The following is a 57,114-nucleotide window of genomic DNA, read 5'->3' as shown; positions in this document are numbered from 1 at the left end:
GGCGGCAAGCGGCTGCGCCCGCTGCTCGTGCTGCTCAGCGCCCGTGCGTTCGGGTACGCGGGGCCCTTCCACGTCAACCTGGCGGCGGTGATCGAATTCATCCACACCGCTACCCTGCTGCACGACGACGTCGTGGACGCATCGGAGCTGCGCCGGGGCCAGGAGACCGCCAACGCGGTCTGGGGCAACGAGGCGAGCGTCCTGGTGGGGGACTTCCTGTACACCCGGGCCTTCCAGATGATGGTCGAGGTGGGGAGCCTGCCGGTGATGGACATCCTCGCCGAGACCACCAACGTCATCGCCGAGGGCGAAGTCCGCCAGCTCCTGAACTGCCACGACCCGGAGGTCACGGAGGCGCGCTACCTGGAGGTCGTGGAGGCCAAGACGGCGAAGCTCTTCGAGGCCGGTTCCCGCCTCGGCCCGGTGCTCGCCGGCGCCGCGCCCTCCGCCGAGCGGGCGATGTCCGCCTACGGCATGCGTCTCGGCACGGCCTTCCAGCTGGTGGACGACATGCTCGACTACCGCTCCTCCCCGGAGGAGAGAGGCAAGAACATCGGCGACGACCTGGCCGAGGGCAAGCCGACCCTGCCGCTCATCCACGCGATGCGCGCCGGGACGCCCGAGCAGGCCGCGCTCGTACGCAGGGCCATCGAGGAAGGAGGCCGCGATCAGATCGGGCCCATCCTGGAAGCGATTGAGTCCACAGGGGCCCTCGCGTACACTCTGCGCGTCGCGCGGGAGCAGGCGGATCGCGCGATCGCCGCCCTCGAGGGGGTCCCAGACTCTCCCTACAAAGAGGCCCTGCGGGCGTTGGCCGAGTTCTCGGTCCGACGCACGCACTGACCCGCGCGTTCCCGCGGAACGCCGGGGGGCGCGCCCCGGCAGGTCTCCCCTGCCGGAGCTTGAGAACGTGAATTCGGGGTGTAGCTCAGCCTGGTAGAGCACACGGTTCGGGACCGTGTGGTCGGAGGTTCAAATCCTCTCACCCCGACCAATCCTTCCCTGAAACCCCTCTCGCGCCGGCCGGCCCCCCGGGTCTCGGGCGGGGGCGGCTGCGTCCCACAGGGGCTCGCCGTAGAATGGCAGCGCTCGAGGTCACCTTGCGAGACACACCGTGAGACTCACGCTGCAGGAATTCCGGGCCTGGGACAACAAGTGCGTCACGCTGCTCGGGATGTCGGGCGTCGGCAAAACTCGCCTCGCCACGCTCCTGCGCCGCCAGAACTGGTTCCACTACTCCGGCGACTACCGGATCGGAACCCGGTACCTCGACGAGCCCATCCTGGACAACATCAAGCAGCAGGCGATGCAGGTCCCCTTCCTGCGGGACCTGCTGCGCTCGGACTCGATCTACGTACGCAACAACATCACGGTCGACAACCTGCAGCCCGTCTCGAGCTTCGTCGGTAAGCTGGGCAACCCGGAGCTGGGGGGCCTGTCGCTGCACGAGTTCAAGCGCCGCCAGGCCCTGCACCGGCGCGCGGAGATCCTGGCGATGAGCGACGTCCCGGAGTTCATCGGCAAGGCGCGCGACATCTACGGGTACCGGCACTTCGTGAACGACGCCGGGGGGAGCCTGTGCGACCTCGAGGACGACTCGGTCATCGAGCTCCTCGACCGCCACACCCTGATCCTGTACATCCAGGCCACCGAGCACGACGAGGAGCAGCTCCTGCTCCGCGCCCGCACGGATCCGAAGCCGCTCTATTACCGCGAGGCCTTTCTCGACGAGGAGGTCACGGCCTACCTGCGGGACGAGGGCCTGCAGTACGTGGCCGAGGTCGACCCCGACGCGTTCGCGCGTTGGGTCTTCCCCAAGCTGTTCCGCTCCCGCATCCCCCGCTACGAGGCGATCGCGAGGACGCGCGGGTATACCGTGACGAGCGACGAGGTCGCCGCCGTGGCCGACGAGTCGCATTTCCTCGCCCTGCTGGAAGAGGCGATCTCCCGGGGCCGGTGAGCCACCCAGTCAACGACGGAGGATCCCCATGCCCCTGGTTGCCCACTCCGCACTGCCGACCTTCCAGCGCCTGCGCGCGGAGGGCATGCACGTCATCCCCGCCGACTGGGCGGTGCACCAGGACATCCGCGAGCTCCACATCGGGCTCCTCAACATGATGCCCGACGCCGCACTCGCGGCGACCGAGCGCCAGTTCTTCCGGCTGGTGGGCGAGGCGAACCCGATCGCCCAGTTCTACCTCCACCCCTTCACCCTGAGCGGGCTGCCGCGCAGCCCCCAGGGGCTCGAGCACGTGCAGAAGTACTACGAGCCGTTCGAGAAGCTGAAGGAAGAGGGGCTCGACGCGCTCATCATCACCGGCGCGAACGTCACGCATCCCGACCTGTCCCAGGAACCTTTCTGGGAGCCCCTGCGTCGGGTCACCGAATGGGCGCTGGAGAACGTCACGTCCGTGCTGTGCTCGTGCCTGGCCACCCACGCCATGATGGAGTTCCAGCACGGGCAGAGGCGGCGCCCCCTCGGGTTCAAGCGCTGGGGCGTCTTCGCCCACGAGGTCGTCGACCGGACTCACCCCCTGGTGAACGACGTGAACACCCTCTTCGACGTCCCCCACTCCCGATTCAACGAGGTCAGCCGGGAGCAGTTCGAGGCGAGCGGGCTGCACGTGCTGGCGGAGAGCCCCGTGGCGGGCGTGCACCTCGCCGTGAGCGCGGACGGGCTGCGGGTGGTGTACTTCCAGGGCCACCCCGAGTACGACACGATCAGTTTGCTGAAGGAGTACAAACGGGAGGTGACCCTTTTCGGTCGGTCCGAGCGGCCCGACTACCCCCCCTTCCCCGACCACTACTTCGGCCTGCAGACCCGCGCCATCCTGGAAGAGCACCGCGAGCGCGTCGTCGCCGCCATGGAGAGGGGTGACGACCCGCCGGAACTGCCGGAAGACCGGATTGCTGCGAGCCTGCACAACACCTGGCACGACACCGCGGAGGCGGTGGTGGGCAACTGGATCGGCGTCGTGTACCAGGTCACCAACCACAGCCGGCGCCAGCCCTTCATGGCGGACGTCGACCCGGCAGACCCCCTCGGCTGGCTGGCGGCCCGGGGCGGGCGAAGAGCTGGCCGCTAGACGCCCCCAAGCGAGGCCATCAGGCGCGTGTAGAGGCGGTCCTTCAGGAACACCCGGTGGGTCTTCAGGGCCTCGATCGTCACGTCGGCGACCGGCTGGCCCAGCTCCTCCAGGCGGCGGATGTCCGCGTCGAGCTCTTCGTACTCGCGCAACGTCCGGGAGAAGCCGTCGTCGCTCGCCTGCAGTTCCGCGATCTCCCGGGCGAACTGCGGGAACTCGTGCAGCAGGTCGTGGGACTCACCGAGCATGTTCTTCTCCTCCACCCTGTGCCAGGGGCCCATGGTACGGCATGGGAGGGAGGATGGAGAGGGCCGCCGGCTCAGTCCGGACCGGCGGGCCGCGCCCTCTCGGCGCAGCCGCATTCTCCCGCCGAGTGGATGGCCTCGAGCTTGCGGTACAGCGTACGCTCGCTGATGCCCAGGCGCGCCGCGAGCTCGCGGCGGTCCCCGCGAAAACTGCGCAGGGTCTGCAGCAGGTACCGGCGCTCCGCCACCTCGAGCGGCACAATCCCGCAGTCGTCCGGCCCCCCCCCCGCCCCGCTGCCCCCGGTGCAGGTGCAGTCCCGGGGCAGGTGCTCCACGGAGATGGTGTCCCCGTCGGCGAGCAGCGCCGCGTGCTCCAGGATGTTGCGCAGCTCCCGCACGTTGCCGGGGAACGCGTAGCGCCGCAGCGCTTCCATGGCCGCCTCGTCCAGGCGCAGCCGTCGCTCCCCCGCGGTCCGCTGCAGGAGCGACTCGATGAGCAGGGGCAGGTCCTCGGGCCGGTCACGCAGCGCCGGGAGGTCCACCGGAAAGGCGCTGATCCGGTAGTACAGGTCCTGGCGGAACGTGCCCTCCGCGATCATCCGTTTCAGGTCCCGGTTCGTGGCGCAGACGAGGCGGAAATCCGCGTGCAGGGACACGGCGCTGCCGACCGGGCGGTAGGTGCCCGTCTCGAGCAGCCTGAGCAGCTTGACCTGCTGGGCGAGGGGGATGTCGCCCACCTCGTCCAGGAAGAGGGTCCCGTCGCGCGCGGCCTCGATGAGCCCCTGTTTGCGGGACACGGCACCGGTGAAGGCCCCCCGCTCGTGGCCGAAGAGCTCGCTCTCGAAGAGCGTTTCCGAGAGGCCCGAGCACTCCACCGGGACGAAGGGGCCGTGCGCGCACAGGCTCGCCGCGTGGATCGCCCAGGCCGCCAGCTCCTTGCCCGTCCCCGACTCGCCCTGCAGCAGCACGGGCGTCCGGCTCGGCGCCACCCGGTTGATGCGCTCGAGCATCCGGTTGAACGCGGGTGCGCGGCCCACCATCGCGTGGGTGTTCGCGCGCACCGTCGAGACCTGCGGCCGCCGGACGTGCTCCACCACCCACGCCACTCTTCCCGACTCGTCGCGGACCGGCAACGTCTCCACGTCCACGTGCTCGTCGCCCCGGGGGGTCGAGTGGACGTGCAGCACACGCTGGCGCTGTCCGCCCTCGAAAGACCGCTGCAGCGGGCAACTCTCGCCCGCCAGGTCGCAGGGGACGCGGTAGCCGTGCGACACCTCGTAGCAGCGCGCCCCGGGCTGAATCCCCCCCGGGGCGTAATCCCGGCGGTAGGCCTCGTTGGCGGCGACGATGCGGTACTCCGGGTCGAGCAGCGCCGCGGGCCCCTCGAGGCATTCCAGCAGGCTCTCGTTCGTCACCGCCATCTCCCCACCTCCCCGGGCAATCCCAGCGCCTACCGACAATAACGGCAGCCTCGCGGGATGCATTATGTCACTTCTGTCACACGCACGGGGTTTTCCGGCGGGCCCAAGACTTGACTGAAGACAAGTCCATTCGTAACCGCTAATATAATCAGCGGCTACGGAACGCGCTCAGCGCCGGAGGCGTCGCCCGGGCGGTGATCCGCAGACCGGCACACGGTTTGCTCGGGACGGAGACGTACCGGACGCTCGCTGCGCTCCAGCGGTGCCTCAGGCACCGCCCCGCCGCGAGCCACGAACCAGGGCTCGAGAGGTCGAAAACGATGGTCTACTTCGTCTATGGCTTGGGCCTCACGGTGGTCCTCTGGCTCTTCGTCCACGACAGACCCAGCGCACTCCTTCAGGCCGATTTCATCCTCTGGTGGCTCATCGTGAGTGGGATCCTGCTGGCCTGCTGCAGCCGGCTCCCCTGCCGCCTCTGCCAGCTCATGCCCGGCGCGTTCGGCGCGTCGTGCAAGTCCCTGTCCTGTCCCACGGACTTTCACGCCGAGAGCGACGGCAAGCCTTCCGCATAGCCCGCCGCCGGGCCTGCGCCCCTCCCGCAAGACCGGCCTCAGGCCGGTCTTCGCGTTTGACGGGCCCCACGAAACTCCCCGATGATCCGCCCTGGGATCACCTCAGGAGAAGTGCCAGTGCGCATCGCGGTCGTCGGTGGGGGTATCAGCGGTCTTTCGGCCGCCTTCTATGTGAAACGCCGTCGGCCCGAGGCCGAGGTGGTGTTGCTCGAGCGCGACGCGAAGCTCGGCGGGACGATGCAGACCGTGGAGGTCGACGGCTTCCGGTTCGAGGCGGGGAGCAACGGTTTCCTCAGCAACAAGCCCGACACGCTGGAGCTCGTGCGCGAGAGCGGGGCCGAACCTCTGCTCATGCGCAGCAACGACGCCGCGCGCCTGCGTTACGTCTACAGCGACGCCCTGCACCGGTTGCCCGAGGACGCCATGAGTTTCGTGCGCACGCCCCTGCTCAGCCTCGGGGGCAAGCTTCGCGTGCTCGGCGAGGTGCTGGTGCCGGCTCGGCGCGAGGGCAGCGAAGAGACCCTGCAGCAGTTCGGCTACCGCCGGGTGGGGCGCGAGTTCACCGACGTCTTCCTCGATGCGATGGTCGCCGGGATCTACGCCTCGACTCCCGACCGCATCTCCGTCAACGCCGCCTTCCCCCTGGTGGTGCGCCTGGAGCGCGAATACGGCGGCCTGTTCAAGGGCATGCTGAAGAAGCGCAAGAAGGAGGCAGGGCCCGGTGGCGTGCTGATGAGCTTCGTGCGCGGGGTGAGCACCTTCACCGAGCACCTGGGCCGGGCGATTCAGGCCGACGTGCGGCTCGGGGCCGAGGTGACCGGCCTCGCCCGCGAAGGTGCCACCTGGCGCCTCAGGGGCCCCGGCCTCGAGGTGACCGCAGACCGGGTGATCCTGACCACGCCGGCCTACGTCACGTCCCGCCTGCTCGCGCCCCTCGATGCGGAGGCATCCAAGCGCCTGGACCGCATCGAGTACTCGCCCATCGCGGTCATCGGCCTCGGCTACGAGCGGCTCGCCCACCCCTTGAACGGCTTCGGTCTGCTCACCACGACCTCTGCCCGCAAGCCCATCCTCGGCGTGCTCTGGGACAGCTCGATCTTCCCGGACCGCGCGCCTCCGGGGAAGAAGTCACTGCGCGTCATGATCGGCGGCCAGCGCGACGCCGAGCTCAGCGCGGGGAACGAGGAGGCCCTGCTCGCCCTCGCCCGCCGGGGGGTGGCGGAAACGATGGGCGTGACGGAGACACCCTCGGCGACCTTCGTCCAGCGCTGGTCCAGGGGCATCCCCAACTACCCCGTGGGGCACCTGGCGAACGTCGACGCGATCTTCGAGCGCGTGCGGGGTCTCCCCGGGCTGCATCTGACCGCGAACGCCTACTACGGCATCGGCCTGAACGACTGCGTATCCCAGGCCCGAGCTTGCGCGGAGCGCGCCACGGCGGATTGAGTGCCGTTCCGGTGGCCGGTTGCCATCGCGACCGGCCACCCTCCCTCGACGGGCAGGGTCCCCTGCCCTAGAGATCCACTTTCGCCGCGCGGGTCAGCTCGGCGAAGCGCACCCCGCGCAGGGTGCGGATCTCGTCGCTGATCCGCTCGATCTCCGGGGGGTGCCCGGAGATGATGATGGTCTCCAGGCAGTTGTGGTGATCCAGGTGCACGTGCGTGGAGCACAGGATGTGCACGTACTGGTTGTGCTGGATCTCCATGATCTTGTGTGTCAGGTCACGGTGGTGGTGGTCGTAGCTGATGGTGAGCACGCCGACCACGTCCTTGCCCTCGTCCTGCCAGCGGTCCTCGACGAGCTTCTCCCGGATCAGGTCGCGCACCAGCCCCGAGCGTGACTCGTAGCCCCTGGTCTGCACACGGCGGTCGAGGGCCGCGAGCAACTCTTCCGGCAGCGACACCGTGAAACGGATGGTCTGGTCGGCCACCGAGCCGCTGCCCTTGCTCATTCGGGCTGCCACTGGGGGGCGGAGGCTTCGATGAGGTTCACCAGCGAGGCCGTCTCGCGCAGGCGCCGCGCCAGGATCGCCGCCAGCGAACGGAACAACCGGCCGTAGATGCTGGGGTACTTCCGGAGCAGCGGGTCCAGGATCTGCCCGTCGACCACGTAGGCCTCCACGGGGTCGTTGGCGATGATGTCGGCGCTCGCCGGCGAGCCGTCGATGAAGGACATCTCCCCGAAGATCTCCCCGGGCCCGAGCCGGGCCAACTCGAGAGGGAACCCGGCGCTGTTCTTCTCCACCCGCACATGCCCTTCCCGCAGCACGTAGAGCGCGTTGTGGTGGTCGCCCTCGCGCACGATGGGCGCCCCGGGGCTGAACCGTGAGACACCGCCCTTCTCGAGCAGCGCGCGCTCTTCCTCATCGCTGAGATAAGGAAAGACCTTCTGCATCAGCGCATCCCGCGTGACACTCCACCGTCCACTATAGCCGCAAGCCGACCGCCTCGCCCAGTGACACCGAGGGGTCCCCGCAGGGCGGGCAGGAGGGCGTCAGTGCCCGCCGCCTGAAGGGTGCAGCGCCTGGTGCGCGGCAGCGTCCTCCACGGAGAGCCCGGCCAGCTGCTCGTAGTGGTGGAAGCGCTCGTTCACCTCCTCCTGCGCGGCCTTCGCGAAGTGCTCGGCGGCCTCCGGGTGCCTGCGCCAGAGCGCGCTGAAGCGCGTCTCGGCACGGGTGAACTCCGAGTAGGGGATGTCCGGACGCTTCGAGTCGAGCTGCAGAGGGCTCTTGCCCTCGGCGATCCGCCGCGGGTCGTAACGGAAGAGCGGCCAGTGCCCACTGCGTACCGCGAGCTCCTCCTGCTGCAGCGCGTGCTCCAGGTCGACCCCCTGGGCGATGCACGGGCTGTAGGCCAGGATGAGCGAGGGACCCCGATAGGACTCGGCCTCCAGGAACGCACGCACCGTCTGGACGTCCTTCGCCCCGAGAGCGACCTGGGCGACGTACGCGTGCCCGTAGGTCATGGCCATCATGGCCAGGTCCTTCTTTCCCGTCGCCTTGCCGCCCGCGGCGAACTTCGCGATGGCCCCCCGGGGGGTGGCCTTGGACATCTGCCCGCCGGTGTTCGAGTACACCTCGGTGTCGAGGACCAGCAGGTTCACGTCCTTGTCGGAGGCGAGCACGTGGTCCACGCCACCGAACCCGATGTCGTAGGCCCAGCCGTCGCCACCCATGATCCAGACGCTGCGCCGCACCAGATATTCCGCGACCCGCTCCAGCTCGCGCGCCCAAGGCGAGTCCAGCGCCGCAAGGCGGCGCCGCAGGTCGGCGACCCGCTCGCGCTGGTCGTAGATCCCCGCCTCGTCGCTCTGGTCGGCCTCGAGGATGGCGCGAACCTGCTCGGCGCCGATGGCGTCGCCCAAACGGCGAAGCAGCGACCCCGCGTAGGCGCCCAGTTGGTCCACCGCCAGGCGGAAGCCGAGGCCGAACTCCGCGTTGTCCTCGAAGAGCGAGTTCGCCCACGCGGGTCCACGTCCCTGGGCGTTCGCGGTCCACGGCGTCGTAGGGAGGTTGCCGCCATAGATGGAGGAGCAACCCGTCGCGTTGGCCACCAGCATCCGGTCTCCGAACAGCTGGCTCGCGAGCTTGACGTAGGGGGTCTCCCCGCAGCCGACGCACGCGCCCGAGAACTCGAAGAGCGGCTCGCTCAACATGCAGCCCTTGATGGTGGTCCACTTGATCTCGCGGCGATCCAGCTCGGGCAGCGACGAGAAGAACTCCCAGTTCACACGCTCCTGGTCGCGCAGGGGCGGCTGGGGACGCATGTTGAGCGCCTTGTGCTCGGGGCTCGCCTTGTTCCGGATGGGGCAGATGTCCACGCACAGCCGACAGCCCGTGCAGTCCTCCGGGGACACCTGGTAGGCGATGTGCAGACCTGCGGGGAAGTCCTTGCCCTTCACCGCGACGTGCTTGAAGGTGTCCGGCGCATGGGCCAGCGCCTCCGGTGTGATCACCTTGCTGCGGATCGCGGCGTGGGGGCAGACGAGCGGGCACTTGCCGCACTGGGTGCAGAGCTGCTCGTCCCACACGGGGATCTCGAGCGCGAGATTGCGCTTCTCCCACTTCGCCGAGCCGATCGGCCAGGTGCCGTCGGTCGGGAAGACGCTCACCGGAAGCTGGTCACCGCGCCCGGCGATCATCTCGCCGATCACCTCGCGCACGAAGACGGGGGCCGCCGCCGAGACCGGCGGTGGCCGGTCCCAGGAACTGCTGACCTCGGCGGGAACCGGGATCTCGAAGAGATTGGCGAGCGTCGTGTCGATCGCCTGGAAGTTCTTCGCCACGACCTCCGGACCCTTTTTGCCGTAGGTCTTCTCCACGGCGTACTTGATCCGGGCGATGGCCTCCTCGCGCGGCAGCACGTCGGAGATGGCGAAGAAGCAGGTCTGCATGATCGTGTTGATCCTGCGTCCCATGCCGGTGTCGCCGGCCACCCGGTAGGCGTCGATGACGTAGAAGCGCAGCTTCTTGTCGATGAACTGGCGCTGCATCTTGCGCGGCAGGCTCTCCCAGACGCGGTCCGCGGGGACCGGGGAGTTCAGCAGGAACACCGCACCCGCCCGCGCCTTCTCCAGCATGTCGTAGCGCTCGAGGAAGATGGGCTGATGGCAAGCGATGAAGCTCGCCTCACCGTCCCCGATCAGATAGGGCGACACCGTCGGCTTGGGCCCGAACCGCAGGTGCGAGACCGTGATCGCACCGGATTTCTTCGAGTCGTAGACGAAGTAGCCCTGGGCGTTGAGGTCGGTCTCCTCGCCGATGATCTTGATGGTGTTCTTGTTGGCGCTCACCGTGCCGTCGCTGCCCAGGCCATAGAACAGCGCCTGCACCTGCCCTGCGTGGGCGTCGGTCGCGAAATCCGGGTCCCAGGCGAGGCTGGTGTGGGAGACGTCGTCGTAGATACCCACCGTGAAGCCGTTCTTCGGCTTGGCCTTCGAGAGTTCGTCGAGCACGGCCTTGACCATGCCGGGGGTGAGCTCCTTGGAGGAAAGGCCGTAGCGCCCCCCCAGCACCCGCGGCATCGCCGGCAGCCAGGTGCCACCGTTGCTGAGGTGCTGGGCGATCGCCGTCACCACGTCCTTGTAGAGGGGCTCCCCGTCCGCACCCGGCTCCTTGGTCCGGTCCAGGACGGCAATCCGGCGCACCGTGCGCGGCAAGGCCTCGACCAGCTTCTCGCCCACGAACGGACGGTACAGGCGCACCTTCACGAGGCCCACCCGCTCCCCCCGGCGCACGAGGAATTCCACGGCCTCCTGGCAGGTCTCCGCGCCCGAGCCCATGGCGACCAGGACCCGCTCCGCGTCGGGCGCCCCGACATAGTCGAACAGGCGGTACTGGCGCCCCGTGAGCGCGGCAAAGCGGTCCATGGCGCCCTGGACGACCCCGGGAAAGGCGTCGTAGAAGGGATTGACGCCCTCCCGACCCTGGAAGAAGACGTCCGGGTTCTGGGCCGTGCCGCGGATCACCGGGCGGTCCGGAGAGAGCGCCCGCGCCCGATGGGCGGCGACCCACTGGTCGTCGATCATCGCCCGCACGGTCTCGCGCTCCACCGCTTGGACCTTGCTCACCTCGTGCGAGGTGCGGAAGCCGTCGAAGAAATGCACCACCGGCACCCGGCCTTCGAGCGTGGCGGCCGAAGCGACGGTCGCGAGGTCCATGACCTCCTGCACCGAGTTCGAGGCGAGCATGGCGTAGCCGGTCTGCCGCACCGCCATCACGTCGCTGTGGTCGGCGAAGATCGACAGGGCGTGGGCCGCCACCGTGCGCGCGGCCACGTGCATCACCATGGGGGTCAGCTCCCCGGCGATCTTGTACATGTTGGGGATCATCAGGAGCAGGCCCTGGGACGCCGTGAAGGTCGTGCTCAGGGTCCCTGCCTGGAGTGCGCCGTGGACCGCGCCGGCCGCCCCCCCCTCGCTCTGCATCTCCACCACCTGGGGCACCACGCCCCAGAGATTCTCGCGGCCCTCTTCGGTCCACTGCTCGGCGAGCTCGCCCATGGGCGAGGACGGGGTGATGGGGTAGATCGCGATGACTTCGCTGGTCAGGTGCGCGATCGCCGCCGCCGCCTCGTTGCCGTCCAGGGTCAGGGTACGTGGTTCGGCCATGCTCGTCTCCCGCAGTGTCGGGTGCCCCCCCTCTCGCACGCAGAGGCAGGAGACCCCAAATCAGCCTAATGGGCACATAACGCTAAGCTTATCATTTGGACCACCACCTCCCAGTCCTATGACGGGGATCAAGAACGGGGGACTCTCCCCCGTCGGGGAGAGGTCCGCACCTCCCGTCGGAGGGGTCGTTCCGGGGATCCCTGGGGAAACCGGGCACCGCACGGATCGGCCCGCCCCGGCCCCGTCAGCTTCGGCGGCGCGCGTCCACCACGTTGTGCAGCTGGTTCAGCCGGGCGAGCAACTGGGCCAGCCGCCCGGCGTCGGGGACCTCGACCGTGAGCCGCATGTGGGCCACGGACGTGTCCCGGTCCGTGAAGACGTTCACGCTGGTCACGTTGAGCTTCTCGTTGGCCAGCACCTGGGAGACGTCCCGCAGCAGGCCCTGACGGTCGTAGGCCTCGATCTGGACGTCGACGGGATAGGTGCTCACCGAGCCGGTGCTCCAACTCACGTCGATCACCCGGCTCGGGTCCGCCGCCGCGAGCCGCAGCGCGTTGGAACAGTCCTGTCGATGGATGCTGACGCCGCGGCCGTGGGTGATGTAGCCCGTGATGGGGTCCGGAGGCACCGGCTTGCAGCACCGGGCGAGGTGGGTCATCAGGTTTCCCACCCCTTCGATGGTCACGTCCCCACCGCCCGTCGCCCGCGCGGGCTTCAAGGGGCGCTCGAGCGGGCTGACGCGCGGCAGAACCTCCTCCTGGAGGGCACCCGCGAGCTGGGCGGGCCCGACCTCGCCCCGCCCCACGGCAGCGCAGAGGTCTTCCGTCTTGCCGAGCTTCAGGCGCTGGGCAAGCTTCTCCAGGCCGACCTCGCTGACCCCGAGGCGCCTCAGCTCGCGTTCGAGTTGGTCCCGGCCGGCTGCCACACACTTGTCGTAGTCCTGCTGCTTGAACCACTGCCGGACCTTGGCGCGCGCCCGCGAGGTCTTCAGGAAGCCGAGGCTCTGATTCAGCCAGTCCCGGCTCGGGGCGCCCTGGCGGGTCGTCAGGACCTCCACCTGATCGCCGTTCCGCAACTCGTAGGTGAGCGGCACGATCGACCCGCCCACCTTGGCCCCGCGGCACCGGTGGCCGACGTCGGTGTGCACGGCGTAGGCAAAGTCCAGCGGCGTCGCCCCGCGCGGAAGGTCGATGACCTGACCCTTTGGGGTCAGCGCATACACCCGGTCGTGGAAGACCTCCGTGCGGAAGCGCTCCAGGAAGTCTGCCGACCCGGCCCCCTCGCCGCCCGGCTCCAGGAGCTGGCGGACCCAGGCCACCTTGTCCGCGAAGGCCGCGTCCGCCCGCGTGCCTTCCTTGTATTGCCAGTGCGCCGCGACCCCGAGCTCCGCGTGGCGGTGCATCGCGTGGGTGCGGATCTGGACCTCGAGCGCCCGCCCCCCGGGTCCCACGACCGCCGTGTGCAGCGACTGGTAGTGGTTGCCCTTGGGGTTCGCGATGTAATCGTCGAATTCCTTCGGGATGTACTGCCAGAGTCCGTGCACGATGCCGAGGGCCGCGTAGCAGTCCTTCACGCTGTCCACCAGGACGCGCACCGCGCGCACGTCGAAGAGCTGATCGAAATCGAGCCCCTTCGCCTGCATCTTGCGCCAGATGCTGAAGATGTGTTTGGGCCGGCCGCTCACCTCGGCCCCGATCCCCTCCGCGCTCAGCGCCTCGCGCAGCCGGTCCACGACCGCGCCGATGTACCGCTCGCGGTCCACCCGGCGCTCGTCCAGGCGCCGGGCGATCTCCTGGTAGCGCGCCGGCTCCAGGTGCCGGAACGAAAGGTCCTCCAGCTCCCATTTGAGCTGCCAGATGCCGAGGCGGTTGGCGAGCGGGGCATAGATGTCGAGCGTCTCGCGCGCGACCGCCTGACGTTCCTCCTCGGGTGCCTCGCGAACGCTTCGCAACAGCACCACCTGCTCGGCCAGGCGGATGAGGATGGCGCGCAGGTCCTCGGCCATGGCGAGGAGAAGCTTGCGCAGGCCCTCGAGGCGGGCGAGCTCCGCGCCGCGCTCCGCCTCCGGCGCCCGCGCCCGGTATTCCCGAATGGCGTCCATGCGGCTCGCACCCTCGACGAGTCGACCGACCGACTCTCCGAAGCGCTCGCGCACCGCCTCGAGGTCCAGGGTGCCGCCCGTGACCGCAGGGTGGAGCAGGACCGCGGCGATGCTCTCGTGGTCCAGGTTCAGGCCGAGAAGCACGCGGGCCGCCCCGAGACCCTCCTCGCGAACGGCTGCCGGCAGGGTGCCGCAGCCCTCGGTCCAGGCGCGGTCGATGAGCCGGGCCTGTTCCGGCGCACGGCGCTCGAGAAGATCGGGCGGCACCGGGGCCGGCACGGCACCACCCGGGGACGTGGTTGCACCCACCTCTCTTTTCGTGGCCTCCCCCATGGGGCCGATTGTCCCACACGTCCCAGCGGTCCGCTCCCCCGGTCCCCCCGCCCTCCCCTGCGCACCCGGTTCCGGAGGTCCCACCGCTGCCGCAACCCGCGCCGGTCTTGCGTGACCCACTTGCGCCGAGTACCGTCCCGAGACCATGAGCACCGAGCTTCTCATCAACGTCACACCCCGCGAGACCCGGGTAGCCCTCGTCGAGAACGGGGTGCTGCAGGAGGTCTTCATCGACCGCGCGAGCTGCCGCGGCCTGGTCGGGAACGTCTATCGCGGCCGGGCGTCCCGGGTGCTGCCCGGCATGCAGGCCGCATTCGTCGACATCGGCCTGGAGCGGGCCGCCTTCCTGCACGCATCGGACATCGGCGGCCAGCGCCCCGTCATCCCCCACACCGAGCCGGGCGCGGAGGACCGCCGCCTGGAGTGCCCGGACCGTACCGAGCCAGCGGAGTCCTCCACGACGCTGATCGAGGGCGAGGTCCCGGTCGTGGAGGACATCACGATGCTCGTGCAGGAGGGCCAGGAACTGCTGGTCCAGGTGATCAAGGACCCCCTCGGCACGAAGGGCGCGCGCCTCACGACGCAGATCTCCCTGCCCTCCCGTTACGTCGTGTACATGCCGGACACACCGACCGTGGGGGTCTCGCAGAGGATCGAAGACGACGCCGAGCGCAGCCGACTGCGCGAGATCGCCCGCACGGCCCTGGCGGGCGCCGAGCACGGGAGTGCCGAGTCGCCCGGTCCGGGCGGGTACATCATCCGCACCGCGGCCGAGGGACTGCCCGCCGAGACCCTGCTTGCCGACATGGAGTTCGTGCAGAAGCTGTGGCGCTCGCTGCAGCACCGGGCCGAGAGGGTCGCCGCACCCGGCATCGTGCACGAGGACATCCCACTCCTCATGCGGGCGCTGAGGGAGATCGCCGCCAAGGAGGTGGAGCGTGTGCGCATCGACTCCCAGGAGGCGTACGACCGCCTGGTGGCGTTCGCCGGCCAGTTCATGCCGGACATGCTGGCACGCATCGAGCCCTACGCGGGCGATCGCCCGATCTTCGACATCTACGGCGTGGAGGACGAGATCCAGCGGGCCCTCGAGCGCAAGGTGCCGCTCAAGTCGGGAGGTCACGTGGTGATCGACCAGACCGAGGCGATGACGACCATCGACGTCAACACAGGCGCCTTCGTCGGCCACCGCAATCTGGAGGAGACGATCTTCCGCACGAACCTGGAGGCCGCCCAGGCGATCGCACGCCAGCTGCGCCTGCGCAACCTGGGCGGCATCATCATCATCGACTTCATCGACATGTGCAGCGAGGAGCACAAGCGGCAGGTGCTCCGGGCGCTGGAGAAGAGCCTCGAGCGCGACCACACCCGCACCCACGTGAGCGAGGTCTCCCCGCTCGGCCTGGTGCAGATGACCCGCAAACGGACCCGGGAGAGCCTGCAGCACCTGCTCTGCGAGCCCTGCCCCTTGTGCGGAGGCCGCGCGTCGGTGAAGACCGCGGAGACCGTCTCCTACGAGATCTTCCGCGAGATCATCCGTCAGGCACGGCAGTTCGAGGCGGAAAAGCTGCTGGTCCTGGTGTCGCGGGAGGTCTCCGACCGCCTGCTCGAGGAGGAGTCGTCCACGGTCGCCGAGCTCGAGTCCCTGATCCGCAAGCCCATCGAGATCCAGGTCGAGCCGCTCTACTCCCAGGAGCAGTACGACGTCGTCCTGATGTGAGCCTCCCCCTCGCCGGCGCGAGCCCCCGCCCATGAACCTCCGGCGCCTGCTGCACCATCCCCGCCTGGCCGCAAGGTGGGCTCTCGCGGCGTCCCGAGCCGCGGCGCCCTATGTTGCGGTCGGCATCGTGCTGTTCGCCGTTGGCCTGGGGGCGGTCCGCGGGCTGGTGGGCATGTTGCCGGCCCAGCACGCCCGGCTCGAGGCCTGGGCAAGCAAGCAGGTCGGCCATCGCCTCACCGTGGACCGGATACGGTTCGGCTGGTCTGGCTGGAACCCGGAGCTCTGTCTCGACGGGCTCACGGTATTCGGCGCCTCGGGCGAGAAGGCCCTGGGACTCGCGCGGGTGGGGCTGCGGCTCGACCTGCTCCGCAGTCTGCGCGAGTGGGCCCCCCGGCTCGGCTCCGCCGCGGTCGACGGGCTCGGTCTCACCATCGTGCGCGACGCGGACGGCGCGCTGGTCCTTCGCGGCCTCGGAGGCGGGGGTGAAGACGCAGGGCTTGCCGCCATCCTCCTCCGGTCCGAGGCCGTGGTGGAGCTCCGCGACAGCGAGGTCACCTGGGTGGACGAGGGCCGCGGTCTCGCGCCGGTGCTCCTGACCGGTGTCCAGCTCAGGGTCCAGAACGACGGCGACCACCACAGCATCCGGGCGAGCGCCGATCTCCCCAGCGGCCGCGCCCGTCTGGCACTGGACGCCGACGGGGATCTCCTGGGGAGCCAGTGGCAGGGTCACTCCTACGTGGAGGCACAGGGTCTCTATCTCGCCCGTTGGGTCGGGAGGTCCCTCGCGCCCCTGACCACCCACGGCGGGTCCGCCCAGCTCGAGCTCTGGACGCAGTGGAGAGACGCGCGTCCCCAGGGCGCGTCGGGCTCGTTCGCCGTGCACAGCACCGCGCTGGAGTGGGCCGGACAATCCCTCTATCTCCAGGAGGCCCGTGGGCGTGTGCGGTTGGAGCGCGTGGAAGACGGTTGGCACGCGGCGCTCGCGGACTATTCCCTGCAGACCGATCGCCTCACCCTGACGGGAGGCGCCATCGAGGCCCGTGTCGCCGGACGATGGCCGGAGTGGCAGGTCCTGGTGCACGCACCGTCGGCCGCGATCCGCGCGGCGCGCCCGGACATTCCCGCGGTCGGGTCGGTGCCCGCAGCGCACCTTTCCGCCGGAGCACCGCCGGGTGAGGATGCCCCCGGCCCGGGCGTCGCGAGGGGCCTCCAGTGGCTGCTGTCGGCCTCGCCGCGCGCGGGGCTGCGCGACCTGTGGGTCCGTCGCGACCCCGCACGCCCGGGCGGGGTCGCCTGGAGCGCCGCGTGGCAGTTCGAAGGCGCCAGCCTGCAGCCGAGCGACCGCCTGCCGGGCGTGCGCGGGCTCGCGGGGCTCGCACGCCTCTGGGACGCACGCGGAGAGGTGCAGCTCACAGCCGGACCGGTGGTCCTCGAATGGCCTGCGGGGTACACCGAGCCCGTGGTCCTCGAGAGCGTCGCGGGGCCGGTGGAGTGGGACGTGGCCGGAGCGCCCGGGTGGCGCGTGAGCACCCCGGGCCTCACCCTGAGCACCGCGGACTTCCGGCTCGCGCTGGCCGGCTCCGCCCGGGGTGCGGGGGCCGAGGCCGGTCGGGCGTACCTGAGTCTCGTCGCTTCGTCCGACGGACTGCCGCTCCCGAGACTTGCGGCCTATCTACCGGACCGGGTGATGAAGGCCCGGACCGTCCAGTGGCTCTCCCATGCCTTCGAGCAGGGGGACGCGCGCCGGGTGGACCTTCTCCTCCACGGACCGCTTTCCCGGTTCCCCTACGGCAAGGGCGAGGGGCGGTTCGAGGTGAGGGTGGACGTCGATGACGTCGCGCTGCGCTACGAGCCACGCTGGCCGGTGCTCACCCAGTGCCATGGCCTGGTCGGCTTCGACGGACCGCGGGTCCGGATCGATCTGGCCCGGGCCAGGGTATACGACGCGCCGGTGACTTCGGCCTGGGGCGAGATCGACGACCTCTCGAGCGAGTTCCCCTGGCTGCACGTGGAGGCGCGGGGGGAGCCGAGCGGGGCCGACGCGTCGCGCTTCATCCGCGAGAGCCCCCTGGACCCCGCGGCCAAGAACCGCTTCGGGGACGTGACGGTCGACGGGACCCTGGGACTGAAGCTGACGCTCGACGTACCCCTCGCCCACGACGACCCCCAGGACACCCGGTTCGCAGGCACCGTCACGTTCCGGGGCAACCGGGCCGTGCTGCGCCGCGCGATTTTCACCGGTGCGTCCGGAGACCTCACGTTCGACCGGGAACAGTTCGCCGCACGGGGGCTGCGCGCCCAGATGGGAGAGGTCCCGGTGACCCTCTCCGTGGAGCCGGGGGCGTCCAACGGCCAGCCCACGACGCGCCTGCGCGTGGCCGGCTCGGTCAGCGTGGAGCAGCTCGCCCGGAGCCTCTCGGCGCAGGCCACCGCCGAAGGCCTCTGGCCCGTCGTCCGCCCCCGGTTGCGGGGCACGGCCAAGTGGGAGGCCACAGCCGATGTCGCCGCGGCGGCCGGCAGCGGACCCGGTGCGGTGCGCCTCGTGGTCGAGAGCGACCTCCGCGGACTCGAGGTGTCGCTTCCGGCACCGTTGAAGAAGGGTGCTCAGGAACGCCGCGCCCTGCGCGTCGAGTCGACCCTCGGCCCGACGACGATCCAGACCGTGCGGGTACGGCTCGGCGACCAGCTGAGCGCTGGCCTCGCCTTCGGCCCGTCGGCAGCGCAGCCCGCCGTCCAGGGCGTCGACGTCCGCGTGGGCCCCGGCGCCGGCACACCCGCGGACCCCGCCGCCCCCGGTCTGCGGGTCTCCGGAAGCCTCCCCGAGCTGGCGGTCGCGCCCTGGCTCGAGTTGGCCGAGGCCTTCGAGACGCCCAGGGTACAGCGCAAAGGCACCCGCAGTGCCGTCGACGGCCTCGCCCTCGAGCGCATCGACCTGAACGTGGGGCGGCTGGTACTCGGCGAATTCGAGGTGGAGAAGACGCGGCTCGGCGTCCAGGCGCAGCCCCGGGGGGGTCTGCAGGTCAGCCTGGAGGGCAAGGGAGCCGCCGGCACCGTGACGGTCCCGCCAGGGGGGGACGACGCGCCCATCGCAGCTTCCTTCGAGCGCCTGGCCCTCCAGACCTCGAGCGTCAAGGGTACACCGGTGCAGCTCCCGGACCCCCAGGGCCTCCCCGCCATCGACGCCAGCTGCAAAGACCTCCATGTCGACGCGCGAGCCCTCGGATCCCTGGTGCTCACCACCGGGCCCACCCCCGGGGGCATCGCCCTGCGTACGCTGCGGCTGGAGGGACCGGAGCTCGTTGCCGAGGCCACGGGGGACTGGACCGGCGCAGGCAACCGGCAGGGCTCGCGCCTGGACGCGAGTCTCAAGAGTCCCGACCTCGGCCGTTTCCTGCGCACGCTCGGCTACGACGAGTCCGGGATCGAGGGTGGCCGGACGCGCCTGCAGGTGCAGGCCCGTTGGCCGGGGAGTCCCGCGGCCTTCGCGCTCTCGGCCGTCCGGGGGGAGGTGACCCTGAAGGTTCGCGACGGCGCCCTCATGGACGTCAGCCCTGGGGCCGGACGGGTCTTCGGCCTGCTGAGCGTCCAGGCGCTCCCCCGCCGGTTGACGCTCGACTTTCGTGACCTCTTCGGAAAGGGCTTCCGCTACCGCAGCATCGACGGGACGTTCCGGCTCGAGGGAGGCAACGCCCACACCGAGGACCTGGTGGTCGAGGGGAACGCCGCGCGCATCGACATCCGCGGTCGGGTGGGGCTCGCCGCCGAGGACTACGACCAGCGTGTGACGGTCCTGCCCCGGCTCTCCACCACCCTCCCCATCGCCGGGGTGCTGGCCGGAGGACCGATTGGCGCCGTCGCCGGCCTCGTCGCGGGACAGGTCTTCAAAGACCAGATTGACCGCGTGGCCCAGGTCGAGTACACGGTGAAGGGCCCCTGGACAGACCCCGTGGTGGAACGGGTCGGCGCCGCGGCAGGTCCTCCCCACCAATGAGCCCCTCCCCCCGACCCACCGAGCCTGCGGTCACCGTCGGCCTGTCCGGCGGGGTCGACTCCGCCGTCTCCGCCCTCCTCCTCCAGCGCCGGGGCGCCCGGGTCTCTGCCGTGTTCATGAAGAACTGGGAGGCGGACGACCGCGACGGGTACTGCGCCGCGGCCGAGGACCTGGCGGACGCGCGGGCCGTGTCCGAGCGTCTCGGTGTGCCGCTCGACGCCGTCAATTTCTCGAGCGCCTACTGGGACCGGGTGTTCGAGCGCTTCCTCGCGGACCACCAGGCCGGCCTGACGCCGAATCCGGACGTGCTCTGCAACCAGGAGATCAAATTCCACGCCTTCCTCGAGCACTCCCTGGGCCGCGGTGCCGACCGCATCGCGACCGGCCACTACGCCCGGGTCGCGCGCGTGGGGGGGCGCTTTCGCCTGCTGCGGGGCGCAGACCGGGAGAAGGACCAGACGTACTTCCTCTACACCCTCGGGCAGGACGCGCTGGCACGGGTCGAGTTCCCCGTGGGGCACCTGACCAAGCCCGAGGTGCGCCGGCTCGCGGCCGAGGCTGGGCTGCCCAACCACGCGCGCAAGGGCAGCACCGGGATCTGCTTCATCGGCGAGCGCCGCTTCCGGCCCTTCCTGGCGCGGTTCCTCCCGCGCAGCCCCGGTGAGATCCACAACGTGGCGGGAGAAGTCGTCGGGCACCACGAGGGGCTCGCCTTCTACACCCTCGGGCAGCGGCGCGGGTTGGGCATCGGTGGCCGCCAGGGCGCCCGGGCGGCACCCTGGTTCGTGCTCGCCAAAGACCTGGACCGCAACGTCCTCGTGGTCGCCCAGGACCACGATCACCCGGCCCTGCTGAGCTCGCTCCTCACCCTGCGGGAGCTTCACTGGGTGGCAGGGAGCGCACCGGCGGCTCACCTCGAGTGCACCGCACGCATCCGGTACCGGCAGGCGGAGCAGCCTTGCCGCGCGACTCCCCTTCCCGGAGACCGCTGCCGAGTGGAATTCGCCCGCCCCCAGTGGGCCGCTACACCTGGCCAGTCCGTCGTCTTCTACGACGGCGACGAGTGTCTCGGCGGCGGAGTCATCGAGCAGGCCGACCCCGGCGCCGGGGCCGGGGGGTCCCCGTGAGCCCCGCGCGCGCCCACACCGACCGGGAGCGCGCAGCCGCCCTCGCCGGCGTCTTCCAGGCCGCCCGTCTGGTGACCCGCGTCGCGCGTCACGGGGACGCACCCACGGGCGCCCTCGAGGCAAGCCTCGCGAGCGTCCTGCAGCTCGACGCCGAATCCGTGGAAGCCGTCTTCGGCAGTGCGGCGGGAATCGCCGAGGGGCTCACGACGATGCTCCAGCAGTTGTCCCCGGGTACTGGCGCCCGCAACCTGGAGGTCACCCGCTACGTCATCGGGATCCTGCACCTGGAACGCAAGCTGTCCCGCCGCCAGGACCTGCTGCAGCGGATTCGAGAAGGACTGGAGACCCTGCTCGCCGGTCCCGGCACCCCCGCCCCGGGAGCGGCCGAGACGGTCGAGCGGCTGGCCCAGATCTACCTGGCGACGGTCGCCACGCTCGGCCCGAGGATCATGGTCCACGGGGAACCGACCCTTCTCGCGCGCCCGGAGAATGCGAGCCGGATCCGTGCACTGCTGCTTGCCGGGGTGCGGGCCGCGGTCCTCTGGAGGCAGTGCGGAGGGTCGCGCCTCGGCTTGCTCCTCGGACGACAACGGATCCTGAGGGCGGCGAGGGAACTGCTCTGATCAGGAGCCGCGGTCGGCCGGGATCCTGAGCACCTTTCCCACCGGCAGGGACTCGCTGAGCAGTCCGTTCGCGGCACGCAGGGCATCCGGCGTCACCTGATAGCGCGCGGCCACGGCGGCCAGGCTGTCGCCCTGCCCGATCACGTGCCGACGCGCCGCGAGCAAGGTGCCCGGGGGCGCATACTCGTCGAAGTAACGCCGCATCCCCGCGAGGATCGCGCGGGCGACGGACTTCTGGTAACGGGCATCGGTCAGGCGCCGCTCGTCGTCGGGGTTCGAGATGAAGGCGGTCTCCACCAGGATCGAGGGGACGTCCGGCGACTTCAGGACCATGAAGCCCGCCTGCAGGACCGAATTGCGGTGCAGCTCTCCGACCCCGCGGAGCTCCCTGAGGATCCGGTCGCCGACGTTCAGGCTCGCCTCGATGGTGCCGGTCTGGGACAGGTCGAGCAGCACCGACGCCAGCAGGTCGTCCTTGTCGTCGAGCTTCACCCCACCGACCAGGTCTGCGGCATTCTCGCGCTCCGCGAGCCATCGCGCCGCCTCGTTGGTCGCCCCGCGCGGGGACAGGGCGTAGACCGAGGACCCGCTCACCTTGCGGTCTTCGTAGGCATCGGCGTGGATCGACACGAGCAGGTCGGCCTTGTGCTTGCGGGCCGTTGCCACCCGGGTCCGCAGGGGCAGAAACACGTCCCGGGCCCGCGTCATGACCGCCCGCATCCCGCGTTCCTGGCGCACCAGTTGCTGCAGCTCCCGGGCGATCCCGAGGACGACCCGTTTCTCCTGGACGCCCGTCGGTCCGATGGCACCGGGGTCCACACCACCGTGCCCCGCGTCGATGGCGACCACCACGTCGCGCGGCGGCGGCTCGGCGGCCCGGGCAGGGGGAGAGGAAGCCCGGGCGGGGCCCCGCAGGGGCTCGAGCTCCACGGCAAGGCGATGACCGGCCGCCCCCTCGGGGCGCAGCAGGAAGGTGCGGGCCCGCGCCGGCTCCTTGAGGTCGAGCACCAGACGCAGGTCTCCGTTGCCCCGCTCGGAGGAACGGATGCCGGAGAGGATGCGGCCCTCCGGCGGGGAGTCCAGGCGTCGCGAGGGGCGGGCGTTGCGCAGGTCCACCACCACCCGGTCCGGAGAGCTCAGGCTGAAGACCTGGTGCTCCGCCGGCCCCGACAGATCCACGGTGACCCGGACCCGCTCGGCCAGCTCCTGGGCGCGGACCGCGGCCACCCGCACGTCCGCCGGGGCGCCCCGAGCGACCCCTGCGGCCGCCGCGAGGACCAGGAGTCCCACCGCCCAGCCCAGCCGCCGAATCCGTTCCTGCAGAGCCATCCCCGAAACTTTCCGCTCAATTATTAGAAGGATGCCTGTTAAATCTAAGCCCGTATCTACATTTGATCAAGGACCCGCCGGCCGTGGTCGGTCTCTGCCGTCAGCTCCAGGCGGCGCCCCGTGCCGCGGTACTCGATGCTGACCCACACGTCCGGACGGGGAAGGTGCCCCGCCCCGCGCTCGGGCCACTCCACCAGCCAGAGCACCCCCGGCTCCAGGTAGTCGCGCAGCCCGAGGTATTCCAGTTCCTCCGGGTCACCGAGCCGGTAGAGGTCCAGGTGGTACACGGGGAGGGGGCCGACCGCGTAGGGCTCCACCAGCGTGAAGGTGGGGCTGCGCACCGGCCCCCGGTGCCCGAGCCCCCGCAACACCCCTCGCACCAGGGTGGTCTTGCCGGTCCCGAGGTCGCCGGTCAGGTAGACGATCGCCCCGCCCGAACAGGCCCGCCCCAGCCGTTCCCCGAGCGCCGTCATCGCCTGCTCGTCGGGAGCGTGCTCGACCCGCGCACCCACGGCCCTTCGCGCGACCGCTTCGGCCAGTCCCGGTGGGCGGGAGACCTCTTCAGGGCCCACCGTCGGACCCCGGGCGGTGCGGATTCACGAGACTCGTCAGATGGCCGAAGAGGTCGCTCGGGAGAAGACCGCGCTCACCCCCGCGCGCCGCGGCGTCCGCGGCCTCGGCGTGCAGCCACGCCCCGAGGCGCGCGGCTGCCCCCGCTGGGACACCCTGTGCCAGGAGCCCGGCCACGACACCGGTCAGGAGGTCTCCCATGCCCCCGGTCGCCATGCCGGGGTTTCCCTGCGTGCAGATCGCCGGCGGACCCTGCCCGTCGTCGACGACGGTCCCGTTGCCCTTCAGTACCACGACCGCGCCGAAGCGCTCCCGCAGGCTCGCCGCCGCCACGAGCCGGTCGTCCTGCACCTGCGCGGTCGAGATGCCGAGCATCCGGGCGGCCTCGCCCGGATGCGGCGTCAGAACGCGGGGGGAGGCAAGGGTCGTGCCCTGCGGCGCCATGGAGAGGGCGTCGGCGTCGACCACCTGAGGCAGTCCACACCCCAGTGCGGCGGCTGCCAACTCCCGGCCCCAGCTGCCCTGGCCGAGACCCGGCCCCAGGGCCACGACCGTCGCCCGTGCGAGCAGCGGTGCCAGGTCCGAGGCCCGCTCGACCCCTCGGGCCATCAACTCGGGCCGTGCGGCGATCATCGCCCCCACGTGCTCCGGGCGCGTGGCGACCGTCACGAGACCGGCCCCGCAGCGCGCCGCCGCCTCGCCCGCCAACCGTGCGGCCCCACCGTAACCGTGATCGCCGCCGACGACGAGGACGTGGCCGAAACGGCCCTTGTGGGCATCGCGGCGCCGGGGCGCCAGCCAGACCCGCCTCAGGGCCTCGCCGTCGAGGCGCAGGGCCGCGGGCTCCTCTCCTTCCAGCACCGAGCGAGGAACCCCGAGGTCGTGGAACACCACCCGCCCGCAGTAGGCCGGACCCGCACCGGTGAAGAGCCCGGGCTTGAGCGCGAGGAACGTGACCGTGACCGAGGCACGCACCGCCGCGCCGAGCACTTGCCCCGTGTCCGCGTGGAGCCCCGAGGGGATGTCCAGGGCCAGCGTCGGCCGGCCCGCCGACCGGATCGCCTGCACGGCGACCGCCCACTCCCCCTCCAGGGGACGGTCGAGCCCCGTTCCCAGGAGGGCGTCGACCAGGACGTCGGCGCCGCGCAGCGCATCGGCCCGAAAGGGCTCCAGCGGGACCCCGGCCGCGCGGGCCCCCTCAGCCGCCCCGGCGGCATCCCCCCGGAGCCTGGCGGGGTCCGAGACCGCCACCGCGCGGGCCACCAGGCCGGCCTCGCGGGCCAGCCGGGCCACGACGTACCCATCGCCCCCGTTGTTGCCCGCACCGCAGACGACCGCCACCGCGCGGGCCTCCGGCCAGCGGGCCCGCAGCGCGCGGAAGGCGGCCTCCCCGGCCCGCGCCATCAGGGTGGCCCCCGGGATCCCGAGCCCCTCGATGGCCGCGCGGTCGAACCCCCGCACCTGCGCCGCCCGGTACAGGCCCGAGGGCATGCGGGCAGTCGGGTCCGGGGAGAACGCGTCGCGCATCGCTCAGCTCAGGCGCAGGAAGTGGTCCCGGTAGAAGGCGAGCTCCCGGATCGACTCGCGGATATCGTCGGCGGCCCGGTGGCTCGATTGCTTCGTCAGGGCGGCGGCGAGCTCCGGGCGCCAGCGCAGGGCCAGCTCCTTGAGCGTGCTGACGTCCACCGCCCGATAGTGGAAGTGGCGCTCGAGCGCCGGCATCCACCGGGCGAGGAACCGGCGGTCCTGACACACGCTGTTGCCACACATGGGCGAGCGGCCGGGGGGCACGTGGGCCGTGAGGAAGTCGACCGTCAGGCGCTCGGCGTCGGCCTCGCGCAGGGAGCTCCGCCGGACGCGGTCCAGCAGACCCGACCGCCCGTGCTGCTGGACGTTCCACTCGTCCATCTCCGCAAGCACGCCTTCCGGCTGGTGCACGGCCAGCACGGGGCCCTCGCCGATGACGCGCAGCGCAGCGTCGGTCACCACCGTGGCCACCTCGATGATCCGGTCCCGCGCGGGGTCGAGCCCGGTCATCTCGAGGTCGATCCAGATCAGGCTGCCCGCGTCCCGTGCCATCGTGCCTCCCCGGCAAACGCCTTCACAGTCCGCATGTTAGCAGATGTTCCGCAGGCCGGTCCGAGCTCCGGGCTCGGGCCTTCCCCCCGCGCACCCGGGCCGCAGGGGCCGGTCCCGAGGTCAGACCTCCCGGCGTCCCAGGAAGGCGTGGGCGAGGGTTCCGCTGTCGACGAACTCGAGCTCCCCGCCGACGGGCACGCCGTGAGCGATGCGCGTCGCCCGCACCCCGCGCTCGCGCGCCAACTCCGCGATGTAGTGGGCGGTTGCCTCGCCCTCGACGGTGGGGTTGGTGGCCAGGACCAGCTCGCGCACCCCGCCTTGCGCCAGGCGGGCATCCAGGGCGTCGAGACCCAGGTCGACGGGACCCACGCCATCGATGGGCGACAGGTGACCGAGCAGGACGAAGTACTGGCCGCGGTAGTCGGTCGCCTGCTCCAGCGCGACCACGTCGGCCGGGCTCTCGACCACGCAGAGCAGGCCCGCGTCCCGGTGCGAGCTCGCGCAGGTCGCGCAGAGATCACCCTCGGTGTAGGTCCGGCAGCGGCTGCAGTGGCCGATCCGGACCATGGCCTCGTCGAGGACGCCGGCGAGTCTCCTCCCCCCTGCCCGGTCGCGCTGCAGGAGGTGGTAGGCGATGCGCTGCGCCGACCGCGGACCCACGCCCGGCAGGCAGCGCAGGGCGTCCATCAACTGGTCCAGCAACCGGCTGCCGGTGCCGGCCATGGGGCCTCGAGCCCTCAGAAGGGGAGCTTCATGCCCGCGGGCAGGCCGAGACCGCTCGTGAGCCCCGCCATCCGCTCCTGGGTCGTCCGCTCGACCTTGCGGACCGCGTCGTTCACCGCCGCGGCCACCAGGTCCTCCAGCATCTCCCGGTCCTCACCGAGCAGGCTCGGGTCGATGGTCACGCGCCGCACGTCGTGGCGCCCGTTCATGACCACCCGCACGAGCCCCGCACCGGACTCGCCGGTCACCTCGATGGTGGCGAGCTCCTCCTGGGCCTTCTGCAGATTGGCCTGGAGTTGCTGCGCCTGCTTCATGATGTTGCCCAAGCCACCCTTCATCGCGTCCGCTCCTGTCGCTGCGGCCGGTCGCCCGCCCGCGCCTCACGTTTCACCGTCGGTCTCCCCGCCGGCCCGCACCGATTCCTCGATCACCGACGCAGAGAACGCGTCGCGCAGGTGCTTCACCGTGGGGTCCCGGTCGAGGACCCTGGCCGCCACCCCGCGCCGCTCGGCGAGCTCCCGCCTCGCCCGCTGCGTCGGGCTCTCCGCCCCGTCGAGCGGGCCGACTTCGATGGACAGCCGCATGGCCCTCCCGAGATGCGTGGAGAGCGCCCGCTCCAGCTGACTCTCGCGCCCCGCCCCGCGCATCTGGGCGTGGGCTGCGTCCACGCGCAGGCGCAGCCGGTCCTCCTCCCGCCCCAGCAGGACGCTGTTCATGGCGAGCTCCCGGGCCATGCCCTGGAGGGGCAGCGCGGCGACCAACGCCGGCCAGTCCATGGGATCCTCGCCGTTCGACTCGCCTCTCGCGGCAGGGGGCGGGGCCTGCGGGGCCCCGGCGACCGGCCCGGCGCCCTTTCCCGTCCGTGCCGCGGCGGCCGCGGGACCCTCCGGGGCAGGCCGCGGCCGTGCCGCACCCGGAACTTCCCGCGGCGCCGGCGCAGCCTGCGGCGCTCCCTCCGGCCGGAAGGCCAGCATCCGCAGGACGGTCATCTCGAGCGCGGTCTTCGGGTCCGGTGCCAGGGGCAGGTCCCGGCGCCCGAGCAGCGCGAACTGATACCAGAGCTGCACATCGCCCGGAGCCAGCGCGCCCGCCAGGGCAGCCACCCGAGCGGGGTCCTCGCCTCCTGCCGGGGCCTCACCGAGCAACTGCGTGAGTGCCACCTGGTGCAGCAACGCCGCCAGCCGCACCAGGACCTCCTCGAGGTCGGGCGCGCCTTCGGCGAGGTCCCCCGCCCTTCTCAGGACCTCCCCGGGGTCTCCGGCCGCCAGCGCCTCCGCCAGGGCAAGGAGCGCCCCGCGGTCGAGCGTCCCCAGCATCTCCCGGACCGCAGCCTCGCGCACGGTTCCGCCGCCGAACGCGATGGCCTGGTCGAGGAGGCTGAGGCCGTCGCGCACGCTGCCGTCGGCCGCGGCCCCGAGGGCCTCGAGCGCGGCAGGCTCGGCGGACACCCCCTCCGCAGCCGCCACCCGCCCCAGATGAGCCGCGATCCGGCCCGCCCCGAGGCGCTTCAGGCTGAACTGCAGGCAGCGAGAGAGGACCGTCGCAGGCAGGCGCTGGGGATCGGTGGTCGCGAGCAGGAACTTGACGTGGGGCGGTGGCTCCTCGAGGGTCTTCAGCAGCGCGTTGAAGCTGTGGGCCGAGAGCATGTGCACCTCGTCGATGAGGTACACCTTGTAGCGGCCCCGGGTCGGGGCGTACGGGACGTTCTCGAGCAGGTCACGGGTGTCCTCGACCTTGGTCTTGGACGCGGCGTCCACCTCGATGAGGTCCACGAACCGGCCCTCGTCGATCTCGCGGCACGCCGCACACTCGCCGCACGGGTGTGCGGTCACCCCCCGCTCGCAGTTCAGGCACTTGGCCAGGATCCGGGCGATGGTCGTCTTGCCGACGCCCCGCGTGCCGCTGAACAGGAAGGCGTGGTGCAGGCGCTGGCTCTCGAGCGCGTTCGCGAGCGCGGTCACCACGTGAGCCTGACCGACCACGTCCTCGAAGACGCGCGGGCGCCACTTGCGGGCCAGTGCCTGGTAACTCATCTCTCCGGGCCGACGCGAAGGAGAGGCGGCTCACCCCGGCCACACCCCGGCACACGCATCCGCTGCTGCCGCTGCTCCCTTCCGGGCCTGACGGGGTTCACAGCCTATCGTTGCGGGGGGACCCGGGCGAGCCGCCATGGGGCGCGGCCGCCTCGGCAACCGCGCCGTCAGTATACGCCATGCGCCTCACCAGGACCTTGTCCACCCGGCGCCCGTCCATGTCCAGCACCTCGAACCGCAGCCCCGCCGCCTCGAACACCTCCGCCGGGGCCGGGACACGGCCGAGACTCAGCATGACGTAGCCGCCGACGGTGTGGACCTTGAGGGAGTCCTCCCCGGGCAGTGCATCCAGGTCGAAGCGCTGCTTCAGGTCGTGCAGGTCCATCATCCCGTCGACGAGCCAGCTGCCGTCCTCGCGCTCGACCGCCTCCGGGGTCTCCTCGGCGGCTCCGGAGGGCAGCGCGCCGACGATCGCCTCGAGGACGTCCGTGAGCGACACCAGGCCCGCCACCTCACCGTACTCATCGACCACGAGGGCCGTGTGCAGTTGGCTGCGCTTGAAGTGCGCGAGCAGCTGGATGAGCGTCACCGTCGTCGGCACGAATAGGGGTGGGGCGGCGACCGCAGCGAAGTCCAGCTCTTTCCCCGTCAGCAGGCTGCGGAGCAGGGCCTTGGCGGTGACGAAGCCGACCACGTTCTCGAGCCCCCCCACGCACACCGGGACCTCCGAGTAGGTGTCCTCCAGGAGCCGAGTGCGGTTGACGGCGAAGGGCTCGGCCGTGTCCACGTAGACGATGTCCATGCGGGGCGTCATCACCGCCCCCACCCGTCGGATGTCGAGCCGCAGGATGTTCTCCACGAGCTCCAGCTCCGTCCGCTCGAACACCCCCTCCTGCGTTCCCTGCTCCATCAGGATCTGGATCTCCTCCTCCGTCACCGACGGCTCGCTCGGGCGCCGGACCCCGAGAAGCCGCAGGACCCCTTCCGTGGACAGGCTCAGCAAACGCACCAGGGGCCGCGAGAGCAGCGAGAGCCGGTGCATCGGTCGGGCGACCCGGACCGCGATCGTCTCGGGGTGCAGCATCGCGATGCGCTTCGGGACCAGCTCGCCCACGATCAGGGAGGCATAGGTGATGAGCGCCACCATCAGCGCGAGAGCGATCCCCTCGGCGTGCGGCGCGGTGAGCGGCCAGCGCTCCAGCCAACGCTGGAAGGACTCCGCGAGGCTCGCCTCGCCGATGGCGCCCAGCAGGACCCCGATACCGGTGATTCCCACCTGGACGGTCGACAGGAAGCGCGTCGGCTCGGCGGCCAGCTCGAGCGCGCGGGCGGCCCCCGGCCGGCCGTCCTCCGCCATGTGCTGCAGACGCACGCGGCGCGAGGAGACGATCGCGAGCTCGGACATGGCGAAGAGCCCGTTCAGGGAGATGAGGAGCAGGAGAAGAAGGACTTCGGGCAGCATGGACGATGACACCTCGGGTGGGCCGGGCCGCCGTGCGGCGAGGCGCTGGGACCGCGCGGGCGGTCCTCGGCGAGCTCCTCGGCGAACCTTCAGAATGCCAGGAAGCGCGGCCGGAAGGGGAGCCAGAGCACGGAAAGCTCCTCCGGTCAATGGGTTGACTCTGCCGATGAGGGCCTTACAGTTTGCGGTTTCGTCTCTGGGGAGAGTCAGGAATGAGCGAGGGCCACGCCGGCAAGCGGGGCAAGGGGACTGTTTTCGTCTTGCGGGAGGTCTGCAAGGGCTGCTCGTATTGCGTGGACTTCTGTCCCCCACACTGCCTCGAGCTCTCCAAGGAATTCAACGCGAAGGGGTATTTCTTCCCCGTCCTGGCCCGCCCCGACGAGTGCACGGGGTGCGACCTCTGCGGGCTGTACTGCCCCGACTTCGCCATCTTCGGCGTGCGCTACAAGGACCTCGAGAAGCGGCGCGGCGCGGCGCCGGCGGCCGAAGCCTCTCCCGACAGCGCAGGGGAGGTGAAGCCTTGAAAGCCGACCCCCGTGGCGTTCTGACCGGCGACCACTTCATCGACGGAGACCACGCGGCCTGCGAAGGCGCGCTGGCCGCCGGTTGCCGTTTCGTGGCCGGTTACCCCATCACCCCCTCCACGGAGGTCGTGGAGCGCTTCGCGAGCCGCATCCCCCTCGTCGGTGGGGTCTTCATCCAGCTCGAAGACGAGTTGGCCTCCTCCATCGCGATCCAGGGAGCGGTGTGGGCGGGACTCAAGGCGATGACCGTCACCTCGGGGCCCGGCCTCTCCCTCATGATGGAGCACGTGGGATACGCGGCGATCACCGAGACCCCCCTGGTCATCGTCGACGTGCAGCGCGGTGGCCCTTCGACGGGGCTTCCCACCCTGCCGGCCCAGGCCGACATGATGCAGGTGAAGTGGGGCTCCCATGGGGACTACGAGGTGATCGCGCTCTCCCCCCAGTCGCCCCAGGAGTGCTTCGACCTGATGATCCAGGCCTTCAACCTGGCCGAGACCTACCGCGTGCCGGTGTTCTTCATGATGGACGAGGTGGTGGGCCACATGACGGAGCGGGTGACCATCCCGCAGGCCTCGGAGATCGACGTCGTCGAGCGGCGTTGGACGAAGAAGAAGCCCGGGGAGTACCGGGTCTTCGAGGCCGGTGAGGACCTCGTGCCGGACATGGCGAAGACCGGGGACGGCTACCGGATCCACGTGACGGGCCTCACCCACGACGACCGGGGTTATCCCGTCATGAACCCCGCGGCCCAGAAGAAGCTCATCGAGCGTCTGGTCGGCAAGGTCCGACAGAACCGCGACAAACTCCTCGACGTGCGCGAGGATGGCGTCGAGGAGGCCGACGTCGTGGTCGTGTCCTTCGGGATCACCTCGCGCGTGGCTGCCGCGGCCGTCGAAGAGGCCCGGCACCGGGGCGTCAAGGTGGGGCACCTGCGCCTGGTCATCGTGTGGCCCTTCCCGGCCGAGCGCGTCGCCGCCCTCGCTGGCCACGCGAAGGCCTTCGTCGTCCCCGAGATCAACATGGGCCAGATCGTGCAGGAGGTCGAGCGGGCGGTCGCCGGGCAGGCGAAGGTCGTCTCCATGCCGCGCCCCGGTGGCTCGGTGCACGAGCCCGAGGCGATCGTTGCGAAGATCCTGGAGGCCGCCCGATGAGCGCCTGCGAAGAACAAGCCGTCTGCGGGGTCGAGGAAACGCCGGAGCACGCGGTCCTTCCCTTCCTGCGCAAGGACCGCATGCCCCACATGTGGTGTCCGGGTTGCGGCATCGGGACCGCCGTCAACTGCTTCGGCCGCGCGCTGGCCGAGTCGGGCCTGGACCTCGACAAGACGACGCTCGTGAGCGGAATCGGCTGCACCGGCCGCGTAGCCGGTTACGTGAATCTCGACTCCTTCCACACCACCCACGGCCGGGCGATCCCCTTCGCCACGGGCATGAAGCTCGCGAATCCCGAGCTCAAGGTCGTGGTCTTCTCGGGGGACGGGGATCTCTTCGCGATCGGCGGGAACCACTTCATCCACGCCGCGCGCCGCAACATGGACCTCACCGTCATCTGCGTGAACAACTTCACCTACGGCATGACGGGAGGCCAGGTGGCCCCCACCACGCCTCCGGGGGCCATCCAGACCACGATGCCCTTCGGCAATTACGAGCCGTCCTTCAACCTCCCTCACCTGGCCGACGCCTGCGGCGCGGTGTACGTGGCCCGCTGGACCGTGTACCACGTGAAGCAGCTGACCCGGGCCATGAAGGAGGCCATGAATAAGAAAGGGTTTTCCTTCGTCGAGGTCCTGGCGCCCTGCCCTACCCTCTACTCCCGGAGGAACCGTCTGGGCAACGGTGTGGAGCAGCTGAAGTACTACAAGGAAAACAGTGTCCTCAAGCACGGTGCCCCCACGGCGGAGCTGGACATCGGGTACCAGGGGGAGATCGCGGTGGGCAAGTTCGTCGACCGGGATCGGCCAACCTGGCTCGATGCGATGAACGGCCACCACGCGAAGGTCATCGGCGAGCAGTATCGGCCCTGGGGTGCGCGATGAAAACGGAGATCCGGGTCAGCGGCCTCGGCGGTCAGGGTGTCATCCGCTGCGGGATGATCATCGGGATGGGCGCGTCCATCTACGATGGGAAGCACGCGACCGTGCTCCAGTCCTTCGGACCCGAGGCCCGGGGGAGCGCGTCGAGCGCCCAGGTCACCGTCTCCGACGCCCCCATCGGCTACCCCTACGTCAAGCACGCGGACATCCTGATCCTGATGTCCCCCGACGCCTACCGGCAATTCGGGGCGACGCTCAAGCCGGGGGGGCTCCTCATCTACGAGAGCGAGCTCATCACGCTCGACCGGCCCCTGCCCGAGGGCGCGCGGGCGTTCGGGGTCCCTGCTTCGCGGTTTGCCGAAGAGCTGGGGCGGCGCATCATCCTCAACGCCGTGATGGTCGGGGTGTTCGCGGGCCTCACGTCGGTCGTCTCGCCGGAGGCGCTGGAGAAGGCGGTGGGCGAATCCGTGCCGAAGACCACCCGGGAGTTGAATCTGACGGCCTTCCGCAAAGGCCTGGAGTACGTCCGGGGCGCCTGACCACCACCGTGCGTCCCGAGAAATCCGTCGAAAAATAGCCCCGGAGACGGGCGCCCTGCGCGGCGCGTGCTCAGCGTGGTCCGGGACAGCGCACCACGGGATCAGCCGCCCCGCGCCGGCTCAACCATCGCCGCGCGACTGCTCGACCCAGATCAGCCCGCCGACGTCGATGCCGTAACCCCGGGCCTGCTCCAGGAGCCGCGCCCGGACGTCCTCGGGCAGCCGCTTCTCGCGGGCCAGGATCCAGAGGTAGTCCCGGTCGGGGCCCATCACCAGGGACCACGCGTACTCCTTCTGGTCGAGCGCCACCACGTGGTAGCCACCGTAGAAGGGCCCGAAGAAGGAGACCTTCAGCGAACCGCGGCCGCGGTCACCGGTGAAGAGTGCCCGCCCGACCGCCTCCCGCCAGCCCCCCCGCTTCGGGTCGTAGCCCCGGTTCACCACCTCGACGCTACCGTCCGCCCGCAGGCGATAGGTGGCGCTGACGTCGGTGAGACCCCGCTCGAAGGAGTGGTCGAGACGCGCGATCTCGTACCACTTGCCGAGGTAGCGCTCGATGTCGAAGGGCGTGACGGCGGAGACCCCCTCGGGGGGCGCGGTGGAACACCCGCTCGTCCCGAGCAGTGCGGTCAGGAGGACGGCCGCGAAGTGCACGGCCAGCCTGAGGGAACGGCTCGCGCCGGTGGGGTCGGGCATGGTCACGCACCTGTCGGGGGGGCAGTGGGGTTGGCGGAGAGGGTGGGATTCGAACCCACGATACGGTTTTAGCGTATACACGCTTTCCAGGCGTGCGCCTTCAACCACTCGGCCACCTCTCCGGCGGCTGCCCATCTCGCCTGCGGGTCCCCTTCCTGGAGTCGTGCAGGCCGACGCGCCCGTCAGGGCACAGGCAGGGGCGGAAGGGTAAACCACGGCCGGCGACCCTGGCAACGTATACTGCCCGGGATTCGAGGCCCTGGCCGTATAATCCGGCCTCATTGCCTCCAGGACCGGAGCCGCCCCCCCCCGATGAGCAACAGCTTTCAGACCCGCACGACCCTGACGGTCGGCGGACGCGACTACGAGGTCTTCAGCCTCGCCCGCCTCGGCCAGCACTTTGACCTGACGCGGCTGCCGTTCTCCCTCAAGGTCCTCCTCGAGAACCTGCTGCGCCACGAGGACGGGGTCAACGTCGGCGCCGAGGACATCCGGGCGCTCGCCGAGTGGAGCCCCGGCGACAACGCCGAGCGCGAGACGGCCTTCGCCCCGGCGCGCGTGCTGCTTCAGGACTTCACGGGGGTCCCGGCGATCGTCGACCTGGCGGCCCTGCGCGATGCCATGGCCGCCCTCGGCGGGGACCCCCGGCGCATCAGTCCCCTGACACCGGCCGAGCTCGTGGTGGACCACTCGGTGATGGTGGACTACTACGGGACACCCGAGGCCTTCGAGCAGAACGCGCGCCTCGAGCTCGAGCGCAACCGCGAACGCTACGCATTCCTGCGCTGGGGCCAGCAGGCCTTCGCCAATTTCCGTGTGGTCCCGCCGGACACGGGCATCGTCCACCAGGTCAACCTGGAGCACCTCGCCCGGGTGGTGTTCTCGGTCGAGAGAGACGGTCTGTGGCGCGCCTATCCCGACACGGTCGTCGGCACCGACTCGCACACTACCATGGTCAACGGCCTCGGCGTCCTCGGCTGGGGAGTGGGCGGGATCGAGGCCGAGGCGGCGATGCTGGGCCAGCCGATCAGCATGTTGATCCCCCCGGTGGTCGGATTTCGCCTGACCGGGCGCCTTCCGGAGGGCGCGACGGCGACCGACCTGGTCCTCACCGTCACCCAGATGCTGCGCCGCAAGGGGGTCGTGGGGAAATTCGTCGAGTTCTGCGGGGACGGGCTCGACGCGCTGCCGCTCGCGGACCGGGCCACGCTGGCCAACATGGCCCCCGAGTACGGGGCGACCTGCGGCGTCTTCCCCATCGACGCGGAGACCTTGAGGTTCCTGGAGCTCACCGGGCGCCCACCCGAGCAGGTGGCACTGGTCGAGGCCTATGCCCGGCACCAGGGCCTGTTCCGCGAGCCGGGCACACCCGTGCCCCAATACAGCGACCGGCTCGAGCTCGACCTGTCCACCGTGCAGCCGTGCCTCGCCGGTCCCAAACGGCCCCAGGACCGGGTCCCCCTGGCATCCGCCCAGGCCTCCTTCCGGGAGGCCCTGGCCTCCGCCACGCGGGACCGTGTCGGTAGCGGCAGCGCCCGGGTCTGGATCGGTGAGGGCCAGGTGGAGCTCCGGGACGGCGCGGTGGTGATCGCGGCGATCACCAGTTGCACCAATACCTCCAACCCCGCGGCCATGGTCGCCGCGGGACTGGTCGCGAAGAGGGCGGGCGAGCGCGGCCTCAAGGTGAGGCCGTGGGTGAAGACCAGCCTGGCACCCGGCTCCCAGGTGGTGACGGAATACCTGCGCCGGTCCGGGCTCCTCGCGCCCCTGGAGCAGCAGGGCTTCGCGGTCGTGGGGTACGGGTGCACCACCTGCATCGGAAACTCCGGCCCGCTCCCCGAGGCGGTGAGCCACGCCCTGCGCGAGGGGGACATCACCGCCTGCTCGGTGCTCTCGGGAAACCGCAACTTCGAGGGGCGGGTGCACGCCGAGGTGAAGATGAACTACCTCGCCTCGCCCCCGCTGGTGGTGGCCTACGCCCTGGTGGGCACCCTGGACGTGGACCTCACGACCGAGCCCCTCGGCACGGGCTCCGACGGCCTGCCGGTGTTCCTGCGCGACGTCTGGCCGACCCAGCGCGAGGTGCAGGACGTGCTCGCGGAGGCGATCGACGCGGACATGTATCGGCGCGTCTACCGCGACGTCTTCGCCGGAGACGCCCGCTGGAACGCGCTCGACGTCCCGGCGACGGACCGCTTCCCCTGGGACCCCGAGTCAACCTACGTCCGCCACCCGCCCTACTTCGAGGGGATCGGCCCCCCGGGGATCCAGGAGATCCGGGGCGCGCGGGCCCTCGCCATCCTCGGTGACAGCATCACCACCGACCACATCTCTCCCGCCGGTTCCATCAAGGCGGACAGCCCCGCCGGGCACTACCTCGTCGCCCACGGCGTGGCGCCGAAGGACTTCAATTCCTACGGGGCCCGGCGTGGCAATCACGAGGTGATGGTGCGCGGGACCTTCGCCAACATCCGCCTGCGCAACCTGATGGCACCGGGCACCGAGGGCGGCTGGACGGTGCATCAGCCCTCGGGCGAGACGCTCAGCATCTACGACGCGGCGATGCGCTACCAGTCCGAGGGGGTGCCGCTCGTCATCCTTGCCGGGAAGGAGTACGGCAGCGGCTCGTCCCGGGACTGGGCGGGCAAGGGGCCGCGCCTGCTCGGTGTGCGCGCCGTCATCGCCAGCAGCTACGAGCGCATCCACCGCTCCAACTTGGTGGGGATGGGGGTGCTGCCGCTGCAGTTCCTCGACGACCAGGACGCGGGCACCCTGGGCCTCACGGGGCGCGAGACCTTCGACCTGGAGGGGTTGGAGGGTGGCGTGCGGCAGATCGCCGTCCTGGCCACCTCGCCCGCCGGGGACGTGACCCGCTTCAAGGTCCGGGTCCGGATCGACACGCCCAAGGAGTGGGAGTACTACCTGCAAGGCGGCATCCTGCCCTACGTGCTCCTGCAGATCGCGGCCCGATAGCCGGCGCAGGCGGCGGTCCCCCGGAGGTGCCCCGGCGCGGGCGGACGGCGGTGCGAGACCGATGACGCGAGAGGTTCCGTACGGGAGCTGGGCCTCACCCCTGGGACCGGCGGACGTGGCCGCGGCCTCCGTCCGCCTCGGGTCACCCCGGGTGGACGAGGGCGTCAGCTACTGGACCGAGACCCGCCCCTTCGAAGGCGGTCGCACGGTACTGGTGCGGCGCCCTGCGGGCGGCGTCGCGAGCGACCTGACGCCGCCCGCCTACAGCGTGCGCAGCCGGGTCCACGAGTACGGCGGGGGCGCTTACGCAGTCCGCGCGGGCACGGTGTACTTCGTCAATCTCCACGACCAGCAGGTCTACCGGCAGGCGTCCGGGGCCGACCCGGAACTACTCGGCCAGTCCGGCCCCTGGCGGCACGCGGACCTGGCGCTGGACCCGGCGCGGGGACGCCTGCTCTGTGTGCGCGAGGAGCTCGCGTCCGGGGCCGAGCCGCGCTCCTCGCTGGTGGCCTTCGGACTTGCTGCGGGGCGGGGCAGCCCGGCGCGGACGCTCGTCGCCGGACCCGACTTTCTCGCCTCGCCCCGCGCCTCTCCCGACGGCGCAAGCCTCGCCTGGCTCGAGTGGGACCACCCGGACATGCCCTGGGACGGCACCCGGTTGCGGGTGGCGGAGCTCGGAGCGGACGGCGTACCGGAACGGACCGTGACGGTGGCCGGCGGCCCCGGGGAGTCGGTGTTCCAGCCCGAGTGGGGTGCGGACGGCAGCCTGTGCTTCGTCTCCGACCGCAGCGGGTGGTGGAACCTGTACCGCTGGACGCGGGGCCGGCTGGAGGCACTGGCGGCGGCCGAGGCGGAGTTCGGGCTGCCCCAGTGGCTGTTCGGCATGAGTACCTATGCAGTCCTCGGCGACGGGTCCGTCGTCTGCGCCTTTGCCCGCGACGGCAGCTGGCATCTCGGCCGCATCGCGGCCCCCGGGTCCGCCCTGGAGACCCTCCCCACCCCCTTCACCCTCGTCGCGGACCTCTGGCCGGACGGCGACGGCGTCGTCTTCACCGGGGCGAGCCCGGACACCGACACCGCCGTGCTCCGCCTGGACCCCGCCACGGGGCAACTCGACGTCCTGCGCGAGGGGGGCTCAGTCCCCCTCGCGCCCGACTGGCTCTCCCGGCCCCGGGCGGTCACCTTCCCCGCCGCGGGCGGCGCCCACGCCCACGCCCTCTTCTACCGCCCCCGCAATCCCGAGGCGACCGCCCCTGCCGGCGAGCGTCCGCCCCTGCTGGTCCGGTGCCACGGCGGGCCGACGGGTGCCGCGACCCCGGCCTTCGACGCGGTCGTGCAGTTCTGGACGACCCGCGGCTTCGCCTTCGCCGACGTCAATTACGGTGGCAGCAGCGGCTACGGGCGGGCGTACCGCCAGCGCCTGGAGGGCCGCTGGGGGCTGGTGGACGTAGCGGACTGCGTGGCGGCGGCGCGCCACCTCGCGGAGGTCGGGGAGGTCGACCCCCGGCGAATCGCCATACGAGGCTCGAGCGCGGGCGGCTTCACCGTCCTGGCGGCGCTCGCCTCCGGGCAGACGTTCCGGGCAGGAGCGGTCTACTACGGGGTGAGTGACCTGGAGACCCTCGCGCGCGACACCCACAAATTCGAGTCGCACTACCTGGACCGCCTGGTGGGCCCCTATCCCGAGGCCGCCGAGACCTACCGGGCGCGCTCTCCCCTGCACCACGCCGACCGGATCAGGGCGCCGGTGATCTTCTTCCAGGGGCTCGAGGACCGCGTCGTTCCCCCCGACCAGACCGAGCGCATGGTGGGCGCCCTGCGCGAGCGAGGCATCGCGGCGGAGTACCTCGCCTTCCCGGGGGAGCAGCACGGCTTCCACCAGGCCGAGACCATCCGCCGCTGCCTGGAGGCCGAGCTCGCGTTCTACCGCCGCGCGCTCGGCCTCGGTCTCTCCCTACTCCGCGACCTTGGGTAACCGCTGGAGCGCCTCGTGGATGGCGCTCTCCGGGTACTCGTAGTCCTCGAGGTCCCCGGCGAAGTACTTGTCGTAGGAGGCCATGTCGAAATGGCCGTGCCCGGACAGGTTGAACAGGAGCGTCTTCGGCTCGCCCGTCTCCTTGCAGCGCAGCGCCTCCTCGACGCAGGCGCGGATCGCGTGTGAGGACTCGGGGGCCGGGATGATGCCCTCGGCGCGCGCGAACATCACGCCCGCCTCGAAGGTCGCCAGTTGGGGCACCGCCACCGCCTCCAGCAGCTTCTCGTGGACCAACTGGGAGACGAGCGGCGCGGCGCCGTGATAGCGCAACCCTCCCGCGTGGATCCCGGGGGGCATGAAGTCGTGGCCCAGGGTGTACATCTTCATCAGGGGCGTGTAGCCAGAGGCGTCGCCGAAGTCATAGGCGAACACCCCCTTGGTCAGGGTCGGGCAGGAGGAGGGCTCGACCGCGACGATGCGGAGATTTCGCGCCCTCTTGTCGCCGGCCGCCTTGTCGGCGAGGAACGGGAAGCTCAGGCCGGCCAGGTTGCAGCCGCCGCCGCAGGGGGCGAAGATCACGTCCGGGTAGTCCCCGACCTTGTCGAATTGTTTCTTGGCCTCCAGGCCGATCACGGTCTGGTGCAGCAGCACGTGGTTCAGCACCGAGCCGAGCGTGTAGTTGGTGTCCTTGCGCGAGGCCGCCTCCTCCACCGCTTCCGAGATCGCGATGCCCAGGCTGCCCGGGCTGTTCGGGTCCTTCGCGAGCACCGAGCGCCCCGCCTGCGTGAGCTCCGAGGGGCTCGCGAAGACCTCCGCACCCCAGGTCTTCATCATGGAGCGGCGGAAGGGCTTCTGCTCGTAGCTCACCTTCACCATGAAGACCCGCGCCTGCATCCCGAGCATCTCGGCCGCCATGGAGAGCGCGCTGCCCCACTGGCCGGCGCCGGTCTCGGTGGTGAGGCGATTGAAACCCGCCATCTTGTTGAAATAGGCCTGGGCCACCGCCGAGTTGGGCTTGTGGGACCCGGCCGGTGAGACCGACTCGTTCTTGAAGTAGATCCTGGCGGGGGTGCCGAGCATCTGCTCCAGGCGGTGCGCCCGCACCAGGGGCGAGGGGCGCCAGATCCGGTAGATCTCCCGCACCGCTTCGGGGATGGGGACCCAGCGCTCCCGGGACACCTCCTGCTCCAGGAGGTTGCCGGGGAAGATCGCCAGCATCATCTCCGGCTTCAGCGGCTTGCCGTCGGACCCGAACGACGGGTACGGCGGGTTCGGCATGTCGGCCACCACGTTGTACCAGTGGGTCGGGATCTCGTTCTCGTCCAGCAGGATCTTCGTGTGCACGGCTGAACCTCCTCGGAGCCGATGGTCTACGGGGTCAAGAAGCTTTGCCGCACCACCGTCGAGTGCCATGTCCGGGCCACAACAGGCCGCGGCCGGTCCACCGGCCGGTACGGGATCCAGTGTGCAGGTATACTCCCGCCCGAACCAACCTGCCACCGTTCCCTTTTGCGAGGCACCCGATGGGCGAGCTCGTCTCCGAGTTGCTCGGCAACCCCTACCTCCAGGCTACCCTCCTCGGCCTCGTCGAGGGAGCGACGGAGTTCATCCCGGTGTCCTCGACGGGCCACCTCATCCTGGTGGGCGACTGGCTCGGGTTCAACGACGAGCGCGCCAAGACCTTCGACATCTTCATCCAGCTGGGCGCCATCCTCGCGGTGGCGTGGCTGTACCGGCAAAGGGTGGCGCGACTCGCCAGGGTCTGGGGAGGGGCGCCCGAGGACCGCCGACTCGTCGTCAACCTCCTGCTCGCGTTCGTGCCCGCGGCGGCAGTCGGCCTTCTGACCCATCACTGGATCAAGGCCTACCTCTTCACGCCCTGGGTTGTGGCCGCGGCGCTCGTGCTCGGGGGTGTCGCGATCCTCGTCATCGAGGCCCTCGAGGTGCGCCTGCGCGTCCCGGCGATGGACGACATCCCTCCCCGCACGGCGCTCGGCATCGGCATCGCCCAGTGCCTGTCGCTCGTCCCGGGCGTCTCGCGCTCGGGTGCGACCATCATGGGCGGCCTGCTCCTTGGCCTGTCGCGCACGGCGGCGACGGAGTTCTCCTTCTTCCTCGCCATCCCGATCATGCTGGCGGCGACCACCTTCGACCTGGCGAAGAGCCAGTCGGCACTCTCCCCGGCCGACCTGCCACTCTTCGCGGTGGGCTTCGTGACGTCCTTCTTCAGCGCGCTTCTCGTGGTCAAGCTCTTCGTGCGCTACGTTTCCCACCACAGCTTCGCGGCCTTCGCCTGGTACCGGATCATCTTCGGCGCGCTGCTGCTGGGCTACTACTACAGCCATTCGACGGGACCGGCCGCGGGCTGACGGCCATCCGACCCCGGCCGGGTACGACGCCCCTATACTGCAGGTCTCTGCACGAGGCCGCGGAGGCACCATGGACCTGACACCGCTCACCGCCGTCTCTCCCATCGACGGCCGATATGCCGGGAAGACCGCGGACCTGCGACCCATCTTCAGCGAGTACGGGCTCATCCGGCACCGGGTCGAGGTCGAGGTCCGCTGGCTCGAGCACCTGGCCAGCCGAAGCGAGATCGCCGAAATACCCCCGCTCGGCGAGCGGGCACGCAATCTCCTCGGGGGCATCGTGGAGCAGTTCGGCGTCGAGGATGCCCAGCGGGTCAAGAACATCGAGCGCACGACCAACCACGACGTCAAGGCGGTCGAATACTTCCTGAAGGAGAAGATCGCGGGTAACCCCGAGCTGGCCGCGGTCTCGGAGTTCATCCACTTCGGCTGCACGTCGGAGGACGTGAACAATCTCGCCTACGCCCTGATGCTGCGCGAGGCCCGCACCCAGGCGCTGCTGCCCGCGATGGACGAAGTCGTCCAGGCGCTCGGCCACCTGGCCCACGCCCTCGCGGACCGGCCGATGCTCGCCCGCACCCACGGCCAACCCGCCTCGCCCACGACCGTCGGCAAGGAGCTGGCGAACTTCGTTCACCGGCTGCGCAGGCAGCGCGAGCAGGTGGTCGGCATCCCCCTGCTCGGCAAGATGAACGGCGCCGTGGGCAACTTCAACGCCCACCGGGCCGCCTATCCCGAGGTGGACTGGGAGCCTCTGGCGCGCGACTTCGTGGTGAGCCTCGGCCTCGTCTGGAACCCCTACACCACGCAGGTCGAGCCCCACGACTTCATCGCCGAGCTCTTCCACGCGGTGTCCCGCTTCAACACGGTCCTGATCGATCTCTGCCGGGACCTCTGGGGCTACGTCTCCCTTGCCTATTTCAAGCAAAAGACCAAGGCCGGCGAGGTCGGGTCCTCGACCATGCCGCACAAGGTGAACCCCATCGACTTCGAGAATGCGGAAGGCAACCTCGGGATCGCCAACGCGCTGTTCGAGCACCTCGCCGGAAAGCTGCCCGTGTCGCGCTGGCAGCGCGACCTCTCGGACTCGACCGTCCTGCGAAACCTGGGCGTCGGCGTCGCCCACTCGGTGCTGGCCTACCAGGCGACGCTCGCCGGCCTCGGCAAGCTCGAGGTGAGCCCGACCCGGCTGGCGGAGGACCTGGACGAGCACTGGGAGGTGCTCGCCGAGGCCGTGCAGACCGTCATGCGCCGCTACGGGGTCGAACAACCCTACGAGAAGCTCAAGGCGCTCACGCGCGGCCAGGAGGTCGACCGCGCGGCGCTCGTCGCGCTCATCGAGAGGCTCGAGATCCCCGCGGGGGCCAAACGCACCCTGCTCGACCTGACGCCGGCCGCCTACACCGGGATCGCGGCCCGCCTCGCACGGGAGATCTGAGGCGTCATGGGCGCGGTGTTGCGAAGCCTGCCGGCGCGCAGCCTGCTGACGCTCACCCTGCTCTTCGGAGCGGCGGCGCCCGGCCACGCCGAGGAGGGACAGGCCCTCACGATTCTCCACTTCAACGACCTCCACGGGCAGCTCGAGCCGGTCGCCGACCCGGCGACGGGCCGGACCCTCGGTGGCATCGCCCGGCTCGCCTCGGCGGCGCGCGCGGTCCGCGCCGAGGATCCCGAGCGCCCCGTGCTGCTGCTCTTCGCCGGGGACCTCCTGCAGGGCACGGTGACCTCCACCGTGTTCCTCGGTCTGCCCGACCTGGGATTCCTCGGCGACGTGGGGGTCGACGCCGCGGTCGTGGGCAACCACGAGCTCGACTATGGGCAGACGCACTTCCGCGACCTCCTGGCAGAGGCCCGCTTCCCCATCCTGGCCGCCAACCTGCGGGCCGAGCCGAGCCCCTTCCCGGTGCGGGACTCCGTCGTCCTGGCCCCGCCCGGCGGGCCTCGGGTGGCGGTGCTCGGGCTCGTCACCGACGAGCTGACCGCCACCACGCACCCCCGGAACATCGCCGGGATCCGCGTCGAGGACCCCGTGGCGGCGGCTCGCCGACTCGTGCCCCGACTGGAGCGGGAAGCCGACCTGGTGGTCGTGCTCTCCCATCTGGGCGTGGCGGAGGACCGCCGCCTGGCTCGGGAGGTCCCGGGGGTGGACCTGGTGGTGGGCGGCCACAACCACCACCTCTTCCCGGAGCCCCTCATCGAGAACGGCGTTCCCGTCCTCCAGGCAGGCGACCGCGGTACCCACCTGGGGCGCCTGGACCTCCGGGTGCGTGACGGCCGCGCCGAGGTCGTCGCCTACCGGGTCCTGCCGATGGACGAGGGCGTTCCGGAGGACGCGAGGCTCGCCGCGGAAGTGCGGGCCCTCGCCGACCGGCTGGAGCAGGAGGTCGCGGTGGTGGTGGGGCGCAACGCCGTGGAGCTGGACGCCAGCCGGGAGCGGATCCGGCGCGGGGAGAGCAACTTCGGGAACTTTCTGGCCGACCTCGCGCGCGAGCTCACCGCCGCCGACATGGCCCTGTTCAACGGCGGCGGCTTCCGGGCCTCGATCCCGGCGGGCGAGGTCCGGGTGAAGGACGTCTACCAGGCGTTTCCCTTCGGCAACGAGCTCGTCACGGGCACCCTGACCGGCGCCCAGGTCCAGGCGGCGCTCGACCGCTCGGCCTCCCTGGACCCCCAGGACAACCCGGGAGGTTTCCTGCAGGTCTCGGGCCTGCGCTACGCCATCACGAACGGCAGGGCCGGGGCCGTCACCGCGGCCGGCGAGCCGCTCGCCCCCGCGGCCCGCTATCGCGTGGTGCTGCCGGACTTCCTCGCCGAGGGGGGCGACAACTACCTCGTGCTGAAGGAGATGGAGGACCGGGTGGCCACCGGGCGCCTCATCTCGGACCTGGTGATGGAGGCCTTCCGGGAACGGGGCGAAGTCTCGGTGACCCTGGACGGGCGCATCACCCGCCCCACCGTAGAGGCCGGCCCACCCCGGCGCTGACCGAGGCGGCTCTGCCGCCATTCAGGCCAGCGGGATCGCCTGCTCCAGCAGGGAACGCACGGACCGCATCCCCTCTTTCAGGTTGAGCTCGATCTCCTCCATCGAGAGGACACCCGGCCCCCGCCCGGCCGCCGCGTTGGCGACGACGGCGATGGCCGCGTAGCACAGACCCAGCTCGCGCGCGAGGGAGGCCTCGGGCATCCCGGTCATCCCCACGATGTCGCAGCCGTCCTGCTCCAGACGGTCCACCTCCGCCGCGGTCTCCAGGCGCGGTCCCTGCGTCGCGCCGTAGACGCCGCGAACCGCGACCTCGAGCCCGGCGCGTTGCCCGGCCTCGATCAGGGTCTCGCGCAGGGGCTCGCAGTAGGGCTCGGTGAAATCCACGTGGACCACGTGATCGAGCTCGTCCTCGAAGAACGTGTGCGCCCGCCCGTAGGTGTAGTCGACGATCTGGTGGGGAACCACCAGTCGCCCGGGCAGGTCGAGCCCCGGGCGGATGCCGCCGACCGCGTTCACCGCAATCACCTGGCAGGCCCCTGCCTCCCGCAGCGCCCAGAGATTCGCCCGATAGTTCACCCGGTGCGGGGGGATGGTTCCGCCCGGCCCGTGACGGGCCAGGAACACCACCGGGCAGCCGTGGAAGAGCCCGTGCACCAGCGGCGCCGAAGGCGCTCCCCAGGGGGTGGTCACCGTATCCCGGCGCAGGACCTCGAGCCCCTCCAGGGCGGTGAGCCCAGTGCCGCCGATGAGTGCCACGGTCCTCACGCGCCCTCCTCCCCCCGACCGGTCACAGCCCCCGGACGGCGAAGATGCCGGGGGCGTTGCGCAGGTAGCCGCGGTAGTCCATTCCGTACCCGAAGACGTAGCGGTCGGGCACCTCGAGCCCCGTGAAGTCGGCCCGGCGCAACCCGGGCTTTCTGTCGTGCCGCTTGTGCACCAGGACCGCGCTGTGGACCCGGGCGGCACCGGCCCCCCGGCACCAGTCGAGGATCTCCGTGAGGGTCAGCCCTTCGTCCAGGATGTCGTCCACCACCACGACCACCCGGCCCGAGAGGGGCGTCGCCGGTCTTGCCCGCCACTCGAGCCCCCCGCCCCGGACCCCGCCGCGATAGCGCGTCGCGTGCAGGTAATCCACCTGCAGCGGGAAGGGGAGCCGCCGGAGCAGGCAGCCGAGCGGCGCCATGCCGCCCACCATCACCCCGAGTAGCAGGGGGTCGAGCTTGGCCAGACGCTCGGTCATCGCGGCGGCCATCCCGTCGAGGGCCGCCTCCACGTCCCGTTCCGAGTGCAGGAGGTCCGCCTCCTGCTGGACCCGGCGGACCTCCTCGGGGGTGGGCACGGCGCTCACCATGGCTCACCGCTCCTCTTCGGCCCGGCCGCCGGCGGGGGCGGCAAGAGCGCGGCGCCCCACGCGGTCCCGGGCGAACTGCCAGGCGGAGCGCCCGCTGCGCGACCCGTGCGCCAGCGCCCACCGCAGGGCCTCCCGGCGCAGGTCCTCCGGGTCCTCCTCCCCTGCGCCCAGACGGGCCACCCAGGCCCCCGCGATCTCCAGGTAGTCCTCCTGACCGAAGGGGTAGAAGGAGAGCCAGAGACCGAAGCGCTCGGAGAGCGAGATCTTCTCCTCCACCCCCTCGCCGGGGTGGATCTCGCCGTCCACCGTGCGGGCCTCCAGGTTGTCCTGGAAGTACTCCGGCATCAGGTGCCGGCGGTTGGAGGTCGCGTAGATCAACACGTTCTCCGGCAGCCCCGCGACCGAGCCGTCGAGGGCGGCCTTGAGCGCCTTGTAGCTCGGGTCACCCGCCTCGAACGAGAGGTCGTCGCTGAACAGGATGAAGCGCTCGGCCCGGGCGTCCAGCGCCGCTACGACGTCCGGCAGGTCGACGAGCGCGTGGGCGTCCACCTCGACGAGCCTCAGCCCCTCGCCCCAGAGCTCTTCGAGCAGCGCCTTGACGAGCGACGACTTGCCCGTGCCCCGGGCGCCCCAGAGCAGCGCGTTGTTGGCGGGCAACCCGGCGAGGAACTGGCGGGTGTTGCGGAGCAGCGCCGCCTTCTGGGCGTCCACGCCCCGCAGGTCCTCGAGCCGCACGCGGTGGGGGTGGCGAACCGCCTCGAGGAACCCGCGCCCCCTCTCGCGCCGCCAGCGGAACGCGCGGTACAGGTCCCAGTCCACGGGAGGCGGCGGGCCGGGCACCAGGTGCTCGAGCCTCGCCACGAGCCCGTCCAGGGCCGCCAGGACTCCCGCCCAATCGGGCTCGCTCACGGGACCAGGCGCCGGTACTTGATCCGGTGCGGCTGGTCGGCGTCCTCGCCTTTGCGCCGCCTGAGCTCGGCGTGGTAGTCGGCGTAGTTGCCCTCGAACCACACGACCTGGCTCTCACCCTCGAAGGCCAGGATGTGGGTCGCGATGCGGTCGAGGAACCAGCGGTCGTGGGAGATGACCACGGCGCAGCCCGGAAACGCCAGCAGTGCCTCCTCGAGCGCCCGCAGGGTCTCCACGTCGAGGTCGTTGGTGGGCTCGTCCAGCAGCAGGACGTTGCCGCCGCTCTTCAGCAGCTTCGCGAGGTGGACGCGGTTGCGCTCACCCCCCGAGAGGTCGCCCACCCGCTTCTGCTGGTCGGGGCCCTTGAAGTTGAAGCGCCCCACGTAGGCGCGGGACGGCACCTCGTACTTGCCGACCACGATGATGTCCTGGCCGTCGGAGATCTCCTCCCACACCGTCTTGCTCCCCTCCAGGGAGTCACGGCTCTGGTCCACGTAGGCGATCTGTACGGTGGGTCCCACCCGCAGCTCGCCGCCGTCGGGCGCCTCGCGCCCGGTGATCATCCGGAACAGCGTGGTCTTGCCGGCCCCGTTCGGACCGATGACCCCGACGATGCCCCCGCGCGGGAGGTTGAACGAGAGCCCGTCGATGAGAAGCCGGTCGCCGAAGCCCTTCTTCAGGTCGACCGCCTCCACCACCAGGTCGCCCAGTCGCGGCCCCGGCGGAATGTAGATCTCCTTCGTCTCGCTTCGCGCCTGGTACTCCTGGGAGGACAGCTCCTCGAACCGCGCGATCCGGGCCCGGCTCTTGGCGTGCCGGCCCTTGGGGTTCGCGCGCACCCACTCGAGCTCGGACAGCATCGCCTTCTGGCGGGCGCTCTCCTGCTTCTCCTCCACCTCGAGCCGGCGCTCCTTCTGCTCGAGCCAGGAGGAGTAGTTGCCCTCCCAGGGGATCCCGCGGCCGCGGTCGAGCTCCAGGATCCAGCCGGCCACGTTGTCGAGGAAATACCGGTCGTGGGTGACCGCCACCACGGTTCCCGGGTACTCCTGGAGAAACCGCTCGAGCCAGGCGACCGATTCGGCGTCCAGATGGTTCGTGGGCTCGTCCAACAGGAGCATGTCCGGAGTGGAGAGGAGCAGCCGGCAGAGCGCCACGCGCCGCCGCTCGCCGCCGGAGAGTCGGGTGACGTCGGCGTCCCAGGGCGGCAGGCGCAGGGCGTCGGCGGCCACCTCGAGGCGGCGGTCCAGGTCGTGCGCGTCGGCCGCGTGGATCAGGTTCTCGAGCTGGGCCTGCTCGGCAGCCAGGGCCTCGAAGTCGGCGTCCGGCTCGGCATACGCGGCGTACACCGCGTCCAGCCGCTCCTGTGCCTGCTTGAGCGCCGCGAGCGCCTCCTCCACGTTTCCGCGAACGTCCTTCGCGGGGTCGAGCTGCGGCTCCTGGGGCAGGTACCCGATCCGGATCCCCGGCTGGGGCCGGGCCTCGCCGAGGATCTCGGTGTCGACCCCCGCCATGATCCGGAGCAAGGTCGACTTGCCGGATCCGTTCAGACCGAGCACCCCGATCTTCGCCCCGGGGAAGAAGGAGAGCGAGATGTCCTTCAGGATTTCCCGCTTGGGGGGCACGACCTTGCCCACCCGGTTCATGGTGTAGATGAATTGCGCCATTGGGACCGCCGAGTCTCGCCGAATTCGGGCGCCATGATCGCACAGACCGCCAGGCCTGTCCCTAGACCGCCGCTGCAGGGTGGGGCGCCCCTCTGGTAGACTTCCAGGCTCACGATCTGGCCGTCCTGGTGCCTGGCAATCGAGGGAAAACCATGTTTTCGAGCGACATGACCATCGCGGGCTTCGATGACGAGCTCGCCGCCGCCATCAGAGCCGAGCGCCGGCGCCAGGAGGAGCACATCGAGCTCATCGCCTCCGAGAATTACGCCAGCCCCCGGGTGCTCGAAGCCCAGGGCTCGGTGCTGACCAACAAGTACGCGGAAGGCTACCCCGGGAAGCGTTACTACGGCGGCTGCGAGTTCGTCGACGTCGCGGAGCGGCTCGCCATCGAGCGGGCCAAGACCCTCTTCGGCGCGGCCTACGCCAACGTCCAACCCCACTCCGGCTCGCAGGCCAACGCCGCCGTCTACATGGCGCTGCTCAGCCCCGGCGACACCATCCTGGGAATGAGCCTCGACGCAGGCGGCCACCTCACCCATGGGGCCAAGCCGAATTTCTCCGGCAAGATCTACCGCGCCGTCCAGTACGGGGTGGAGCGGGACACCGGGCTCATCGACTACGCCGAGGTGGAGCGCCTCGCGCTCGAGCACCGGCCGAAGATGATCGTGGCCGGGTTCTCGGCCTACTCCCGTATCGTGGACTGGGAGCGCTTCCGGGCGATCGCCGACGCGGTCGGCGCGTACCTCTTCGTCGACATGGCCCACGTGGCGGGCCTCGTGGCGAGCGGCCTCTACCCGAGCCCGGTACCGGTGGCGGACGTGGTGACCACCACCACCCACAAGACCCTGCGGGGACCCCGCGGGGGACTGATCCTCGCCCGCTCCAACCCGGAACTGGAGAAGAAGTTCAACTCACTGGTCTTCCCCGGGACCCAGGGTGGGCCCCTGATGCACGTGATCGCCGCCAAGGCGGTGGCCCTCCAGGAGGCGCTCCAGCCGGGCTTCCGCGAGTATTCGCGGCAGGTGGTGAGCAACGCCCGGGCCATGGCGGGGGCGTTCCTGGAACGCGGGTTCAAGGTGGTCTCGGGAGGTACGGACAACCACCTGTTCCTGCTCGACCTGGTGGCCCGGGGAGTCACCGGGAAGGAGGCCGACGCCGCCCTGGGGCGGGCCAACATCACGGTCAACAAGAATGCCATTCCCGGGGACCCGCAGCCGCCGATGGTGACGAGCGGGATCCGCGCGGGCACACCCGCCGTGACGACCCGGGGGTTCTGCGAGGCAGAGTGTCGGGAGCTGGCCGGCTGGATGTGCGACATCCTGGACGACGTCCGCGACGAGGCGGTCATCGCCCGGGTCCGGCAGCAGGCGCTCTCCCTCTGCGAGAGATTCCCCGTCTACTCCCCGGCGTAAGGCGCGGTGCGCTGCCCCTTCTGCGGAGCGCCCGATACCCGCGTGGTGGATTCGCGCCTCGGGGGCGAGGGCGACTCGGTGCGGCGCCGGCGCGAGTGTCTGGAGTGCAAGGAGCGCTTCACCACCTATGAGACCGTCGAGCTGAGCCTGCCGCGGGTCGTGAAATCGGACGGCAGCCGCCAGCCCTTCCTCGAGGAGAAGCTGCGGGCCGGCATGGCGCGGGCCCTGGAGAAGCGGCCGGTGGGGGCCGACGACCTGGAGCGGGCGGTGAGCCGCATCAAGAAGCGCCTGATCGCCCACCCGGAGCGGGAGATCGCGAGCCGCACCATCGGCGAGTGGGTCATGGACGAGCTGCGCGGGCTCGACCAGGTGGCGTACGTGCGCTTCGCCTCGGTCTACCGCAAGTTCCAGGACCTGCAGGATTTCCGGGACGAGGTCGAGCGCCTCCAGCACACCCTCTCCCCCGAGCAGAGGAAGCAACAGCTGCCCCTGCTGCCGGAGGAGCGTTAGCCCCGCACCCATGTTCTCCGGCGACGACCACGGCCACATGGGTCGCGCCCTGCGCCTCGCGGAGCGCGGGCTCTACACGACGGAGCCCAACCCCCGCGTCGGCTGCGTGCTGGTACGGGACGGTGCGGTCGTGGGTGAAGGCTGGCACGAGCGCGCGGGCGAGCCCCACGCGGAGGTCCTGGCGCTGCGCGCCGCCGGCCCACGGGCCGCAGGCGCCACTGCCTACGTGACGCTCGAGCCCTGCGCGCACCACGGCCGCACGCCGCCCTGCACCGAGGCGCTGGCCGCGGCAGGCGTCACACGGGTGGTGGTGGCCATGGAGGACCCCAATCCCCTCGTCCGGGGGGCGGGGCTCGCCCGGCTGCGGTCCGCCGGGGTCACCGTGGAGTGCGGTCTGCTCGAGGCGCAGACCCGCGCCCTCAACCCCGGTTTCGTGATGCGGATGACGCACGGCCGGCCGTACGTAAGGGCCAAGCTCGGCATGAGCCTGGACGCCCGCACCGCCATGGCCTCGGGGGAGAGCCGCTGGATCACGGGGCCCGAGGCCCGCCGGGACGTGCAGCGCCTGCGCGCGCGCAGCGCCGCGATCCTGACCGGGATTGGCACCGTGCTCGCCGACGACCCGTCCCTGACCGTACGGGCCGCGGACCTCGGGGAGCCTCCGCCCCCGGGGGGCTGGCGCCAACCCTTGCGGGTGGTCCTCGACCCCCGCCTCAGCACGCCCCCGAGCGCAAGGATGCTCACGGTGCCGGGCCGTACCCTGATCGCGACCTGCTGCCCGGACGAGGAGGTCCCCGAGGCGATTATCGACGGCACGGCCGAGGTGATACGATTCCCGGGGCACAGCGACGGCATCGACCTGCTGCCCCTGCTCCACTACCTGGCGCAGGAAGAGGAGGTCAACGAGATGCTGCTGGAGGCGGGGGCAACGCTGAGCGGGTCCATGCTGCGGGCCGGGTTGGTGGACGAACTGGTCCTGTATGTGGCACCGAAGATCCTGGGGTCGGACGCCCGCGGCCTGTTCCGCTTGCCCGGGCTGGAGCGGATGGAGGAGGCCGTCGGACTGGAGATCCTGGAGGTTCGCGCCATCGGCAACGACTGGCGCGTCACGGCCCGGCCCTCCGTCCCGTAGCCCAAGGCATGTTCACCGGCATCATCGAGGCCGTCGGCAGGGTGCTCGCGCGGGAGGACCGGCGAGGCGACGCGCGTCTGCGGGTGGCCGCGGGCGGCCTCGACCTCGGCGACGTGCGGGTCGGTGACAGCATCGCCGTGAACGGGGTGTGCCTCACCGCGGTCGAGCTTCCCGGCGACGGGTTCTGGGCGGACGTGTCGGCGGAGTCCCTGTCCCGGACGACCCTCGGGGCGCTGCGGCCCGGCGACCCGGTCAACCTGGAAAAGGCGTTGACACCCACCAGCCGGCTCGGGGGCCACCTGGTCGCGGGCCACGTGGACGGCGTCGGCCGGGTCCTGGAGCGCCGCCCCGAGGCGCGGTCGGTGCGCTTCGTGATCGAGGCCCCTCGGGAGCTCGCCCGTTACATCGCCGAAAAGGGCTCCATCGCGGTCGACGGGGTCAGCCTGACCGTGAACCGCGTGGAAGGCGCCCGCTTCGATCTCAACATCGTCCCCCACACCATCCAGGGGACCACGATCGACCAGTACCAGCCGGGGCGCCCGGTGAACCTGGAGGTCGACGTGATCGCCCGCCACCTGGAACGCCTCCTCCTGGGCGACCGCGCCGCGGAGCCCGCTGGCGGCGTGACCCTGGAACTGCTGGCCCGCCACGGCTTCGTGAAGTAGACGCGGCGGCTCCGGCGGCACACCCGAGCACGGATCCGGAAACCATGGATTTCAACACCATCGAAGACATCATCGAAGACATCCGCGCCGGCCGCATGGTGCTCATCATGGACGACGAGGACCGGGAGAATGAGGGCGACCTGATCATGGCGGCCTCCCTCGTCCGGCCCGAGGACATCAACTTCATGGCCCGGCACGGACGGGGGCTCATCTGCCTCACGCTCACCCGCGAGCGCTGCGAGCAGCTGCGGCTCCCGTTGATGGTGCGCGAGACCTCGGACGCGCACCGCACGAACTTTACCGTCACCATCGAGGCCGCCCGCGGCGTGACCACCGGCATCTCGGCGGCCGACCGGGCCACGACCGTTCGCGCGGCGGTGGCCCCCGACGCGCGCCCGAGCGACCTGGTCCACCCCGGGCACGTCTTCCCCATCATGGCCCAGCCGGGCGGGGTCCTGACCCGCGCGGGCCACACCGAGGCCGGCTGCGACCTGACGCGACTCGCCGGGCTCGAGCCGGCGGCGGTGATCGTCGAGGTCATGAAGGAAGACGGGACGATGGCGCGCCGTGCCGATCTGGAGGAATTCGCCCGAGTGCACGGGATCAAGATCGGGACCATCGCCGACCTGATCCGCTACCGGATGATGAACGAGAAGACCGTCCAGCGTGTGGCCGAGTGCGACATGCCGACAAAGTTCGGCCGCTACCGCCTGGTCGCCTATCGCGAGACGGGGACCGGCGTCGCGCACTTCGCCCTCGCCATGGGACAGGTCTCGCCGAAGGAGCCTGCGCTGGTGCGCGTGCACATCCAGGACAGCCTCTGCGACCTGTTCGACAGCCAGCGCGAAGAGTGCGGTTGGCCGCTGAGCGACGTGATGCACCACATCTCCGAGACCGGCTCCGGCATCGTGGTGGTCCTGCGCCAGCACGAGGATTCCGAGGACCTGCTGCAGCGGGTGCTCCATTACCGGGACCGGGACCACGGCGAGGAGATCGCGCGCCGCGAGCCGGGAGAGAATCTCCGGACCTACGGCGTCGGAGCCCAGATCCTGCTGGACCTCGGTGTGCGGCAGATGCGGGTTCTGTCCGCCCCGAAGAAGATGCACGCCATCTCGGGCTTCGGTCTGGAGGTGGTGGGGTACGTGACCGGTCAGCCTGAGTGAGGCGGGAGGGGACGATGACAGACGTGACCATGCTCGAGGGCGAATTCCGCGCGGAGGGTGCGCGCTTCGCGATCGTCGTGAGCCGTTTCAACAGCTTCGTGGTGGAGAACCTGCTCACCGGCGCCATGGACGCCCTCACCCGCCACGGGGTCGCCCGCTCCGACGTCACCATCGTGCGCGTGCCGGGCGCGTGGGAGATCCCCCTCACGGCCCAGCGCCTGGCGGCGAGCGGGCGCTTCGACGCCATCGTGGCCGTCGGCGCGGTCATCCGCGGGGGCACGCCGCACTTCGAGTACGTGGCGGGGGAGACGGTCAAGGGCCTCGCCCAGGTCACCCTGGCGCACAGCGTCCCCATCGGGTTCGGTGTGCTCACGGTCGACAGCATCGAGCAGGCGATCGAGCGCGCGGGCACGAAGGCCGGCAACAAGGGCGCCGAGGCCGCGCTCTCCGCCATGGAGATGGTCAGCCTCCTGCGCAAGATCTCCCCATGAGCCCTCCCGCCGGGCGCGGCCACCAGGCCCGCCGACACGCCCGGCGCGCGGCGCTCCAGGCGGTGTACCAGTGGCAGATGACGGCCCAGGAGCCGGCCGACATCGAGCGCCAGTTCCGGGAAGAGCAGGACATGGGGCGGGTGGACACCGAGTACTTTCACGAGCTCGTTCACGGCGTGCCCACCCGCGTCGCCGAGCTGGACGCCTTCCTCGCCCCCCTCCTCGACCGTCCGCTCGCCCAGGTCGATCCGGTGGAACGGGCCATCCTGCGACTCGCGGCCTACGAGCTGGCGCAACGCCCCGAGGTCCCCTACCGCGTGGTCCTCAACGAGGCGGTGGACATCGCACGCCTCTTCGGCGCCGAGCAGGGCCACCGCTACGTGAACGCGACCCTCGACCGGCTGGCGCGCCAGCTCCGCCCCCTCGAGACCGGGGGTTCCCAGCCGGAGTGACCCTGCCCCCGGGACCCGGCGCGCGAAGGGCAACGCAGGCGGGAGTCGGCCAGGAGGCGCCCCGCCCCTGGGGCGCGGTCGGCGTGCCCCCGGGTGCCGCGCTGGTCGTCGCCGTGGACACGCTGGTGGCAGGGGTCCACTTTCCCCTCGAAACCCCCGCGGCCGCCGTCGGCCACAAGGCGCTCGCCGTGAACCTGAGCGACCTGGCCGCGATGGGCGCGAGCCCCCTGGCCTGCAGCGTCGCTCTGAGCCTGCCGGCGTCGGCCCCTTGGCTCGAGGAGTTCCATCGGGGGCTGCAAACGCTGGCGGGCCGCTACGGGGTGCGGCGGGTCGCCGAACACCACGTCTTGGGCCCTCTCCGGGCCACCGTGGAGGTCTACGGCCACGTGCCGGAGGACGCAACCATCCTGCGCCGGGGTGCGCAGCCGGGCGACGAGGTGTACGTGTCCGGCACCCTGGGCGACGCGGCCTTTGCTCTCGAGATCCTCCGGGGCCGACACCCGCTGGCCCCCGCAGTCCTCGCGCGGGTGCGGGACCGGCTGGACCGGCCCGAGCCCCGCGTCGCACTGGGCCTCGCGCTTCGTGGGCTGGCGAGTGCGGCGATCGACGTGTCCGACGGGCTGGTCCCGGACCTGCGGCACGTGCTGGCCGCGAGCCGCGTGGGCGCCGAGGTAGAGGCCGCCCGCCTGCCGCTCTCCGAGACCCTGCGCGCGGCGCTGGATCCGGTGAGCGGTTGGCGGTTGGCGCTGGGGGGCGGGGACGACTACGAACTGCTCTTCACGGCACCCGCGGGGCGCCAGGACGAGGTCTCCCGGGCGGCACGCAAGGCCGGCGTCTTGGTGACCCGGATCGGCCGTATCGTCGCCACACCCGGCCTCGCCTGTCACGGCCCGGGCGGCGCACCCCTGGCCTTGCCCCACGGTTACGAGCACTTCAACCTGGCGGCCGCGCCACCCGTACCGGCGTGATTGGCATATCGAGCTTTCGACCCACCGGCCGCTACAGCTGCATAGACCAGGAACCATGGGGACCACGGCTCGCGCCCCCACGGGAAGCGCGGCGAGAAACCGGGGCGCTTTCGTACTACACTCTTCCGCGCGCTGGCTGAGGTCTCCGTGAGCCATCGGGGGGTGGATCACGCATGGTGGATAACCGGATTCTCCGCACCGCTGCGCTGACCGGGCTCGGTTGCGCCGCAGCCCTTTTCCTCTTTTCGTCCCAGGCTCGTGCCGACATCTACCGCTACGTGGACCCGCGCGGCACGGTCCACTTCACGGACAAGCCCTCGCACCCGGGATACAAGCTCTTCATGCGCTCGGAGGCGAAGCCCGCCGTGCCGACGGGGCTGGCGGAGGCGCGCGCGGCCCTGCGGGCCCGCCCGGCGAGTAAACGCTCGTCCGGTTCGAAGGAGTTCTCGCCCCTCGTGCACGAGGCCTCGCAGCGCTGGGGCGTGAGCCCCGCACTGGTCCACGCCGTGATCACCGCCGAGTCCAACTACGACCCGGAGGCCCTGTCCCGGGCTGGAGCCATGGGCCTCATGCAGCTCATGCCCGGGACTGCGCGACGCTTCGGGGTCGCAGACCCCTGGGACCCGGAACAGAACGTCCACGGCGGCGTGCGCTACCTGCGCGAGCTGCTGGACCGTTTCCAGAACCTGAAGCTCGCCCTGGCCGCCTACAACGCCGGGGAGGGTGCGGTGGAACAGCACGGAAACCAGGTCCCTCCGTACGGGGAGACCCAGACCTACGTGCAGCGCGTCATGGGGCTCTTCTTCCGCAATCTCGATCGGGACGGCTGACGCCCCGCCGGCGCGGCATCCGCGCCCATCCCAGTTCCCTGCCCCGGGTGCCACGTCCGGCGCGAGGCCGGAGCGCGATGCGCCGCGCCCTTGACAGCGTACAGGCATTCCCTTACACAGCCTACTGGATCTTTATTAAAGGTTAATTCGGGCCCGGGCGGCCCAACCCGAATCCACGGGGGCGTAGACCATGGGGACGCAGGAGTCCGAAGCGCAGTCCTTGCCATTGCCGGCCCTGGACGCCGGCAGAGGCCTCGACATGGAGGAGTGGGAGCTCCATCGCACGGCGCACGCCGTCAAGGCGATGGCGCACCCCCTGCGCCTGCGGCTGCTCTGCCTCATCGGCGGGGGCGAGGTCTCGGTGCAGGAGCTCACGAACCGGGTGGAGCAGACGTCCCAGAGCAACGTCTCCCAGCATCTGGCGCACATGCTGGAGCGCGGAGTGCTCGGAAACCGCAAACGGGGAAACCAGGTCCTGTACCGCATCCGCGATCAGCGCGTCCTGTCGTTGATGGTCGCGATGCGCTCGGTCTTCTGTCACGAGAGCCACTGAGGCTCCCCCCCCGCCCGCGCCGGCACCGGGCGCGCGTCCCCGCGTGTCCCTGAGCGAGTTCGCCCTGATCGAGCGGTATTTCGACCGGTCCCGGCGGCGGGCGGACGTCCGCGTGGGGATCGGGGACGATGCCGCAGTCCTGATGCTTCCTCCCGACACCGAGGCGGTGGTCGCGGGGGCGAGCCGGTCGGTCGAGACTCCGGACTCCGGGCTACCGCCCCCGGCCGAGTGGGCCCACGGCGTGCTCGAGGAGGCCCTCGCGAGGCTCGCGGCAGCCGGTGGGACACCGGCGTGGCTCACGCTCGCGATCACCCTGCCAACCCCGGACGTGGAGTGGGTCGAGGCCTTCAGCGGGACCCTCCTCGAGCTCGCGGCACGGGCCGGACTCGAGTTGGTGGGTGGAGACACCACCGCCGGACCCGCGTCCGTCACGCTACACGTCCAGGGCTGGGTCGCGAAGGAACACCCCGATCCCCGCGAGCGCCCCCCACGCGCGGCAGAGGGCTGCCCCCGGTCGCCAACACCCGCGCCGCGCACCGAGGGGGAGCTCCTGAAGCGGGCGGAGGGGCTGGCCGGCCGGCGGCTCGAGGAGCTCGGCCGGGCGTTCGGGCTGGCGGCCCCCCCCGACCTTCGTCGGGCCAAGGGCTGGGCGGGACAGCTCGTCGAGGCGTGGCTTGGCGCGGACGCGGGGTCGCTCGCCGAGCCCGATTTCCGGGCGCTGGGGATCGAGCTGAAGACACTGCCCGTCGGAAGGGACGGTGCGCCGCTCGAGTCCACCTACGTGTGCACCGTCCCCCTCGAGGGTGCGTGCGCCGAGACGTGGGAGGCCAGCTGGGTCCGGCGCAAGCTCGCCCGGGTGCTCTGGGTGCCCATCGAGGCCGACCGGGGGATCCCCGTGGGGGCACGCCGAATCGGCAGCCCTCTCCTCTGGTCCCTGGAGCCGGACCTGGAGGAAACGCTGCGGGCGGACTGGGAGGAGCTGATGGAGATGGTCTGTCTCGGCCGTCTCGGGGAGCTCTCTGCGCGAGCCGGTACGTTCCTGCAGGCGCGTCCCAAGGCCGCGAGCTCGCGGACCCTCTGTCGAGGGGTCGGCGAGGACGGAGCCCCTGTCTGGACGAACCCGCGCGGCTTCTACCTGCGGACCGCCTTCACGCGGGAGGTCCTCCGCCGGCACTACGCCCGGCCCCGCTGACCCCCCGAACGCCCAGCCACCCGCCGCCCCGCCACCCTCTGCCCCGGGCCGGCGCCGGACTCCGGGCCCCGTGGTACATTGAAGGCGACGCGATTGCGGCAGATGAGACCATGACCGCCCCAGGTCCTCTCCCTCCCGAGCGGCTCCATCGCCGCTGCGACCCCGAATCCCTGCCGTTCGCATCCACCGACGAGCTACCGGACCC

49 protein-coding genes, 2 tRNA genes, 1 other RNA gene and 1 pseudogene (2 of these 53 running past the window's edge) are annotated in these 57,114 nt (G+C 71.0%); 31 read left to right on the top strand and 22 right to left on the bottom strand.

All coding sequences use genetic code 11. The features are described from left to right. From ispB to KA217_02475, 4 genes are all read left to right on the top strand, one after another. A protein-coding gene (ispB, locus tag KA217_02490) for an octaprenyl diphosphate synthase (protein ID MBP7711322.1) crosses the window boundary here: on the top strand, positions 1–843 show its 3' portion. Its footprint begins 126 nt before the window's first position; 843 of the gene's 969 nt are visible here — the last part of the coding sequence; its start codon lies beyond the left edge, outside the window; the stop codon is at positions 841–843. Between the two features lie 74 nt (positions 844–917). Continuing rightward, positions 918–994 (top strand) — tRNA-Pro (locus KA217_02485). Positions 995–1,114: 120 nt separating this feature from the next. After that, a complete protein-coding gene (locus KA217_02480) occupies positions 1,115–1,960 on the top strand; it encodes an ATPase (protein ID MBP7711321.1) in 846 nt (281 codons plus the stop codon). A gap of 28 nt (positions 1,961–1,988) precedes the next feature. Next, complete coding sequence (locus KA217_02475; protein ID MBP7711320.1) at positions 1,989–3,086, top strand: homoserine O-succinyltransferase; 1,098 nt, start codon at positions 1,989–1,991, stop codon at positions 3,084–3,086. Here KA217_02475 and KA217_02470 read toward each other — a convergent pair. Beyond that, positions 3,083–3,334, bottom strand: a complete 252-nt coding sequence (locus KA217_02470) for a DUF465 domain-containing protein (GenBank protein MBP7711319.1) — start codon at positions 3,332–3,334, stop codon at positions 3,083–3,085. The two genes, KA217_02475 and KA217_02470, sit on opposite strands and share 4 nt — an antisense overlap. A gap of 71 nt (positions 3,335–3,405) precedes the next feature. Continuing rightward, positions 3,406–4,752 carry a sigma-54-dependent Fis family transcriptional regulator gene (locus KA217_02465; GenBank protein MBP7711318.1) on the bottom strand — a complete coding sequence of 449 codons (1,347 nt, stop codon included), beginning with the start codon at positions 4,750–4,752 and terminating at the stop codon, positions 3,406–3,408. A 320-nt stretch (positions 4,753–5,072) separates the two neighbouring features. Here KA217_02465 and KA217_02460 point away from each other — a divergent pair, with 320 nt between their 5' ends. Together KA217_02460 and hemG are read left to right on the top strand one after the other, a co-directional pair. Further along, positions 5,073–5,324 (top strand): hypothetical protein, encoded by a 252-nt coding sequence (locus KA217_02460; protein MBP7711317.1) that lies wholly within the window; start codon positions 5,073–5,075, stop codon positions 5,322–5,324. A gap of 117 nt (positions 5,325–5,441) precedes the next feature. After that, positions 5,442–6,770: a protoporphyrinogen oxidase gene (gene hemG, locus KA217_02455; protein MBP7711316.1), complete on the top strand. Its 1,329-nt coding sequence runs from the start codon at positions 5,442–5,444 to the stop codon at positions 6,768–6,770. A gap of 67 nt (positions 6,771–6,837) precedes the next feature. Here hemG and nikR read toward each other — a convergent pair whose 3' ends face one another. The 4 genes from nikR to relA all read right to left on the bottom strand — a co-directional run bounded on the left by nikR (position 6,838) and on the right by relA (position 13,842). Next, entirely contained in the window at positions 6,838–7,275 is a 438-nt protein-coding gene (gene nikR / locus KA217_02450) for a nickel-responsive transcriptional regulator NikR (GenBank protein MBP7711315.1), read from the bottom strand. Beyond that, the gene (locus KA217_02445; GenBank protein MBP7711314.1) at positions 7,272–7,718 is read right to left on the bottom strand and encodes a cyclic nucleotide-binding domain-containing protein; all 447 of its coding nucleotides are present in this window, start codon (positions 7,716–7,718) and stop codon (positions 7,272–7,274) included. Before KA217_02445 ends, nikR begins: the two co-directional genes overlap by 4 nt. Positions 7,719–7,817: 99 nt before the next feature. Continuing rightward, positions 7,818–11,432: a pyruvate:ferredoxin (flavodoxin) oxidoreductase gene (gene nifJ, locus KA217_02440; protein MBP7711313.1), complete on the bottom strand. Its 3,615-nt coding sequence runs from the start codon at positions 11,430–11,432 to the stop codon at positions 7,818–7,820. Between the two features lie 244 nt (positions 11,433–11,676). Beyond that, a complete protein-coding gene (gene relA / locus KA217_02435; protein ID MBP7711312.1) occupies positions 11,677–13,842 on the bottom strand; it encodes a GTP diphosphokinase in 2,166 nt (721 codons plus the stop codon). A gap of 169 nt (positions 13,843–14,011) precedes the next feature. On the opposite strand from relA, the gene rng reads away from it, so the two are divergent. From rng to hflD, 4 genes are read left to right on the top strand one after another with little or no spacing between them, the layout of a single operon-like run. Beyond that, a complete protein-coding gene (rng, locus tag KA217_02430) occupies positions 14,012–15,586 on the top strand; it encodes a ribonuclease G (protein MBP7711311.1) in 1,575 nt (524 codons plus the stop codon). Positions 15,587–15,617: 31 nt separating this feature from the next. After that, positions 15,618–19,577, top strand: a complete 3,960-nt coding sequence (locus tag KA217_02425; protein ID MBP7711310.1) for a TIGR02099 family protein — start codon at positions 15,618–15,620, stop codon at positions 19,575–19,577. Continuing rightward, positions 19,574–20,704: a tRNA 2-thiouridine(34) synthase MnmA gene (gene mnmA / locus KA217_02420; protein MBP7711309.1), complete on the top strand. Its 1,131-nt coding sequence runs from the start codon at positions 19,574–19,576 to the stop codon at positions 20,702–20,704. Before KA217_02425 ends, mnmA begins: the two co-directional genes overlap by 4 nt. Beyond that, positions 20,701–21,327, top strand: coding sequence for a high frequency lysogenization protein HflD (gene hflD, locus KA217_02415; GenBank protein MBP7711308.1), 627 nt, complete (start codon positions 20,701–20,703; stop codon positions 21,325–21,327). The genes mnmA and hflD overlap by 4 nt, the downstream gene beginning before the upstream one ends. Here hflD and KA217_02410 read toward each other — a convergent pair whose 3' ends face one another. From KA217_02410 to KA217_02370, 9 genes and pseudogenes are all read right to left on the bottom strand, one after another. Then, complete coding sequence (locus KA217_02410; GenBank protein MBP7711307.1) at positions 21,328–22,656, bottom strand: N-acetylmuramoyl-L-alanine amidase; 1,329 nt, start codon at positions 22,654–22,656, stop codon at positions 21,328–21,330. 56 nt (positions 22,657–22,712) lie between these two features. Continuing rightward, positions 22,713–23,129, bottom strand: coding sequence for a tRNA (adenosine(37)-N6)-threonylcarbamoyltransferase complex ATPase subunit type 1 TsaE (gene tsaE, locus KA217_02405; GenBank protein MBP7711306.1), 417 nt, complete (start codon positions 23,127–23,129; stop codon positions 22,713–22,715). 88 nt (positions 23,130–23,217) lie between these two features. After that, positions 23,218–24,717, bottom strand: a complete 1,500-nt coding sequence (locus tag KA217_02400; protein ID MBP7711305.1) for an NAD(P)H-hydrate dehydratase — start codon at positions 24,715–24,717, stop codon at positions 23,218–23,220. 39 nt (positions 24,718–24,756) lie between these two features. Then, positions 24,757–25,305 (bottom strand): oligoribonuclease, encoded by a 549-nt coding sequence (gene orn, locus KA217_02395; protein MBP7711304.1) that lies wholly within the window; start codon positions 25,303–25,305, stop codon positions 24,757–24,759. Between the two features lie 120 nt (positions 25,306–25,425). Next, positions 25,426–26,028, bottom strand: coding sequence for a recombination protein RecR (recR, locus tag KA217_02390; protein MBP7711303.1), 603 nt, complete (start codon positions 26,026–26,028; stop codon positions 25,426–25,428). A gap of 14 nt (positions 26,029–26,042) precedes the next feature. Beyond that, on the bottom strand, positions 26,043–26,366 hold the full coding sequence (locus KA217_02385) for a YbaB/EbfC family nucleoid-associated protein (GenBank protein MBP7711302.1): 324 nt from the start codon (positions 26,364–26,366) through the stop codon (positions 26,043–26,045). Between the two features lie 42 nt (positions 26,367–26,408). Further along, a complete protein-coding gene (dnaX, locus tag KA217_02380; protein ID MBP7711301.1) occupies positions 26,409–28,061 on the bottom strand; it encodes a DNA polymerase III subunit gamma/tau in 1,653 nt (550 codons plus the stop codon). A gap of 30 nt (positions 28,062–28,091) precedes the next feature. Further along, an RNA gene (gene ffs, locus KA217_02375) (signal recognition particle sRNA small type) lies at positions 28,092–28,188 on the bottom strand. 51 nt (positions 28,189–28,239) lie between these two features. Beyond that, positions 28,240–29,523 (bottom strand): annotated as a pseudogene (locus tag KA217_02370) (HlyC/CorC family transporter). 212 nt (positions 29,524–29,735) lie between these two features. Here KA217_02370 and KA217_02365 point away from each other — a divergent pair. The 4 genes from KA217_02365 to KA217_02350 are packed head-to-tail and all read left to right on the top strand — an operon-like array spanning position 29,736 to position 32,621. Then, positions 29,736–30,047: a ferredoxin family protein gene (locus KA217_02365; protein MBP7711300.1), complete on the top strand. Its 312-nt coding sequence runs from the start codon at positions 29,736–29,738 to the stop codon at positions 30,045–30,047. Beyond that, positions 30,044–31,201, top strand: coding sequence for a 2-oxoacid:acceptor oxidoreductase subunit alpha (locus KA217_02360; GenBank protein MBP7711299.1), 1,158 nt, complete (start codon positions 30,044–30,046; stop codon positions 31,199–31,201). The genes KA217_02365 and KA217_02360 overlap by 4 nt, the downstream gene beginning before the upstream one ends. After that, positions 31,198–32,085: a 2-oxoacid:ferredoxin oxidoreductase subunit beta gene (locus KA217_02355; protein MBP7711298.1), complete on the top strand. Its 888-nt coding sequence runs from the start codon at positions 31,198–31,200 to the stop codon at positions 32,083–32,085. Before KA217_02360 ends, KA217_02355 begins: the two co-directional genes overlap by 4 nt. Beyond that, positions 32,082–32,621 carry a 2-oxoacid:acceptor oxidoreductase family protein gene (locus tag KA217_02350; protein MBP7711297.1) on the top strand — a complete coding sequence of 180 codons (540 nt, stop codon included), beginning with the start codon at positions 32,082–32,084 and terminating at the stop codon, positions 32,619–32,621. Before KA217_02355 ends, KA217_02350 begins: the two co-directional genes overlap by 4 nt. 120 nt (positions 32,622–32,741) lie before the next feature. On the opposite strand, the gene KA217_02345 is transcribed toward KA217_02350, so the two are convergent. Then, complete coding sequence (locus KA217_02345) at positions 32,742–33,317, bottom strand: lipocalin family protein (protein ID MBP7711296.1); 576 nt, start codon at positions 33,315–33,317, stop codon at positions 32,742–32,744. Positions 33,318–33,348: 31 nt separating this feature from the next. Further along, positions 33,349–33,439 (bottom strand) — tRNA-Ser (locus KA217_02340). Between the two features lie 190 nt (positions 33,440–33,629). Here KA217_02340 and acnA point away from each other — a divergent pair. Next, positions 33,630–36,290, top strand: coding sequence for an aconitate hydratase AcnA (gene acnA / locus KA217_02335; GenBank protein MBP7711295.1), 2,661 nt, complete (start codon positions 33,630–33,632; stop codon positions 36,288–36,290). 61 nt (positions 36,291–36,351) lie between these two features. Next, on the top strand, positions 36,352–38,265 hold the full coding sequence (locus KA217_02330; GenBank protein MBP7711294.1) for a S9 family peptidase: 1,914 nt from the start codon (positions 36,352–36,354) through the stop codon (positions 38,263–38,265). Here the strand turns inward: KA217_02330 and KA217_02325 are convergent. Further along, the gene (locus tag KA217_02325) at positions 38,245–39,678 is read right to left on the bottom strand and encodes a TrpB-like pyridoxal phosphate-dependent enzyme (protein MBP7711293.1); all 1,434 of its coding nucleotides are present in this window, start codon (positions 39,676–39,678) and stop codon (positions 38,245–38,247) included. The genes KA217_02330 and KA217_02325 overlap by 21 nt on opposite strands. A 110-nt stretch (positions 39,679–39,788) precedes the next feature. On the opposite strand from KA217_02325, the gene KA217_02320 reads away from it, so the two are divergent. The 3 genes from KA217_02320 (at position 39,789) to KA217_02310 (ending at position 43,617) form a co-directional block, all read left to right on the top strand. Beyond that, the gene (locus tag KA217_02320) at positions 39,789–40,634 is read left to right on the top strand and encodes an undecaprenyl-diphosphate phosphatase (GenBank protein ID MBP7711292.1); all 846 of its coding nucleotides are present in this window, start codon (positions 39,789–39,791) and stop codon (positions 40,632–40,634) included. A gap of 70 nt (positions 40,635–40,704) precedes the next feature. Then, positions 40,705–42,072: an adenylosuccinate lyase gene (purB, locus tag KA217_02315; protein ID MBP7711291.1), complete on the top strand. Its 1,368-nt coding sequence runs from the start codon at positions 40,705–40,707 to the stop codon at positions 42,070–42,072. A gap of 6 nt (positions 42,073–42,078) precedes the next feature. Next, positions 42,079–43,617: a bifunctional metallophosphatase/5'-nucleotidase gene (locus KA217_02310; protein ID MBP7711290.1), complete on the top strand. Its 1,539-nt coding sequence runs from the start codon at positions 42,079–42,081 to the stop codon at positions 43,615–43,617. A 21-nt stretch (positions 43,618–43,638) separates the two neighbouring features. Here KA217_02310 and KA217_02305 read toward each other — a convergent pair whose 3' ends face one another. From KA217_02305 to ettA, 4 genes are read right to left on the bottom strand one after another with little or no spacing between them, the layout of a single operon-like run. Next, positions 43,639–44,382, bottom strand: a complete 744-nt coding sequence (locus tag KA217_02305) for an S-methyl-5'-thioinosine phosphorylase (GenBank protein MBP7711289.1) — start codon at positions 44,380–44,382, stop codon at positions 43,639–43,641. 22 nt (positions 44,383–44,404) lie between these two features. Further along, positions 44,405–44,968, bottom strand: a complete 564-nt coding sequence (locus KA217_02300; GenBank protein MBP7711288.1) for a hypoxanthine-guanine phosphoribosyltransferase — start codon at positions 44,966–44,968, stop codon at positions 44,405–44,407. Positions 44,969–44,971: 3 nt separating this feature from the next. Continuing rightward, a complete protein-coding gene (locus tag KA217_02295; GenBank protein ID MBP7711287.1) occupies positions 44,972–45,877 on the bottom strand; it encodes an ATP-binding protein in 906 nt (301 codons plus the stop codon). Then, on the bottom strand, positions 45,874–47,541 hold the full coding sequence (ettA, locus tag KA217_02290; protein MBP7711286.1) for an energy-dependent translational throttle protein EttA: 1,668 nt from the start codon (positions 47,539–47,541) through the stop codon (positions 45,874–45,876). Before ettA ends, KA217_02295 begins: the two co-directional genes overlap by 4 nt. Positions 47,542–47,693: 152 nt before the next feature. Here ettA and KA217_02285 point away from each other — a divergent pair, with 152 nt between their 5' ends. The 12 genes from KA217_02285 to KA217_02230 form a co-directional block, all read left to right on the top strand. Next, on the top strand, positions 47,694–48,953 hold the full coding sequence (locus KA217_02285) for a serine hydroxymethyltransferase (GenBank protein ID MBP7711285.1): 1,260 nt from the start codon (positions 47,694–47,696) through the stop codon (positions 48,951–48,953). A gap of 6 nt (positions 48,954–48,959) precedes the next feature. Continuing rightward, positions 48,960–49,463, top strand: coding sequence for a transcriptional regulator NrdR (gene nrdR, locus KA217_02280; GenBank protein MBP7711284.1), 504 nt, complete (start codon positions 48,960–48,962; stop codon positions 49,461–49,463). 10 nt (positions 49,464–49,473) lie between these two features. Then, positions 49,474–50,595 (top strand): bifunctional diaminohydroxyphosphoribosylaminopyrimidine deaminase/5-amino-6-(5-phosphoribosylamino)uracil reductase RibD, encoded by a 1,122-nt coding sequence (ribD, locus tag KA217_02275; GenBank protein ID MBP7711283.1) that lies wholly within the window; start codon positions 49,474–49,476, stop codon positions 50,593–50,595. An 8-nt stretch (positions 50,596–50,603) separates the two neighbouring features. After that, positions 50,604–51,260, top strand: coding sequence for a riboflavin synthase (locus tag KA217_02270; GenBank protein ID MBP7711282.1), 657 nt, complete (start codon positions 50,604–50,606; stop codon positions 51,258–51,260). Between the two features lie 44 nt (positions 51,261–51,304). Further along, the gene (gene ribB, locus KA217_02265; protein MBP7711281.1) at positions 51,305–52,423 is read left to right on the top strand and encodes a 3,4-dihydroxy-2-butanone-4-phosphate synthase; all 1,119 of its coding nucleotides are present in this window, start codon (positions 51,305–51,307) and stop codon (positions 52,421–52,423) included. 14 nt (positions 52,424–52,437) lie between these two features. Next, complete coding sequence (gene ribE, locus KA217_02260; GenBank protein ID MBP7711280.1) at positions 52,438–52,914, top strand: 6,7-dimethyl-8-ribityllumazine synthase; 477 nt, start codon at positions 52,438–52,440, stop codon at positions 52,912–52,914. After that, positions 52,911–53,366, top strand: coding sequence for a transcription antitermination factor NusB (nusB, locus tag KA217_02255; GenBank protein MBP7711279.1), 456 nt, complete (start codon positions 52,911–52,913; stop codon positions 53,364–53,366). The genes ribE and nusB overlap by 4 nt, the downstream gene beginning before the upstream one ends. 83 nt (positions 53,367–53,449) lie before the next feature. Further along, positions 53,450–54,334, top strand: a complete 885-nt coding sequence (gene thiL, locus KA217_02250; GenBank protein ID MBP7711278.1) for a thiamine-phosphate kinase — start codon at positions 53,450–53,452, stop codon at positions 54,332–54,334. A 173-nt stretch (positions 54,335–54,507) separates the two neighbouring features. Continuing rightward, positions 54,508–55,164 (top strand): lytic transglycosylase domain-containing protein, encoded by a 657-nt coding sequence (locus KA217_02245; GenBank protein ID MBP7711277.1) that lies wholly within the window; start codon positions 54,508–54,510, stop codon positions 55,162–55,164. 190 nt (positions 55,165–55,354) lie between these two features. Then, the gene (locus tag KA217_02240) at positions 55,355–55,717 is read left to right on the top strand and encodes a winged helix-turn-helix transcriptional regulator (GenBank protein MBP7711276.1); all 363 of its coding nucleotides are present in this window, start codon (positions 55,355–55,357) and stop codon (positions 55,715–55,717) included. Positions 55,718–56,111: 394 nt separating this feature from the next. Beyond that, a complete protein-coding gene (gene mutH, locus KA217_02235) occupies positions 56,112–56,909 on the top strand; it encodes a DNA mismatch repair endonuclease MutH (GenBank protein MBP7711275.1) in 798 nt (265 codons plus the stop codon). Positions 56,910–57,019: 110 nt separating this feature from the next. Next, a protein-coding gene (locus tag KA217_02230; protein MBP7711274.1) for an AAA family ATPase crosses the window boundary here: on the top strand, positions 57,020–57,114 show its 5' end (the start). Its footprint extends 2,329 nt past the window's final position; 95 of the gene's 2,424 nt are visible here — the first part of the coding sequence; the start codon lies at positions 57,020–57,022; its stop codon lies off the right edge, out of view.

This window comes from Gammaproteobacteria bacterium, from assembly GCA_017999615.1.
Classification (GTDB): Bacteria; Pseudomonadota; Gammaproteobacteria; order JAABTG01; family JAABTG01; genus JAGNLM01.
This window is presented reverse-complemented; position numbering and strand designations above follow the sequence as displayed.

Coding starts and splice junctions, on each gene's coding strand:
- nusB (MBP7711279.1), top strand. CDS start 52,911: ATGAGCCCTCCCGCCGGGCGCGGCCACCAGGCCCGCCGACACGCCCGG.
- KA217_02350 (MBP7711297.1), top strand. CDS start 32,082: ATGAAAACGGAGATCCGGGTCAGCGGCCTCGGCGGTCAGGGTGTCATC.
- KA217_02460 (MBP7711317.1), top strand. CDS start 5,073: ATGGTCTACTTCGTCTATGGCTTGGGCCTCACGGTGGTCCTCTGGCTC.
- KA217_02355 (MBP7711298.1), top strand. CDS start 31,198: ATGAGCGCCTGCGAAGAACAAGCCGTCTGCGGGGTCGAGGAAACGCCG.
- KA217_02240 (MBP7711276.1), top strand. CDS start 55,355: ATGGGGACGCAGGAGTCCGAAGCGCAGTCCTTGCCATTGCCGGCCCTG.
- KA217_02345 (MBP7711296.1), bottom strand. CDS start 33,317: ATGCCCGACCCCACCGGCGCGAGCCGTTCCCTCAGGCTGGCCGTGCAC.
- nikR (MBP7711315.1), bottom strand. CDS start 7,275: ATGAGCAAGGGCAGCGGCTCGGTGGCCGACCAGACCATCCGTTTCACG.
- ribE (MBP7711280.1), top strand. CDS start 52,438: ATGACAGACGTGACCATGCTCGAGGGCGAATTCCGCGCGGAGGGTGCG.
- KA217_02410 (MBP7711307.1), bottom strand. CDS start 22,656: ATGGCTCTGCAGGAACGGATTCGGCGGCTGGGCTGGGCGGTGGGACTC.
- KA217_02300 (MBP7711288.1), bottom strand. CDS start 44,968: ATGGTGAGCGCCGTGCCCACCCCCGAGGAGGTCCGCCGGGTCCAGCAG.
- ettA (MBP7711286.1), bottom strand. CDS start 47,541: ATGGCGCAATTCATCTACACCATGAACCGGGTGGGCAAGGTCGTGCCC.
- ribB (MBP7711281.1), top strand. CDS start 51,305: ATGGATTTCAACACCATCGAAGACATCATCGAAGACATCCGCGCCGGC.
- rng (MBP7711311.1), top strand. CDS start 14,012: ATGAGCACCGAGCTTCTCATCAACGTCACACCCCGCGAGACCCGGGTA.
- purB (MBP7711291.1), top strand. CDS start 40,705: ATGGACCTGACACCGCTCACCGCCGTCTCTCCCATCGACGGCCGATAT.
- recR (MBP7711303.1), bottom strand. CDS start 26,028: ATGGCCGGCACCGGCAGCCGGTTGCTGGACCAGTTGATGGACGCCCTG.
- KA217_02320 (MBP7711292.1), top strand. CDS start 39,789: ATGGGCGAGCTCGTCTCCGAGTTGCTCGGCAACCCCTACCTCCAGGCT.
- tsaE (MBP7711306.1), bottom strand. CDS start 23,129: ATGACGGCGCTCGGGGAACGGCTGGGGCGGGCCTGTTCGGGCGGGGCG.
- KA217_02330 (MBP7711294.1), top strand. CDS start 36,352: ATGACGCGAGAGGTTCCGTACGGGAGCTGGGCCTCACCCCTGGGACCG.
- acnA (MBP7711295.1), top strand. CDS start 33,630: ATGAGCAACAGCTTTCAGACCCGCACGACCCTGACGGTCGGCGGACGC.
- orn (MBP7711304.1), bottom strand. CDS start 25,305: ATGGCACGGGACGCGGGCAGCCTGATCTGGATCGACCTCGAGATGACC.
- dnaX (MBP7711301.1), bottom strand. CDS start 28,061: ATGAGTTACCAGGCACTGGCCCGCAAGTGGCGCCCGCGCGTCTTCGAG.
- KA217_02470 (MBP7711319.1), bottom strand. CDS start 3,334: ATGCTCGGTGAGTCCCACGACCTGCTGCACGAGTTCCCGCAGTTCGCC.
- KA217_02325 (MBP7711293.1), bottom strand. CDS start 39,678: ATGGCACTCGACGGTGGTGCGGCAAAGCTTCTTGACCCCGTAGACCAT.
- KA217_02310 (MBP7711290.1), top strand. CDS start 42,079: ATGGGCGCGGTGTTGCGAAGCCTGCCGGCGCGCAGCCTGCTGACGCTC.
- KA217_02475 (MBP7711320.1), top strand. CDS start 1,989: ATGCCCCTGGTTGCCCACTCCGCACTGCCGACCTTCCAGCGCCTGCGC.
- KA217_02445 (MBP7711314.1), bottom strand. CDS start 7,718: ATGCAGAAGGTCTTTCCTTATCTCAGCGATGAGGAAGAGCGCGCGCTG.
- KA217_02270 (MBP7711282.1), top strand. CDS start 50,604: ATGTTCACCGGCATCATCGAGGCCGTCGGCAGGGTGCTCGCGCGGGAG.
- nifJ (MBP7711313.1), bottom strand. CDS start 11,432: ATGGCCGAACCACGTACCCTGACCCTGGACGGCAACGAGGCGGCGGCG.
- ribD (MBP7711283.1), top strand. CDS start 49,474: ATGTTCTCCGGCGACGACCACGGCCACATGGGTCGCGCCCTGCGCCTC.
- mnmA (MBP7711309.1), top strand. CDS start 19,574: ATGAGCCCCTCCCCCCGACCCACCGAGCCTGCGGTCACCGTCGGCCTG.
- KA217_02465 (MBP7711318.1), bottom strand. CDS start 4,752: ATGGCGGTGACGAACGAGAGCCTGCTGGAATGCCTCGAGGGGCCCGCG.
- KA217_02365 (MBP7711300.1), top strand. CDS start 29,736: ATGAGCGAGGGCCACGCCGGCAAGCGGGGCAAGGGGACTGTTTTCGTC.
- KA217_02400 (MBP7711305.1), bottom strand. CDS start 24,717: ATGCCCTCGGGCCTGTACCGGGCGGCGCAGGTGCGGGGGTTCGACCGC.
- KA217_02285 (MBP7711285.1), top strand. CDS start 47,694: ATGTTTTCGAGCGACATGACCATCGCGGGCTTCGATGACGAGCTCGCC.
- KA217_02425 (MBP7711310.1), top strand. CDS start 15,618: ATGAACCTCCGGCGCCTGCTGCACCATCCCCGCCTGGCCGCAAGGTGG.
- KA217_02385 (MBP7711302.1), bottom strand. CDS start 26,366: ATGAAGGGTGGCTTGGGCAACATCATGAAGCAGGCGCAGCAACTCCAG.
- KA217_02245 (MBP7711277.1), top strand. CDS start 54,508: ATGGTGGATAACCGGATTCTCCGCACCGCTGCGCTGACCGGGCTCGGT.